Consider the following 56370-nt stretch of genomic DNA (forward strand, 5'->3'; position numbering starts at 1 on the left):
TCTTCGAAGGTGACCTGGAACATCTTCATGTACTGCTTGAGCTGGTCAGCGTCGTAGCTGGCCACGCCCTGGTCATCGGTCAGCGTCGCCTGGATGCGCGTGGCGTGCTGACGCAGCCAGCGCTTGTACGGGTGGCGCGACTTCAGGCGGTTGTCGATGGCGTCGGTGTCGAGGATCTGGCCGGTTTCGGTGTCCACGGCGAAGATCTGGCCTGGGCCAACGCGGCCCTTGGCGATGACGTCCTCGGGCTTGTAGTCCCATACGCCGATTTCCGACGCCAGGGTGATGTAGCCGTTCTTGGTGGTCACCCAGCGCGCCGGGCGCAGGCCGTTACGGTCGAGCAGGCACACCGCATGGCGGCCCTCGGTCATGACGATACCGGCCGGGCCATCCCACGGCTCCATGTGCATGGAGTTGTATTCGTAGAAGGCACGCAGGTCGGCGTCCATGGTCTCGACGTTTTGCCAGGCTGGCGGTACCAGCATGCGCACGCCACGGAACAGGTCGATGCCGCCAGTGACCATCAGCTCCAGCATGTTGTCCATGCTAGAGGAGTCGGAGCCGACGCGGTTGACCAGCGGGCCGAGCTCTTCGAGGTCGGGGATCAGGTCGTTGGCGAATTTGGTGCGACGGGCCATGGCCCAGTTGCGGTTGCCGGTGATGGTGTTGATCTCGCCGTTGTGGGCGAGGAAGCGGAACGGCTGCGCCAGCGGCCATTTCGGCAGGGTGTTGGTGGAGAAGCGCTGGTGGAACACGCAGATCGCGGTTTGCAGGCGCTCGTCACCCAGGTCCGGGTAGAAGGCCGCGAGATCGCGCGGCATCATCAGGCCTTTGTAGATGATGGTCTTGTGCGAGAAGCTGCAGATGTAGTGGTCGGCGTCGTGGGCGTTGGCCACGGACGAACGGCGACGGGCACTGAACAGCTTGATGGCGAATTCCTGGTCGCTCAGGCCTTCACCGCCGATGAACACCTGCTCGATCTGTGGCAGGCGCTCAAGGGCCAGGCGGCCGAGCACGCTGGTATCGATCGGCACCTTGCGCCAGCCGACCAGTTTCAGGCCAGCAGCGAGGATTTCGCGGTCCATGTTGGCGCGGGCAGCTTCCGCTTTGACCGGGTCCTGGTTGAAGAACACCATGCCGACGGCGTACTGCTTGGGCAGCTCGACGGCGAAGTGCTCCTGGGCCACGGCACGCAGGAATTGATCGGGCTTCTGCATGAGCAGACCGCAACCGTCACCGGTCTTGCCGTCGGCGTTGATACCGCCGCGGTGGGTCATGCAGGTCAGTGCCTGCATGGCGGTTTGCAGAAGGTGGTGGCTCGGTTCGCCCGTCATATGGGCGATCAGGCCAAAACCACAGTTGTCCTTGAATTCTTCGGGATGGTACAGACCTGTTTTCATAGACACATTCTCACCAGGTTCACCTCTCAACGGAGGTAAATCTCTTTTTTAACAACCACTTACCATCCACGCCGATCAAACGCCAGCTTTTTTGCGGTGGCCATGGAAAACCATTGTTGCACAGCGACAGCGATGCTCACAAATTTTCATGTCTCACCATTGAAAATTTATGTCGCAATTTTGAATGTTTTTGCGCCATGCGCCGTGATAGCGGCTTGGCTCGAGTCTGAAGCGTTTCAGCCATGACTGCAAGTAAGGCTTGTGGCCGGCAGTCTGGGACAGAAAAGCCTGCCGCGTGACAACGCAGCAGGCTAGTCGAAAGTCAGTAATCGCTCAGCAACTGGGCGGCGGGGTGGTGCCGCCCGGAAGGTATCAGCGGGCCGAGGCCAGCTCTTGTTGGACGCTGGCGACGGTACGTGGCCAAGGTTTACCAGCCTGGACCTTCGCTGGCAAGTTCTTGATTGCCGCAACCGCTGCGTCGCGGTTGGCGAAGTTGCCGTAAGTGACTACGTACAGCGGCTTGCCCTGCAGGTTTTTCTTGAAGTAGCGATAGTCGCCACCTTGAGCCTTAACGAACGCCTGAGCCGAAGCCTCGGAGCTGGTACCCAGGATCTGCACCACGTAATTGCCCGGTTTCTGCCCGGCGTACCAGCCGCTGTTGCCGCTGCCACCGGCTGCCGGCTTCTCGACAGGCTTGGCGGCCGGCTTGGCCACGGCGACCTGGGTCGGTGCTGGTGCAGGCTTGGCAGGCGCAACCGGCTTGGCAGGTTGGGTTGCGACAGGTTTTGGCGTAGGCGCAACCGGCTGCGGTGGCGGCTGTACTGGCTGGGCTGGCGCCGCGGCTACTGGCTGGGCAGGTACCGGTGCCGGGCCCGCTGGCACACCTTGCGGCGGCGCGATGGTGGTCACGGTTGGCGGTGGGTTGCCTGGCTGCAGGGCGGTATCACCGGCCGGGCTGCCCTCTTCACCCTCGCCCATGCCCGCGGCCTGGGCCAGTGGCTCGCGCATCACCGGCTGCGACTGGCCAACCAGCGGCAGCGGCATCGGCTGGGACGAACCCGAGAACTCGATGGCGGGATTGCCACCATTGGCCTGGCCCTCGCCTAGCGGTAGCTGGGCCTGGGCGGCCGGCGCTTCGGCAGGCGCCTTGTCACCTTTCTTCGGCATCAACACCGCGGCCGCAACGGCGACCACAACCACAGCGGACAGCGCGAGCACATGTTTTTTAGGCATCTTGAACCCCATGGATGGTCGCTTGGCCGTCGAGCGGCTGGCGATCATGGCTTCGATCAAAGTGTCACGGGCGACCTGGTTGATGTTGCCAGGCCAGCCGTCGGAGTTTTCATGGATATCGACGATCTGTTCACGACTGAACACCTCGATGCCCCGGCCAGCACCTTCCAGGCGCTGCTCCAGGTACTCGCGGGTTTCTTCTTCACTGTAGGGGGCGAGTTCGATGATGTGGAAGCGTTCTTCCTCGATATTGATCTCGTCCAGCCCGGCAATCAGCGACGGCTCACCGAACAGGAACACGTGCGGGCGCCCTTCCGGTACACCCGCCGCCAATTCCAGCAACGCTTGGAGTGCCGACTCGTCGAGTTGTTCCGCATCGTCCACCAGCAAATACACTTCCTGGCCGGTCAGTGCCAGTTGCACCACCTTGGCCAGGATCGCCTGCATTTCGGCCTCGGCCACATCCAGGTTCTGTGCAACCTGGCCGAGTACGCTGGCGGCATCGCTGGCGCCACGGGCGGACACCACCACGCTCTGCACCGCCTGCTTGTTGGTACTGGCCACCAGGGCCTGGCGCAGCAGGGTCTTGCCACTGCCCAGCGGGCCGGTGACAACCAGCATCAGCTGGCTGTAGCGCGCCAGGTGATGCAGCTGGCCGAGCACGGGCTTGCGCTGGGCCGGGAAGAACTTGAAGCCGGGCACACGGGGCGCGAACGGATCATGGCTCAACTGGTAATGGTCGAGAAAGGCCTCATCGGCATGCAAACTGGTCATTGCGCTGTCACAACCTCAAAGCTGGGCCACGATCGCGCGGTAATCCGCCGACAACGTGGCCTGTAGAATCTCTTTCGGATAGTCGTCGGTCACCACGGCCTCGCCCATCTGGCGCAGCAGCACCAGACGCAGGCGGCCGTCGAGCACTTTCTTGTCGACCGCCATGTGCTCCATGAAATGCGCCGGGGTCATCTCCTGTGGTGGCACCACCGGCAAGCCTGCGTCCTGCAACAGGCGGATTCCGCGATCGCGCTCGGCCTGGTCGATCCAGCCAAGGCGCATGGACATCTCCAGAGCCATCACCGTGCCCGCCGCCACGGCTTCGCCGTGCAGCCACACGCCGTAACCCATGTGGGTCTCGATAGCATGCCCGAAGGTGTGCCCCAGGTTCAGCGTGGCGCGCACGCCAGACTCGCGCTCGTCGGCACCCACCACCGCGGCCTTGGCCGCGCAGGAGCGGCGGATGGCTTCGGTCAGCGCCACCGGGTCGAGGGCACGCAGTGCCTGCATATTGTCCTCGAGCCAGGCGAGGAACGGTTTGTCGCAGATCAGTCCGTACTTGATCACTTCGGCCAGGCCTGCGGACAGCTCGCGCGACGGCAGGGTCTTGAGGCTGGTGGTGTCGATCAGCACCGCATTGGGCTGGTAGAAGGCACCGACCATGTTCTTGCCCAACGGGTGGTTGATGCCGGTCTTGCCGCCGACCGAGGAGTCGACCTGGGACAGCAAAGTGGTCGGCACCTGGATGAAGTCGACGCCGCGCTGGTAGCAGGCGGCAGCGAAGCCGGCCATGTCACCGATCACGCCGCCGCCCAGGGCAACCACGGTGGTGCGGCGGTCGTGCCGTGCAGTCAGCAGGCCATCGAAGATCAGCTGCAGGGTTTCCCAGTTCTTGTGGGCTTCGCCGTCGGGCAACACCACCGGCAGCACCGAATAGGCCCCCAGGGTCTTGCTCAGGCGTTCGAGATACAGGGGCGCGACGGTCTCGTTGGAAACAATGGCAACCTGCCGCCCGGCAATGTGCGGCGCCAGCAACTCTGGCTGGTCCAGCAGGCCTTCGCCAATGTAGATCGGGTAGCTACGCTCGCCCAGGTCGACCTTTAGTGTCTGCATGTATCCCCACAATGTACTTGTGCGCGGCGCCGCTCGGGCACCTACGCGGTTACGTTGAACCTCGCCTCGGCGCTGGTGGCCGAGAATAGTCCCGGGCTAACGGGGCGGCAACTGCTGCAAGCGCTCGAGAATATCGATCACCACCATGCGTGGCGGCCGCTCGTCGGTTTCTACCACCAGATCGGCGATCTCGCGGTAGAGCGGGTCGCGGGCTTCCAGCAGGGCGCGCAAGGTCGCCTCGGGATTGGCGGTGCGCAAAAGGGGGCGATTGCGATCACGCGCGGTGCGACCAACCTGCTGTTCGACCGAAGCATGCAGATAGATCACCCGGCCACCCTGATGCAGGGCCTTGCGGTTGGCTTCGCGCATTACCGCGCCACCGCCGGTCGCCAAGACCACGCCATCGAGTGCGCACAGCTCGGCGATCATCGCCTGCTCGCGGTCACGGAAACCCGGCTCGCCTTCCTTGTCGAAAATCCACGGGATGTTGGCGCCGCATCGCAGTTCGATTTCCTTGTCGGAATCCTTGAACAGCAGGCGCAGCTCTTTGGCCAATAGGCGTCCGATGGTGCTTTTACCAGCACCCATGGGCCCCACAAGTATCAAATTTCGCACAGAATCAACGACTCACAGCAATCGCCTGGTCACTCATGATACGCGGAGTCAGGAAGACCAGCAGCTCGGATTTTTTCTCTTGTAATGCATCGCGTCGAAACAGCCGCCCAACATACGGCAGATCGCCGAAAAATGGCACCTTGTCGACCACATTGTTTTGCGAAGTCGAGTACACGCCACCGATCACGATCGTTTCTCCGTCCGTCACGCGAACCTTGGCATTGACCTCGTTCTTGCGGATCGGCGGTACGTTGTTCAGGGCATTGACGTAATCCGGCTCGTCCTTGGTCACCCTGACGGTCATGATCACCTTGTTGTCCGGAGTGATCTGCGGGGTCACTTCCAGCGACAACGAGGCTTCGCGGAACGCTACCGAGGTGGCGCCGCTCTTGCTGGTTTCCTGGTACGGCACCTCGGTGCCTTTGAGGATCCTGGCCGTTTCCTTGTCGGCCGTGACCACCTTGGGCTGCGAGATGATTTCGCCGTTGCCGCTCTTTTCCATGGCACTGAGTTCCAGGTCGAGCAGCACATCTCCACGCAACAGGCCCAGACCGATGCTGCCGCCCACCCGCTCCACCCCGAGATCGACGAACAGATCCTTGCCCGGGCGCGGGCTCTCGACATACAGCGGCCCACCCCAGCGCACCCCCAGGCTTTTCTCGTAATCGACGTTGGCCTCGACGATACGTGCCTCGATCGCCACCTGACGCACCGGCACATCCAGCTGCGCCACCAGTTGCCTCAGCTCGGCAAGGCGATCTGCCGGCTGGTGCACCACCAGCGTATTGGTGCGCTCATCGACACTGAGGCTGCCCCGACCGGTGAGGATGCCGTCATCCGCCAGGCTCGCCAGCAGCAGCTCTGCCAGCTCGGCGGCCTTGGCGTGATGAATGGGCAACAGCTCCCGACGCAACGGCTGCAACTGTGCATCCAGCGCCTGGCCCACATGGGCATCGACAGACTGCGCGGCAAACTCCGCCGCGGGCGCCACCAACAGCACATTGCCCTCCTGTCGCCGGGCCAAGCCCTTGCTGCGCAGCACCAGATCCAGCGCCTGGTCCCATGGAACATCCTCAAGGCGCAAGGTGACGCTACCCTGCACGGCATCGCTGGCAACCAGGTTGACACCGGCATAGTCAGCCAGCACCTGCAGCACCGAGCGCACTTCCACATCCTGGAAGTTCAGCGACAGTGGTTCACCCTGATAAGGCATTGCCGACGCCAGCGGGAACGGCAGCAGGGCTGCCAGCATCCATTTCATCAATCTTTTCATCGTCATCCGGGGCCTCCTTGCCCAGGTGCTTTGCCAGCGTGATGAACGCCGTGCGTTCATGCCACCCCCCTGCCATGAACAGCCGTTCGCGTACTTCGACCTGGGATTGATCAACTCTCGCCACCACCCCCTGGTCACGCCCGACCCGGTCCCCAGGGCGTACGCGATAGAGCCTGCCCGCCGCCATCAGCAGTGCTTCGTGTTCCGCTCCACGTGACAGGCTGCCGACCATCTCCAATTGCGCCAAAGGCACGCCGGCCAACCCGTCGCCCGCCAAGCGCGTCGCTCCAGACGCAAACGGGTCGACTGCAGGCGCTGCCGTCCCGCTGCTGGCAGGCATGCGCGCAAGCATCGCAGGCTGCGACACAGGCGCCAGCGCCTGATAGGCATCAACCCGCAACTGCAGGCGCAGCAGCCCAGGCTTGCCATCTGCTGGAGCCAGTTGCAGGTCACCGCTGCGCAACACACGCGCCTGACCCAACCAGTCACCCAGCCACTGGCGCAATGCCGCGTATCGCCCCACCACCTGTAGCTCCAGCGGCACCTTGCGGAAACCGGCCTGCCGTTCGTCTTCATGGACGTCGAAGCGTTCGATCAGCAAGCCATGCGCATGCCCCGAAGCCGCCAGGCGCTCGAGCAGGTCACTCATGCCCTCACCGGCCGCCAGGTGCCAGTGCGCCTCGCGCAAGCGTTGCTCGGCGATGGTTACCGACGCGTGGAGTTGCTCCAACTCGGCCAGCTGCACCGCGCCGGCTGAATGCTGTTCGTGCAACTCGGCGTGCCGGGCCTCCTCCTGCGCCTGCTGTTGCAGCGCTGCAGGCAGACGTATGGCGCAGCCCAGGCCGAACAACGCCAAGGCCACCAGCAATGGCGCCAGCTGCCTGAAGCGGCTGGAGCGCTCGGCCATGGCCAGCCAGCCGAGCACCTGTGCAGCATTCACGACCAGAACGCCGAAACGCGCGCCCCCAGCAGGAATTCATCGCCGCCTGGCAGGCTCCTGACGCGTTTGAGCTCCAGACCGGCCAGCGCACTCGAGCGACTCAGGTCACGCATGAACTGTGCGACCACGGCACCTGACTTGGCCAGCCCGGTGATCTGCAGATTGCCATCTTCCAGGCTGAGGTCGAGCAGTTGCACACCCACCGGCAACGCCCGCTCGAGGTCAGCGAAGACCCCGTCCAGCACATCCTGATGGGCGCGCAGTGCTTCCAGCGCCACCGCGCGTGCCAGCAGCGCCTCATGCTGCGCATGCATATCGGCCAGCGGCTGCAACTGCTCGCCCAACGCCTCAAGGGCTGCCTGGTGCCGGGTATTGGCCAGCGCCTGCTGCTCCCCGCGCTGGCGGGCCAGCTGGTCGACCAACATCACGCCACACAGGGCCAGTAGAGCGCCGGCGACCAGTTGCCTGCGGAAAGACCGCAACGCGGCTTGGCGCTGCCGTTCGCGCCAGGGCAGAAGGTTCAGCCGCATCATCGACGCAATCCTCCGAGAGCCAGGGCGCAAGCCAGAATCATCGCACCATCGACGCGTTCCAGGCGCGCCAGGTCAGGCACCAGGCGACACGGAAGGTTCAGCTGGGAGCCGAGGCTTTGCAACTGGCCCGCTTCGACCGGAGAACAGCTGGCAATCAACAGGCATTCCGGCAAAGGCTCACCGGCGAGCAAGGCCAGCAGGCGCTCTGGCAGCGCCCCGGTTATCGTCGACAGCCCCAGGCTCAGCTCACGCCGTTGCTGCGGCTGCCCCGAATGCCAACCATAAAGGATGGTGCTGTGCGCCTCGATACGCAGCAACGCCGAACTCTGGTGCCGGCCCTGCGGCAGCATGCGCCCCAAGGCAATGCTGTCGACCTCCACGGCCTCCAGTTGCAGCCCTGCCTCCTCGACGATGCCTTCAAGTGGCGCCAGTGCGCTCTGCCGACATGCCGCCACCATCACCTCGGCGCAGCCTGGCTGGACGCGAGAACCTCCCAGGACCTGAAAATCCAGGGCCAGGTCTTCCAGCGGAAATGGAAATAGCCGTTCGGCGTCAGCCAGCAGCTGCGCCTCCACTTCTGTACCGCCCTGTTCCACTGGCAGGTGGCACAGCTTGCAGATCACTTGATTACCCGGCAGTGCCAGCGCGACCCGGCGCTGTCTGAGGCCGCTGCGCCTGTAGGCGCGCCTCAAGGCAGCCGCCACAGCGCCAGGCTCTGCCGCCCAATCACTGCCAGCCAATGATTCGAACGGTTCTTGTACCGAGGCAAGCACCCGGCAGCGCCGGTTACGCCGCTGCAGTTGCACAATCCGAACGGAGTCAGGGGCAATTTCCACCCCCACGAGTGAACCGGCATCCTTGCCGAAGCGTCCTAGCATCGTGGCATCCTTGTTTTCTGTCGCCGCCATCTTTCGCGGCTACCTGCCCCAACCCCGCGTCAGCACTAGGCCGCGCCTGCCCATCGAGGCGACGGGCAGCCTGGCCGGTAACCCGGAGAGGCGAAAAAATGCTTATAATGCCCAGCGTTTTTTGGTCCGCCGGACCTGCGTGCAATCCACTCCCAACCTGGACACCGAAAAGCCTTGATACGTCTGCTGAAGTTCTTCTGGTGGTCTTCCGTCGCAGTCATCTGCGCGCTCGTACTCGGTGTGAGCGGTGCGTTTCTGTATCTTAGCCCCAACCTGCCCTCGGTCGAGTCGCTCAGAAGCATCCAGTTGCAGATCCCCCTCAGGGTGTACAGCAGCGACGGCAAGCTGATTGCCGAGTTCGGCGAAATGCGTCGCTCACCGATCCGCTTCGAGGAAATTCCCCCACAATTCATCCAGGCGCTTCTGTCGGCCGAGGACGACAACTTCCTCAATCACTACGGTGTCGACCCCAGCAGCCTGATGCGCGCCGCGACCCAGTTGGTGAAAACCGGCCATATCCAGACCGGCGGCAGTACCATCACCATGCAGGTGGCGAAGAACTTCTTCCTCACCAGCGAGCGCAGCTTCTCGCGCAAGACCAACGAAATCCTGCTGGCCCTGCAGATCGAGCGTGAGCTGACCAAGGACGAGATCCTCGAGCTGTACGTGAACAAGATCTACCTGGGCAACCGCGCCTACGGTATCGATGCCGCCGCGCAGGTGTACTACGGCAAGTCGATCCGCGACGTGAGCCTGGCGCAGATGGCGATGATCGCCGGCCTGCCCAAGGCACCATCGCGCTTCAACCCGCTGGCCAACCCCGTACGCGCCAAAGAGCGCCGCGACTGGATCCTCGGCCGCATGTACAAGCTGGGCAAGATCGACGAAGCCAGTTACCAGGCGGCCCTGGCCGAGCCGCTCAACGCCAGCTACCACGTGCCCACGCCCGAGGTGAATGCACCTTACATCGCCGAAATGGCCCGCGCCGAAATGGTCGGCCGCTACGGCAGCGACGCCTACACCGAAGGTTTCCGCGTCACTACCACGGTACCCAGCGACATGCAGGAAATGGCCAACAAGGCCATCCTCAACGGCCTCTCCGACTACGATGAGCGCCACGGCTACCGCGGCCCCGAAGCACGCTTCCCGGGCCGCACCCAGGCAGCCTGGCTGCAGGAACTGGGCAAGCAGCGCAGCCTTGGCGGCCTGGAGCCGGCCATCGTCACCCAGGTCGAAAAAACCGGCCTCAAGGTCCTGACCCGCAGCGGCCAGGAAGAGCAGGTGGCCTGGGACACCATGAAATGGGCGCGCCCGTTCATCAACAGCAACTCCCAGGGCCGTGCGCCGCAGTCACCGGCAGATGTGGCTCAGGTTGGCGACCTGGTGCGCGTGCAGCGCCTCGAGGATGGCAAGTTCAAGTTCAGCCAGGTACCTGGCGCGCAGAGTGCGCTGGTCACCCTCGACCCTTACAACGGCGCCATCCGCGCCCTGGTCGGCGGTTTCTCGTTCGAGCAGAGCAACTACAACCGCGCCATGCAGGCCAAGCGTCAGCCGGGCTCGAGCTTCAAGCCGTTCATCTACAGCGCCGCACTGGACAGTGGCTACACCGCATCCAGCCTGGTCAACGATGCACCAATCGTGTTCGTCGACGAGTACCTGGACAAAGTCTGGCGACCGAAGAACGACACCAATACCTTCCTTGGTCCGATCCGCATGCGCGAAGCGCTGTACAAGTCGCGCAACCTGGTGTCGATCCGCCTGCTGCAGGCCATGGGCGTAGACCGCACCATCGACTACATCGCCAAGTTCGGCTTCAACAAGCAGGACCTGCCACGCAACCTGTCGCTGGCACTGGGCACCGCCACCCTGACCCCTATGGAAATCGCCACAGGCTGGAGTACTTTTGCCAACGGCGGGTACAAGATCACCCCGTACCTGATCGAACGCATCGAAAGCCGCAGCGGCGAGACGCTGTTCACCGCCAACCCGGCTCGGGTACCGCAAGGTACCGAGGACCAGGCGGGTGTGGCCGCGCCCGAACAGCCGATCAGCACAACCGCCATGCCTGGCGAGGCACCCGCTGCCTTCAGCCAGGTGGCTTCTGCACCGCAGGCGCCGGCCGTGGCCGAGCGGATCATCGACGGTCGCACCACCTACATCCTCACCAGCATGCTGCAGGACGTGATCAAGCGCGGCACCGGCCGCCGGGCGCTGGCCCTGGGCCGCACCGACCTGGCAGGCAAGACCGGTACCACCAACGAGTCCAAGGACGCCTGGTTCTCTGGCTACAATGCCGATTACGTGACCACCGTGTGGGTCGGCTTCGACCAGCCCGAAACCCTTGGGCGCCGCGAATACGGCGGCACGGCGGCACTGCCTATCTGGATGAGTTTCATGGGCGCGGCACTCAAGGACAAGCCTGAGCATGCGCCGGCGGAGCCGGAAGGCATCCTCAGCCTGCGCGTCGACCCGGTCAGCGGCCGTGCCGCTTCGCCGAGCACGCCGAATGCCTACTTCGAGCTGTTCAAGGCCGAGGACTCGCCGCCGTCGGTGGACGAACTGGGCACTGGCGCGGCGCCAGGCAGCCCGTTGCCGGCGGATGAAGCGGCGCCGATGGATCTGTTCTGACCAGATGTAAAGCCGGGGGGCGCTTTGCGCCCCTATCGCGACACAAGGCCGCTCCCACAGGAAACGCCTAGCCCTTGTGGGAGCGGCCTTGTGTCGCGATGGGCTGCAAAGCAGCCCCAGAATCCGACAGGCAGCCAAAAATAGCAGCATGGCGCATCGCCAAACAAAAAGCCCCGGCTCATACGAGCCGGGGCTTTTTTGTGTCGCCAGGCAGCAATCAGCCTTTGAACACGTCATCCACGCTGGTCAGCGGGTAGTGCTTCGGATACGGCAGAGTTGCCACGCCGGATTCGATGGCGGCCTTGGCCACAGCGTCGGAAACGACGGTGATCAGGCGTGCGTCCAACGGCTTCGGAATGATGTACTCACGACCAAATTCCAGAGCCTGTACGCCGTAGGCGTCGCACACTTCCTTCGGCACTGGCAGTTTGGCCAGATCTTTCAGGGCGATGGCGGCGGCGATTTTCATTTCTTCGTTGATGCGCTTGGCGCGAACGTCCAGGGCACCACGGAAGATGAACGGGAAGCCCAGTACGTTGTTGACCTGGTTCGGGTAGTCGGAACGACCGGTAGCCATGATCACGTCGCTGCGAGTGGCGTGCGCCAGCTCTGGCGAGATTTCCGGGTCCGGGTTCGAGCAGGCGAACACGATCGGGTTGGCAGCCATCGACTTCAGGCCTTCGGCGCTCAGCAGGTTCGGGCCGGACAGGCCTACGAACACGTCAGCACCGTCGAGGGCGTCAGCCAGGGTGCGCTTGTCGGTGGCGTGGGCGAACTGCGCCTTGTACTGGTTCAGGTCATCACGGCCAGCGTGGATCACGCCGCTGCGGTCGATCATGTAGATGTTTTCGACCTTGGCACCCATGCTTACCAGCAGCTTCATGCAGGAGATGGCGGCAGCGCCGGCACCCAGGCAGACGATCTTGGCGTCTTCCAGCTTCTTGCCGGCGATTTCCAGGGCGTTGATCATGCCGGCCGCGGTCACGATGGCGGTACCGTGCTGGTCATCGTGGAATACCGGGATGTCGCACTGTTCGATCAGGGTGCGCTCGATTTCGAAGCACTCAGGCGCCTTGATGTCTTCGAGGTTGATGCCACCGAAGGTGATCGAGATGCGGCGAACGGTGTCGATGAACGCCTGCGGGCTTTCCGACTCCACTTCGATGTCGAACACGTCGATACCGGCGAAACGCTTGAACAGAACACCCTTGCCTTCCATGACCGGTTTGGAAGCCAGTGGGCCGAGGTCACCCAGACCGAGGATGGCGGTGCCATCGGAAATCACCGCAACCAGGTTGCCTTTGCCGGTGTATTTGTAAGCCAGCTCTGGATCACGGCCGATTTCACGCACGGGCTCAGCAACACCTGGGCTGTAGGCCAGGGCGAGGTCACGGGCGGTGGCTGTGGGCTTGGAGAGTTCGACGCTCAGTTTCCCCGGACGAGGTTGAGCGTGATATTCGAGAGCGGCGGTTTTCAGGTCTGACATGGTGGGCATTCCGCTATTTACTGTTCTGACGGACCGCCGAGGATACGCAAAGAGCCGGGGAGCCACAAGACTGGTCGGTCACTTGTGTCAAGGCCTTTAGCCTACGACTTTACGCTATAACCCACGGGGCATACGCCTAACAGTGTGTACAATCCAATAGCGAAATGTCTACATCTTTTAGCCTGAAATGCGCTCCAACATGCTCGGATCGGTCAACGGCAACAGCCAGCGTCGCTGCCCGGGCTTGAGGCCGCCCTTGCGGGAACGATCCAGCACCCAGCCACGCGCCTCGACTTGGCGTCCCTTGAGGTTATCGAAGAAGCTGGCGGGGAAGTTGCGTTGTAGACGAGCGGGAACCTGCAGCACCACCGCACCGTCCAGGTTCAGCCAGACCCCGCCACGGTTGCGCTCCACGCCTTCGATGCGGCCCGCAATGACCGCGAAACCCGACTGCCGGACGTCCCCTGCACGCACCACCGGCGAACGACGCCACAGCCCGGAGCCAGCCTTGCGCGCAGCCTGCTCGGCAAGCTGCTGGCAAGCGCTGAGGCGCACATTGGGGGCAACCGCGACGCGATAGCCCAAGCCCTCGCTGAGCAGCTGTGCTTCGATATTGTCGCCATTGCGGCCGTAGATATGCGCCAGCGTGCGGCCGTATTTGTCCTTGGACTCGACGCCCGGCTCCAGCCCGACACGCCCATCGCTGGCCTTGACCAAGGCCTGCAAACGCTGCCTGGCAGCCTCGGCATAGGGCTCGCTGGTGCGCCCGTTACGGCCAATTTCCGGGGCATTGATGCCGATCAATCGCACGCTGCGGCCATCGACCAGGCGCAAGGTATCGCCATCGACCACCTGGCGCACCGCCACCTGCTGAGGGCTGCCTGGTAGCGGGCAGAACGCCAGGGCCGGGAAATGCCAGATGACGCCCATAAAAAAGGCGCCCACAAGGGGCGCCTTTTTTTGCAGCAATGCGAAACCCGAGGGGTTCGCCATGCGCATGATTACTTCTTGGTACCGAACATACCGAAGCGATCGGCGAACTTCTGTACGCGACCACCGGTGTCCAGGACTTTCTGCTTACCGGTGTAGAACGGGTGGCACAGGTTGCAAACGTCGATCGCCAGGGTGCTGCCCAGGGTCGAACGGGTTTCAAACTTGTTGCCGCAGCTGCAGGTGACTGCAACTACTTCGTAGTTCGGATGAATATCTGCTTTCATGGTCACTTCCTCGAGCTGCGTGCCGCCACCCAACACCAATTGTTGAATACCGCACGTAATTAGGCGGCGAATAATACCAGAGCATCACGCCAACGCAAGTTGTCGCTTGCACCGACCGTCGTCTGCTAGGCTCGCCAGTCTTTGAAACGCCCTCCGAGACTTTCCGCGTGTCCGACGTCATCCTGCGCCTTGCCCTGCCCTCCCCGCTGCGTCGCCTGTTCGACTACAAGGCACCGGCAAGCATGGCGCGCCAGGCCTTGACTCCGGGCATGCGCATTCGCGTGCCGTTCGGCCGCCGCGAAATGATCGGGGTGCTGGTGGAGGTGTGCGAGCAAAGCGAAGTGCCCGCCGACAAGCTCAAGCCGGCCAGCGCCCTGCTCGACCCGGTATCACCGATCCCGCCGTCGCTGTTCAAGTTGTGCTTGTGGACCGCCCAGTACTACCAGCACAGTCTGGGGGACACGCTGAGCTGGGCCTTGCCGACCCTGCTGCGCCAGGGCGAACCTGCCGAGATGCGCCAGGAGCGCTTCTGGCACGTCGCCCCCGGCGCCCGCCTGGAAGACCCGCGCATCGCCCGCGCTCCGCGCCAGCGCGATGCCCTTAAGACCCTGGCCCAGCACCCGCATGGCGTGGCCCACAGCCTGCTGGCCAAGCTCAATCTGAACAAGGACAGCCTGGACCTGCTGCTGGCCAAGGACCTGGTGCAGATCGAGGTCCGCCGCCATCTGCCGGCACTGCGCCACGAACACTGGCTGGCACAGCCGGAACTACCGCTCAACGAAGAGCAACGCGATGCCTTCGACGCCGTGCGCGAAGGCTTTGGCGGCTTTGGCGCCTTCCTACTGGCCGGTGTCACCGGCAGCGGCAAGACCGAGGTGTACCTGCAACTGATCCGCGAAACACTGGAAGCCGGCAAGCAGGCCCTGGTACTGATCCCGGAGATCAACCTCGGCCCGCAGACCCTGGCCCGCTTCGAGCAGCGCTTCAACGCCCGCATCGCCCTGCTGCATTCGGCGGTGAACGACCGCGAACGCCTGGATGCCTGGCTGGCAGCCCGGGACGGCGAGGCCGACATCATCATCGGCACCCGCTCGGCACTGTTCACGCCGATGAAGAACCCCGGCCTGATCATCATCGACGAGGAGCACGACGGCTCCTATAAACAGCAGGAAGGCCTGCGCTATCACGCCCGCGACCTGGCGCTGGTACGTGCCCACCAGGAAAACGTCCCGATCCTGCTCGGTTCCGCCACTCCATCGCTGGAAACCCTGCACAATGCCCTGACCGGTCGCTACCGCCTGTTGCGCATGAACCAGCGCGCCGGCGGTGCCCGCCCGCCACGCATGCTGCGCCTGGATGTGAAGAGCCTGCCGCTGGACAGCGGTATCAGCGGCCCACTGCAGCAGGCCATCCGCCAAACCCTGGAGGCAGGCCAGCAAGTGCTGGTATTCCTCAATCGCCGCGGTTTCGCCCCGACCTTGCTGTGCCATGATTGCGGCTGGCTGTCCGAATGCCCACGCTGCGATGCACGCATGACCGTGCACCAGCGCTCCGGCGTGCTGCGCTGCCACCATTGCGGCTATGACGAGCGCCTGCCGCAGCAGTGTCCGCAGTGTAACCACGTTGACCTGCGCCCGGTCGGCGCCGGCACCGAGCGCGCCGAGGAGCGCCTGAAAGTGTTGTTCCCGGATTACCCGATCCTGCGTGTGGACCGCGACAGCACCGCGCGCAAGGACGCCATGCACAACCTGTTCAGCACCATCCAGCGCGGCCAGCCGAGCATCCTTGTCGGCACCCAGATGCTCGCCAAGGGCCATCACTTCCCGCGGGTGACCCTGGTGGCCATCCTCGATGCCGATGGCGGGCTGTTCTCCGGCGACTTCCGTGCCAGCGAACGCATGGCACAGTTGATCGTGCAGGTCGCCGGGCGGGCCGGGCGGGCCGAAGAGCCCGGCAAGGTCATCATCCAGACCCACCTGGCCGACCATCCACTGCTGGTGCAGCTTACCGAGCAGGGCTACTTCGCCTTCGCCGAGCAGGCCCTGGACGAACGCCGCGCCGCCGGGCTGCCGCCTTACTCGCACCTGGCGCTGCTGCGCGCCGAAGCGCACAAGCCCGGGCAAGCCGAAGGTTTCCTCGACGAGGCCTGCGCCGCCGCCGAGCGCCTGGTGGCCGAACAGCGCCTGCCCGGCATCGAGCTGCTGGGGCCGGTGCCAGCACCGATGGAGCGCCGCGCCGGGCGCTTCCGCGCACAACTGTTGATACAGGCCAATACGCGGGCGCCTTTGCATCGACTGATCAGCGCCTGGTTGCTAGTGTTGGAGCAGATGCCGAGCGGGCGCCAGGTGCGGTGGTCGCTGGATGTCGACCCGGTAGACCTGTACTGAATCGACCGGCCTCATCGCCGGCAAGCCAGCTCCCACAGGTTGCGCGCACTCTTCTGTGGGAGCTGGCTTGCCGGCGATGAGGCCCTCGAACACAACATGGAACCCTTGATGGTTGCACCCCAAAGGTTGGCAACCCGCCCCCAGCCACGGATAATGCCCAGTTTTTCCACCTGCGCATCCAAGCGCTCCACCGCGCTTGCGGTCGAAAAGAGATCCCCATGAAAGACACCATTCGCCAGCTGATCCAGCAAGCCCTCACCCAACTCGTCACCGACGGTGTGCTGCCTGAAGGGCTGTCGCCGGCGATCCAGGTGGAAAACGCCCGGGACAAGACCCACGGCGACTTCGCCAGCAACATCGCCATGATGCTGGCCAAGCCGGCCGGCATGAAACCGCGCGACCTGGCCGAGAAACTGATCAATGCCCTGCCGGCCAGCGCCGACATCAGCAAGGTCGAAATCGCCGGCCCCGGCTTCCTCAACTTCTTCCAGAACACCGACGCCCTGGCCAACCGCCTGGATGCCGCACTGGCCGACGCCCACCTGGGCGCGCGCAAGGCCGGCCCTGCGCAAAAGGTTGTGATCGACATGTCGGCACCCAACCTGGCCAAGGAAATGCACGTCGGCCACCTGCGTTCGACCATCATCGGTGACAGCGTGGCGCGCGTGCTGGAGTTCCTCGGCGATGACGTGATCCGCCAGAACCACGTGGGCGACTGGGGCACCCAGTTCGGCATGCTGCTGGCCTACCTGGAAGAAAACCCGATCACCAGCGACGAGCTGTCGGACCTGGAAAACTTCTACCGCGCCGCCAAAAAGCGCTTCGACGAATCCGAAGAGTTCGCCACCCGTGCCCGTGGCCTGGTGGTCAAGCTGCAGGCCGGCGACCCGGACTGCATGGCCCTGTGGACGCGCTTCAAGGACATTTCGCTGTCGCACTGCCAGAAGACCTACGAGCTGCTCAACGTCAAGCTGACCATGGCCGACGTGATGGGTGAAAGCGCCTACAACGACGACCTGGCCAACGTGGTCGCCGACCTCAAGGCCAAGGGGCTGCTGGTCGAAGACCAGGGCGCCCAGTGCGTGTTCCTCGACGAGTTCAAGAACAGCGAAGGCGAGCCACTGCCGGTGATCGTACAGAAGGCCGACGGCGGCTACCTGTACGCCACCACCGACCTGGCTGCCGTGCGCTACCGCAGCAACGTGCTCAAGGCAGACCGCGCCCTGTACTTCGTCGACCAGCGCCAGGCCCTGCACTTCAACCAGGTGTTCGAAGTTGCAAGACGCGCAGGCTTCGTGGGCCACCCGATGCAGATGGAGCACATGGGCTTCGGCACCATGAACGGTGCCGATGGCCGCCCGTTCAAGACCCGTGACGGCGGTACCGTGAAGCTGATCGACCTGCTCACCGAGGCCAAGGAACGCGCCTACGCGCTGGTCAAGGAAAAAAACCCGAGCCTGGCCGACGAAGAACTGCGCCACATCGGTGAAGTGGTTGGCATCGGCGCTGTGAAGTACGCCGACCTGTCCAAGCACCGCACCAGCGACTACAGCTTCAACTTCGAGCTGATGCTCAACTTCGAAGGCAACACCGCGCCTTACCTGCTGTACGCCTACACCCGCGTGGCCGGCGTATTCCGCAAACTGGGCAAAGGCTTCGATGAAGTCGATGGCAACATTGTGCTGCAGGCTGCCCACGAGCAGGACCTGGCCGCGCGCCTGGCGCAGTTTGGCGAAATCCTCAACAACGTCGCCGACAAGGGCACGCCGCACGTGCTGTGCAGCTACCTGTACGACCTGGCCGGCCTGTTCTCCAGCTTCTACGAGAACTGCCCTATCCTTGCAGCCGAAACCCCGCAGCAGCAGCAGAGCCGCCTGCGCCTGGCGGCCCTGACCGGCCGCACCCTCAAGCAAGGTCTGGAACTGCTCGGCCTGGAAACCCTGGAGCGCATGTAAGTTGGCTGCCAAGAAAAAACCTGCACCCAAACGCGGCGCCAGCCGCCAGACGGCGCCGGCCAAGCAGCCGATTCCCGGTTGGGTATGGCTGGCGGTCGGCCTGACCGTAGGCGCGTTCATCGTGTTCCTGATGAAGCTCGAGCCTGGTGGCGAAGACATCAAGCGCACCAAGCCGGAGCAGCAGAAAGCGGACAAAGTGGCCGAAGCCGGCAAGTCGGCGCAGCCCACTCCGCAGCAGCCTGTGAAGCCGAAGTACGACTTCTACACGCTGCTGCCGGAGTCCGAGGTGATCGTGCCGCCGGAGGCCGTACCAGAGAAGACACCACCCGTCCCGGCCCAGCCGGTGACCCCGGTGACGCCAGCCGAAGCGGCAAAGATCGACACGGCGCGAGCCCAGGCAGCATTGATGGGCCAGACACCGCCACCGGCACCGCCAGTCATCAAGCCGGCGGCGACCACCCAGTTCTTCCTGCAGGCCGGCTCGTTCCGCAAGCAGGCCGATGCTGACAAGGTGCGCGCGCAGATCATCCTGCTGGGGCAGTCGGTAAAGGTAGAGTCGGGCACGGTCAAGGACGAAACCTGGTACCGCGTGCTAGTGGGCCCGTTCAGCAACCGCGAGCAGCTGACCGGGGCACAGAAGCAGCTGGCCGGAGCAGGTTTCAGCAACCTGCTGCTGCAACAGCGGCAGACCCGTCAGTAACCTGGAATTCGGGGGCGCTTTGCGCCCCCTGTGTCCTCAACCCCGCCCCGCATTCCGCTCGGAAACCTGGCTGTTCAGCGTCCAGAAGTCATACAGCACCCCCACCAGAAACAGCCCGCCGGTAAAGAAGTAGATGATCGCGGTGATCCACTTGCCCTGATACAGCCGGTGCAGACCAAACACCCCGAGGAAGGTCAGCAGGATCCAGGCGATGTTGTAGTCAATGCGCCCGGACTGGAACCTGAGGTCGGCTTCACGGTCCATGGACGGGATCAGGAACAGGTCGATCAACCAGCCGATGCCCAGCAGGCCCAGGGTGAAGAACCAGATGGTGCCGGTTACGGGCTTGCCGTAATAGAAACGATGTGACCCGGTAAAGCCGAAAATCCATAGCAGGTAGCCAATGGTCTTGCTGTGGGTGTCGTGAAACGGCGCCCCCTGTTGATAACTGTTCATTCATAGCCCCCGTGGGTTATCCGAAAATTTTCTAAGAAAAAATGTGACTTTCTCGTCGCAGGCCGACGTACGGCACCTGGACAATCGACCAACGGATCAAAGATTGATCAAAAAGCTGTTATAAAGTTGCGCGCCCAACACATAACTATTCATAAGAGCTTCATCTATGCCGCCTTTACTCAAGACATGGCTGACCCTCTGCCTATTATTGCCCCTGGCCGCCCACGCCACCAATCGTGAGCAACGTCTTCCCAATGGTTTCACCGGCTACACCACCAATGCCTCGGTAAAACATGCACCGGTCAAGCAGACCGCAATGCGCACCCGTCCAAGCAATGCCGCCAACAGCCGCAGCGTGCCCGGTGTGCCGGTCGCTGCAATGTCGCCGAAGCAGAGCAGCGATGTGCTCAGCCGTGCGGTGAATGTGCTCGGCACCCCTTATGTCTGGGGCGGCAGCAGCCCGAAGAAAGGCTTCGACTGCAGCGGGCTGGTCAAATACGCCTTCAACGACGTCGCCGACGTCGACCTGCCGCGCACCTCCAATGCCATGGCCCAGGGCCACGGCGTCAAGGTAGCCAAGGGTGACCTGAAGCCAGGTGACCTGATCTTCTTCAACATCAAGAGCCGTCGGGTGAACCACGTTGCCATCTATCTGGGCAACGACCGCTTCATCCATGCTCCACGCCGTGGCAAGCGGGTAAGCATCGACACCCTGAGCAAGCCTTACTGGCAGAAGCATTACGTGGTGGCCAAGCGAGTGCTGCCGAAAGAACAGCAGCAACTGAGCCTGGCCAAGCGCTGATCTGATCGGCGCTCTCCTGTATCGGCCTCTTCGCGGGTAAACCCGCTCCCACAGGTACACCACAGCATTCGAAGGCTGTGTCATCCATGTGGGAGCGGGTTTACCCGCGAAAGGGCCAGCACAGGCACTATAGATCGCTGATCAGCCCCCTCTCCTTCAACCCCCGCATCGCCCCTTCCATCGTCCGCATCCCGTCCGCACCACCCGCCTGCATCACCGAACACAACTGCGCCATCCGCCCTTCCCGAACCAGGTTACGCACCGCTGGCGTCACCACCAGCACTTCCCGCGCAGCAACCCGCCCTCCGCCCGCGCGCCTGACCAGCACCTGCGCCACCACCAGGCGCAACGACTCGGCCAGCATCGCCCGCACCAACGGCTTCTCTTCGGCAGCGAACACCTCCACCAACCGGTCAACACTGCTCACCGCCGAACGCGTATGCACGGTCGCCAGTACCAGGTGCCCGGTCTCAGCCGCACGCAAGGCCAGGCGAATGGTTTCCAGGTCGCGCAGCTCACCGATCATGATTACATCCGGGTCCTGGCGCAGGGCACTGCGCAGCCCCTGGGCGAACCCACCGCAATGGCGGCCGACCTCACGCTGGTTGACCAGGCTGCGCTGGCTGCTGTGGATAACTTCGACAGGGTCCTCAAGGGTGAGGATATGCAGAGCACGATCGCGGTTCAGCTGGTCGAGCAGTGCCGCCAAGGTGCTGGACTTGCCACTGCCGGTCGGCCCACCGACGAGGATCAAGCCATCTCGGCACTGCGCAACAGCTTGAAACACATCGCCCAGGTCGAGTTCATCGAGCGTGGCGATATGCCCCGGGATCAGGCGAAAGGTGGCCGCAGGGCCGTGCAACTGGCGAAACAGATTCAGCCGAAAGCGCCCTAGCGCCGGCAATTCCAGCGCCAGGTCCAGCTCATCACCCTGGGCCCACTGTCGGCGCTGGTCTTCATCCAGCATGGGTGCCATGCCCTCGATCAAGGCGACCGGGCCCAAGGCCGGCAGGGCCATGCGCTGCAGCTCGCCATCCAGGCGCAACATCGGTAACTGGCCCGCCGCCAGGTGCAGGTCGGAAGCCCCCGCATCCACGGCCCGGGCCAACAGGTCGGTCACATCCATGAGACTCCCCAAAGGCCTTCAAGTAGGTAGAATGCCGCAAACCCTCCAGCCGCCGGCATCAGTCCATGTCCACCCTAGCAGACAACCTTTCCGCTACTTCCGCTCGTATCGCCAGCGCTGCCCAGGCTGCCGGGCGTGATCCGGCCAGCGTCCAGTTGCTGGCCGTGAGCAAGACCAAGCCAGCCAGCGCCATCCGCGAAATCCACGCCGCCGGCGTATGCGATTTCGGGGAAAACTACCTACAGGAAGCGCTGACAAAGCAGCAGGCACTCGGCGACCTGCCCTTGATCTGGCACTTCATCGGCCCCATCCAGTCGAACAAGACCAAAGCCATCGCCGAGCATTTCGACTGGGTACATTCCGTGGACCGCCTGAAAATCGCCCAACGCCTCTCGGAGCAGCGCCCGGCCGGTCTGCCACCACTGAACATCTGCCTGCAGGTGAACGTCAGCGGCGAAGACAGCAAATCCGGCTGCACCCCTGCCGACCTGCCGGCCCTGGCCAAAGCGGTAGCCGCACTGCCCAACCTGCGCCTGCGCGGGCTGATGGCCATTCCCGAACCCACTGATGACCGCGCCGCCCAGGAAGCCGCCTTCGCCACCCTGCGCCAGTTGCAGGAAGGCCTTGGCCTTGGTCTGGACACCCTGTCCATGGGCATGAGCCACGATCTGGAAGCGGCCATTGCACAGGGTGCGACCTGGGTGCGTATCGGTACCGCCCTGTTCGGTGCCCGCGATTACGGGCAGCCCTGATTCCATGCTTTACTCACTCTTTCCTACAAGGACCTGACATGAGCAAGACTCGTATTGCCTTTATCGGCGCCGGCAACATGGCCGCCAGCCTGATCGGTGGTCTGCGTGCCCAGGGCCTGGACGCCTCGCAGATCCGCGCCAGCGACCCGGGCGCCGAGACCCGCAGCCGCATCCAGGCCGAGCACGGCATCGAAACCTTCGAGAACAACGCCCAGGCCATCGATGGCGCCGACGTCATCGTTCTGGCGGTCAAGCCGCAGGTCATGAAAGCCGTATGCCAGGCCCTGCAACCGAACCTGCAGGAAGGCCAGCTGATCGTTTCCATTGCCGCCGGCATCACCTGCGCCAGCCTGCAAAGCTGGGTCGGCGCTCGCCCTGTGGTGCGCTGCATGCCCAACACCCCGGCACTGCTGCGCCAGGGCGTCAGCGGCCTGTACGCCACCGCGGAAGTATCCAGCGAACAACGCCAGCAGGCCGAGCAACTGCTGTCGGCCGTGGGCACCGCCCTGTGGCTCGAGCAGGAGCAGCAACTGGACGCCGTGACGGCAGTCTCCGGCAGCGGCCCGGCGTACTTCTTCCTGCTGATCGAAGCCATGACCGCGGCAGGCGAAAAGCTTGGCCTGCCACGTGAAACCGCCTCCCAGCTGACCCTGCAGACAGCCTTGGGCGCCGCACGCATGGCGGTTGCCAGCGATGTCGATGCTGCCGAACTGCGCCGCCGAGTCACCTCGCCTGCAGGCACTACCGAAGCGGCGATCAAGTCGTTCCAGGCCAGCGGCTTCGAAGCCATTGTCGAACAGGCGCTGCAGGCTGCGGCTACACGTTCCGCCGAGCTGGCCGAACAACTGGGCAAATAAGGAGCTTCAGATGAATGCACTGTCCGGCGCCGCGATCTTCGTGGTGCAAACCCTGGTCAGCCTGTACCTGGTGATCGTCCTGCTGCGCTTCGTCCTGCAGTTGGTCAAGGCCAACTTCTACAACCCGCTGTGCCAGTTCGCCGTGCGCGCCACACAGCCGCTGCTCAAGCCGATTCGCCGAGTCATCCCCAGCGTTGGTGGGCTGGATACCTCGTCGCTGCTGTTGTCGGTGGTCATCCAGGCGCTGCTGATGGCTTTCGTGCTGATGGTCACCTACGGGACCTTCGGTGACATCCTGCACCTGCTGATGTGGGCCATCATCGGTATCACCTCGCTGTTCCTGAAGATTTTCTGGGTCGCGATGATCGTCATGGTGATCGTGTCCTGGGTTGCTCCCAACAGCCACAACCCGGCGGCTGAGCTGGCCTACCAGATCAGTGAACCGGTGCTGGCACCGTTCCGCCGCATCGTGCCCAACCTGGGCGGCATGGACATCTCGCCGATCTTCGCCTTCCTCGCGATCCAGGTAATCCAGTCGTTCGTCATGCCGCCGCTGGCTGCCTACGCCGGCATGCCACAAGAGCTGTGGCGGATGATCTGAGCCCCACCTGACTCTGGTTGCTTCCAGCGACAAGCCTCTGCTTGCCGCTGGGGGTAGCGCTCTTTAGACTTACGCCTCCGTCAAGCGTGAGCAGGGTCGATGTCCACTGTCTTTCCCGAAGATTCCGTCGGTCTGGTAGTACCGCAAACCGCCCGGTTCGATGAACCGCTGGCCCTGGCCTGCGGCCGCTCCCTGGCCAGTTACGAACTGGTCTACGAGACCTATGGCACCCTGAACGCCAGCGCGAGCAACGCCGTGCTGATCTGCCATGCCCTCTCCGGCCACCACCATGCCGCTGGCTACCATGCCGCCACCGACCGCAAGCCGGGCTGGTGGGATAGCTGTATCGGCCCTGGCAAGCCGATCGACACCAACCGCTTCTTCGTGGTCAGCCTGAACAACCTGGGCGGCTGCAACGGCAGCACCGGCCCCAGCAGCATCAACCCGGCCACCGGCAAGCCCTACGGCGCCGACTTCCCGGTACTGACCGTGGAAGACTGGGTGCACAGCCAAGTGCGCCTGGCCGAGCGCCTGGGCATCCAGCAGTGGGCCGCCGTGGTCGGTGGCAGCCTGGGTGGAATGCAGGCGCTGCAGTGGACCATCAGCTACCCCGAGCGCGTGCGCCATTGCGTCGACATCGCCTCGGCGCCCAAGCTGTCGGCACAGAACATCGCTTTCAATGAAGTGGCACGCCAGGCCATCCTCACCGACCCCGAATTCCACGGCGGTTCGTTCCAGGACCAGGGCGTGATCCCCAAGCGTGGCCTGATGCTGGCGCGCATGGTCGGCCACATCACCTACCTGTCGGATGACTCGATGGGTGAAAAATTCGGCCGCGAGCTGAAGAGCGACAAGCTCAACTACGACTTCCACAGCGTCGAATTCCAGGTCGAGAGCTACCTGCGCTACCAGGGCGAGGAGTTTTCCGGGCGCTTCGACGCCAACACCTACCTGCTGATGACCAAGGCGCTGGACTACTTCGACCCCGCCGCCGCCCAGGGCGGCGACCTGGCAGCCACCCTGGCCCACGTCAAGGCGGATTACTGCATCATGTCGTTCACCACCGACTGGCGCTTCTCCCCGGCCCGTTCGCGCGAGATCGTCGACGCACTGATGGCCGCGCGCAAGAATGTCTGCTACCTGGAGATCGACTCGCCTTACGGGCACGATGCCTTCCTGATCCCCACGCCTCGCTACATGCAGGGTTTCTCGAACTACATGAACCGCATTGCCATCTGAGGACAGCATGAGAGCCGATCTGGAAATCATCCACGACTGGATCCCCGCCGGCAGCCGGGTACTCGACCTGGGCTGCGGCAGCGGCGAACTGCTGGCCTCGCTGCGCGACCGCAAGCAGGTCTCCGGCTATGGCCTGGAGATCGACGCCGACAACATCGCCGCCTGTGTGGCCAAGGGCGTCAACGTCATCGAACAGGACCTGGACAAGGGCCTGGGCAACTTCGCCAGCAACAGTTTCGACGTGGTGATCATGACCCAGGCCCTGCAGGCCGTGGAGTACCCCGACCGCATCCTCGACGAGATGCTGCGCGTGGGCCGCCAGTGCATCATCACCTTCCCCAACTTCGGCCACTGGCGTTGCCGCTGGTACCTGGCGACCAAAGGCCGCATGCCGGTTTCGGACTTCATGCCGTACACCTGGTACAACACGCCAAACATCCACTTCTGCACCTTTGCCGACTTCGAAGAGCTGTGCCACGAGCGCCGCGCCAAGGTGCTAGACCGCCTGGCGGTCGACCACTTGCACCGCAACGGGTGGGGTGGCCGGCTTTGGCCTAATCTTCTAGGTGAGATCGGCATCTATCGTGTCAGCAGCCCGGGCCTGCAAGAACATCAGCTCGCGGTCTGACGCCCACCGGAGGAATCACCCCATGCGTCGCCTAGCCCTGTTCCTGATCAGCCTGTGCCTGGCCCTGCCGGTACTGGCTGCCGATGCTGCCCGTCCCGAGCGCAAGGAAGTGTTTGGCGACGTGACGGTGCACTACAGCGCGTTCACCTCGAGCATGCTGACACCGGAGGTGGCCGCAGCCACCGGCCTGGTACGCAGCAAGAACCAGGGCGTACTCAACATCGCCGTGCTCAAGGCCAACAAGCCCGCCATGGCGGTGGTCAGCGGCACGGTCAAGGACTTGACCGGGCGCAGCAGCCCGCTGTCGTTCAAGCAGATCACCGAACAGGGCGCGGTGTACTACATTGCCCAGTTCAAGATCGACCAGCCAGAAACCGTCACCTTCGACCTGAATATCGAAACCGGCGGCATCAGCAATTCCCTCAGTTTCAACCAGGAAGTGTTCCCAGGCGAATGATGAATTTCCAGCAACTCGTATTGGCCAGCCACAACGCCGGCAAACTCAAGGAACTCCAGGCCATGCTCGGCGCGTCCGTGCAACTGCGCTCGATCGGTGAGTTCAGCCAGGTCGAGCCGGAAGAAACCGGCCTGTCGTTCGTCGAGAACGCCATCCTCAAGGCGCGCAACGCCGCACGCATTTCCGGCCTGCCGGCCCTGGCCGACGATTCTGGCCTGGCGGTGGACTTCCTCGGCGGCGCGCCGGGCATCTACTCGGCGCGCTATGCCGACGGCAAGGGTGATGCGGCGAACAATGCCAAGCTGCTCGAAGCACTGAAAGACGTGCCTGAAGCCGAGCGCGGCGCACAGTTCGTCTGCGTCCTGGCACTGGTGCGCCATGCTGACGACCCGCTGCCGATCCTGTGCGAAGGCCTGTGGCACGGGCGCATCATGTTCGAGGCCAGTGGCGAGCACGGCTTTGGCTACGACCCGCTGTTCTGGGTACCGGAGCGCAGCTGCTCCAGCGCCGACCTGGCCCCTGTGGACAAGAACCAGCTCAGCCACCGCGCCCGCGCCATGGCCCTGCTGCGCCAACGTCTGGGCCTGGCATGATCGAAACGCTGTCCAACCCCGGCGCGGCGGGCTTCACCAGCCTGCCGCCGCTGGCGCTGTACATCCACATCCCGTGGTGCGTACGCAAATGCCCTTACTGCGACTTCAACTCCCACGCTGCCGGGCCTGAACTGCCGGAAGATGCCTACGTCGCCGCCCTGCTGACCGACCTCGACCAGGAGCTGGCTGCCGTGCAAGGCCGGCCGATCAGCTCGATCTTCTTCGGCGGCGGTACTCCCAGCCTGTTCAGTGCCGACGCCCTTGGCCGGCTGCTGCGTGGCGTGGAACAACGTATCCCGTTTGCGCCGGACATCGAAATTACCCTGGAGGCCAACCCGGGCACGTTCGAGCAGGACAAGTTCAAGGCCTACCGGCAAACCGGTATCAATCGTCTGTCCATCGGTGTGCAGAGCTTCCAGCCAGCCAAACTGCAGGCGCTGGGGCGTATCCACAATGGCGATGAAGCGGTCCGCGCCGCCGGCATGGCACGCGCCGCCGGCTTCGACAACTTCAACATGGACCTGATGCACGGCCTGCCCGACCAGTCGCTCGAGGACGCGCTGGGCGACCTGCGCCAGGCCATCGACCTGGGGCCGACGCACCTGTCGTGGTACCAGCTGACCGTGGAGCCGAACACGGTGTTCTGGAACCAGCCACCCGAGCTGCCCGAGGACGACATCCTCTGGGATATCCAAGAGGCCGGCCAGGCACTGATGGCCGAACACGGCTTCCGCCAGTACGAAGTCTCGGCCTATGCCCAAGCGGGGCGCGCTGCTCGGCACAACCTCAACTACTGGCGCTTTGGCGACTTCATCGGCATCGGCGCTGGTGCCCACGGCAAGCTGACCTTCGCCGATGGGCGCATCCTGCGTACCTGGAAGACCCGCCTGCCCAAGGACTACCTGAACCTGGCCAAGCCGTTCAAGGCCGGCGAAAAGCTGCTGCCAGTCGACGAGCTGCCGTTCGAGTTCCTGATGAACGCCCTGCGCCTGACCGATGGGGTGGAAGCCGAACTGTTCACCCAACGCACCGGTTTGCCGCTGGCACAACTGCGCGAGGCACGCCGCGCGGCCGAACAAAAGGGCCTTTTGCAGGTCGAACCGGATCGACTGGTGGCCACGCCGAGGGGCCAGTTGTTCCTCAATGACCTGCTGCAGTATTTCTTGACCTAAGGATGACCCATGGATCTGGTACTTGATCTGCTCGCGACGGTTTCTCGCTGGAGCCGCAGCAACCTGTCGGAGATTTCACTGGCCTTGGTAGGCTGCCTGCTGGTGCTGTTCGGCACCGATATCAAGGGCTGGGTGGAACAGCGCCTGGGCGGCCTTGCGGGCGCCCTGCGCGTACCGTTCATGGCCTTGCTGGTGATGATCGGCAGCGGTGCGGCGCTGATCTATGCCACGCCTTGGGTGGTGAAAGGGCTTAGCCAGTTCAACAACTACGCGCTGGCGCCGGTGCTGCTGGTGGTACTGGTGCTGATCGGGGTGGTGGCGGATCGACGGGGCTGAGCCACGGCCTTGCACTGAACCTTGCAGGAGCGGCCTTGAGTCGCGATGGGCCGCAAAGCGGCCCCAGCAATTGCTGCCTCACCGCTGACATCTGGGGCCGCTACGCGGTCCATCGCGACACAAGGCCGCTCCTACAATGACCGCGTAATCTGGCGAGTACAGAGATGGGTTGTAAAAGCTGCCCCGGAGAACCAGGGCAGCCCTACCACCTGACTAGCCCTTACTGGGCATCATCGAAGTGATCGCGCATGAAGTCCCGAACGGTCTTGAGCACAGTCAAGATCCGGATGAACGTCCAAACGCGGCTCAGCGCATCAAGCAAACGCTTCATATGCCTTGGCCTCCGTGTTGGCGGGCCAATCTTCCAGCATCTAACCGGTACTTCGATGCCTTCAAAAACTGTGTGAGAGTCTTCTGTGAAGTGGCCAGGTCAATGGCCCTTCGAGAGGTGCACCGGCACGGTTCTCAGGCCGTGTCGAAGGGGCCGGAAAGCAGAATTCTTCTCCTACCCGGCCCATCACTGATTTCATCCACACAGGAGCAGCGCGATGATACTTGGAATGCTCACCCAAGACTGTTAACCGCTCCGACACACGTGATGCCGGATATTTCTGAGCATTGACGTTCCCCCGCTACGCTGCCTATGATCAGCCAACTGTGTGAGGGTTTTCTGTGAAACCTCAGAGCGAAGGATACTCAGTCCTGTTGCTCACATAAAAAACCGCCCTTTCAAAGGCGGTTTTTTTTCGCCTGCATTTCTGCAGGCATCGGCAAATCGAAAGGCCGTATCAGCCGGTCAATCCACCTTCTCGAACTTCAAATCCCAAACCCCATGCCCCAGCCGCTCGCCGCGGCGCTCGAACTTGGTGATCGGGCGCTCTTCCGGGCGTGGCACGTAAGTACCGTCAGCCGCACGGTTGCGATAGCCCGGGGCAGCGCTCATCACTTCCAGCATGTACTCCGCATACGGTTCCCAGTCGGTGGCCATGTGGAACACGCCACCGGGCTTGAGCTTGCGCCGTACCAGTTCGGCGAACTCCAGCTGGACGATGCGGCGCTTGTGGTGGCGCGCCTTGTGCCATGGGTCGGGGAAGAACAGCATCAGGCGGTCGAGGCTGTTGTCCGCCACGCAGCGGTTCAGCACTTCGATGGCATCGCAGTCATATACCCGCAGGTTTTTCAGGCCCTGGGTCAGCACGCCGTTGAGCAGCGCACCAACACCCGGGCGGTGTACTTCCACACCGATGAAGTCCTGTTCAGGCGCGGCAGCAGCCATTTCCAGCAGGGAATGGCCCATGCCGAAGCCGATCTCCAGGGTGCGCGGCGCCGAGCGGCCGAACACCTGGTCGTAGTCCACCGGGCTGTCGGCCAGCGGCAGGATGTACAGCGGGCCGCCCTGCTCCAGGCCACGTTGCTGGCCTTCGGTCATGCGCCCGGCGCGCATCACGAAACTCTTGATGCGGCGGTGCGGGCGGGCTTCGCCGTCGGGGGTGATCGGCGTATCGTGCGATTCAGTCATCAGGGGCTCTTACTTGATCAGACCATCCAGCGGCGAAGAGGCGCTGGCATAGAGTTTCTTCGGCATACGGCCGGCCAGGTAGGCCATGCGACCGGCGACGATGGCGTGCTTCATGGCCTCGGCCATCAGCACCGGCTGCTGGGCGTGGGCGATGGCCGAGTTCATCAGCACAGCTTCGCAGCCCATTTCCATGGCGATGGTGGCGTCGGACGCAGTACCCACACCAGCATCCACCAGCACCGGCACCTTGGACTCTTCCAGGATGATCTGCAGGTTGTAGGGGTTGCAGATACCCAGGCCGGTACCGATCAGGCCAGCCAGCGGCATGACCGCAATGCAGCCGGCTTCGCCCAACTGGCGGGCGATGATCGGATCATCGCTGGTGTAGACCATCACATCGAAACCGTCTTTGACCAACACTTCGGCGGCCTTGAGGGTTTCGATCACATTGGGGAACAGGGTTTTCTGGTCGGCCAGTACTTCCAGCTTGACCAGATTGTGGCCATCCAGCAGTTCGCGGGCCAGGCGGCAGGTGCGCACGGCTTCGACCGCGTCGTAGCAGCCAGCAGTGTTCGGCAGGATGGTATAGCGGTCCGGAGGCAGCACATCGAGCAGGTTCGGTTCGCCCGGGTTCTGGCCAATGTTGGTGCGGCGCACGGCTACGGTGACGATCTCGGCACCCGAGGCTTCGATGGCCAGGCGGGTTTCTTCCATGTCACGGTACTTGCCGGTACCGACCAGCAGGCGCGACTGGAAAGTACGCCCGGCCAGGGTGAAGGGCTTGTCGCTACGAACGTTGCTCATGGTTGTTCCTCGGGAAAAGGTTGCTGGGCTTGCAGGTGAATCGCCGGCCAGAATCAGCCGCCACCGATGGCGTGGACCACTTCGACCTGATCGCCGTCGTTCAACAGCGTGCTGTCGTGCTGGCTACGCGGCACGATATCCAGGTTCAGTTCCACCGCGACGCGGCGCCCGGTCAGCTCCAGGCGGGCCAGCAGGGCCGCGACACTTTCGCCAGCGGGCAATTCGTAAGGTTCACCGTTCAGTTGAATGCGCATGCGCACGGCCACCATTGTTCTTTGGGGGCCCGCATTCTAGCGCTGAACCGCCCTGCAACCCAAGGGCGCTGCACGCCATTAGTCGCGATTGTGGACCACTCGGTCAACCGAGCCGCCAGGCTGCCAGGCCCAGGCACAGCCAGCCGGCCAGGAAGCACAGGCCACCAAGCGGGGTGATGATGCCGAGCTTGCCCAGGCCGCTGAGGGTCAGCAGGTACAGGCTACCGGAGAACAGCACTATCCCCAGGGCAAACAGGCCGCCAGCCCAGCCGACCAGGCGCCCTGGCAGGTGCACCGAAAGCACGGCGACAGCGAAGATGGCCAGGGTATGTACCAACTGGTAGGTCACACCAGTCTGGAAGATCGCCAGGTAGTCGGCCGTCAGCCGGCTTTTCAGGCCGTGGGCGGCGAAAGCGCCCAGGGCGACACCGGTGAAGCCGAAAAAGGCGGCAAGCATCAGGAAGCTGCGAAGCATGGGACGACTCCTTGGATCGGGTCTGTATAATGGCCCCTTCCACCCGTACGGCCAAGCCATCGCCATGCTGCCAACCCTTCTCCGCCGCCTCTCTCGCGCCCTGCTCTGGTTCGCTGCCGGCAGCATCGTGCTGGTACTGGTGTTCCGCTGGGTCCCACCACCCGGTACGGCGTTGATGGTGGAGCGCAAGGTGCAGTCCTGGGTGAATGGCGAGCCGATCGACCTGCAGCGCGACTGGGAGCCATGGGAGAACATCTCCGACGACCTCAAGGTCGCGGTCATTGCCGGCGAGGACCAGAAGTTCGCCAACCACTGGGGCTTCGACATCCCGGCCATCCAGGCAGCGCTGGCCTACAACGAGCGCGGCGGCAGCATTCGCGGTGCCAGCACCCTGACCCAGCAGGTGGCCAAGAACCTGTTCCTGTGGTCCGGGCGCAGCTGGTTCCGCAAAGGCCTGGAGGCCTGGTTCACTGCGTTGATCGAGCTGTTCTGGTCGAAGGAGCGGATTCTCGAGGTCTACCTGAACAGTGCCGAATGGGGCAAAGGTGTGTTTGGCGCCCAGGCGGCAGCGCGCTACCACTTTGGCGTCGATGCCAACCGGCTTAGCCGCCAGCAGGCGGCGCAGCTGGCGGCGGTGCTGCCGAGCCCGATCAAGTGGAGCGCCAGCCGGCCGAGCGCCTATGTGGCCAGCCGGGCCGGCTGGATACGCCGGCAGATGAGCCAGTTGGGTGGGCCCAGCTACCTGATGCAGCTCGACACTTCGCGCAAACTTTGAGCCTTTTGGGGCTGCTGCTCAGCCCATCGCGACACAAGGCCGCTCCTACAGGGGATCGCAGTCTCTTGTAGGAGCGGCCTTGTGTCGCGAAAGGGCCGCAAAGCGGCCCCAAAATCCCCCGGCCAAAAAAAAGCCGCTAACCCTATGCGGGCCAGCGGCTTTTCCTTGCTGTCAGGGCTCGATCAGGCCGCGATCAGCGCCTTGACCTTGTTCATCGCATTCTTCTCCAGCTGGCGAATCCGCTCAGCCGAAACGCTGTACTTGTCCGCCAGCTCATGCAACGTGGCCTTCTCTTCCGCCAACCAGCGCTGGTAGAGAATGTCGCGGCTACGCTCGTCCAGCCCTTGCAATGCTTCGTGCAGGTTGCTGGTGGAGTTGTCGCTCCAGTCGGCATCCTCCAGCTGCACCGCCGGGTCGTAACGGTGGTCTTCCAGGTAATGCGCAGGCGACTGGAAGGCACTGTCGTCGTCAGCTTCCGCTGCCGGGTCGAAGGCCATGTCCTGGCCGCTGAGGCGGCTTTCCATCTCGCGCACTTCACGTGGCTCCACGCCCAGGCTTTCCGCCACGCGGTGCACTTCGTCGTTGTTCAGCCAGGCCAGACGTTTCTTCTGGCTGCGCAGGTTGAAGAACAGCTTGCGCTGGGCCTTGGTGGTGGCCACCTTGACGATGCGCCAGTTGCGCAGGATGAACTCGTGGATCTCTGCCTTGATCCAGTGCACGGCGAACGACACCAGGCGCACGCCCATTTCCGGGTTGAAGCGCTTGACGGCTTTCATCAGGCCGACGTTGCCTTCCTGGATCAGGTCGGCCTGGGCCAACCCGTAGCCGGCATAGCTACGGGCGATATGTACGACGAAACGCAGGTGGGCCATCACCATTTGACGAGCGGCCTCGACATCCTGCTCATAATAGAGACGCTCGCCCAGATCACGCTCCTGCTCGACAGTCAGCAGCGGGATGCTGTTGACCGTGTGCACGTAGGCTTCCAGGTTTGCACCAGGTACCAGGGCATAGGCAGGTTGCAACGATGTGGTCATTCAAGAACCTCCGACTTACAGAACTCGCGCCTTGTGGGCGCTGCCAACATTGACCTGGAACGACGGTACAAGTTCCATGGTGAATAATTTGTCAATGCTGGCACGTAAAAACTATCGCGGCGCCAGCTCGTTCAGATGGCGGGCCACTGCGATCCATGCACCGATATACCCCAACAGCACCGCTCCGATCAAGAGCGACAGACCATCGGACGCCGGCACCCCACCCAGGGCGAAGTCGCTGCCGTACAGCCCGGAAAGCCCTACTACCGCCTCGTTCAGCCAGTTCAGGCCAAACGCCAGGATACCCCAAGCAATCACCCCTGCACCCAGGCCATACAGTGCGCCCATGTAAAGGAAAGGCCGGCGTACGTAGGCGTCTGTACCACCGACCAGCTTGATCACTTCGATCTCGGTACGGCGGTTTTCAATATGTAGACGAATTGTGTTACCGATTACTAACAGCAGGGCAGAAATCAGCATCACGGCCAGGCCGAAGACGAAGCGGTCACCCAGTTTGAGGATGGCCGCCAGGCGCTCGACCCATACCAGGTCGAGTTGCGCCACTTCCACCCGCGGCAGCTCCGACAGGCGCTGACGCAAGGCTTCCAGGGCCGGCTTGTCGACTTCGGTCGGGGTCACCACCACTACGCCGGGCAGCGGGTTGTCAGGCAGTTCACGCAGAGCTTCGCCCAGGCCGGACTGTTGCTGGAACTCCTCCAGCGCCTGCTCGCGGCTGACATACTGAGCGTCGGCCACGCCGGACATGCCCTTGATCTCGTCGCGCAGCGCCTCGCCTTCGCGGCTACCGGCATCGAGCTTGAGGTATAGCGAGATCTGTGCGGCGCGCTGCCACGAGCCGCCAAGCTTCTCGACGTTCTTCAGCAGCAATGACAGGCCCATGGGCATGCTCAGCGCCACCGCCATCACCAGGCAGGTGAAGAAGCTGCCGATCGGCTGCTTGCCCAGCCGGCGCAGGCTGTCGGCCATGCTGGCACGGTGGCTTTCCAGCCAGGCATGCAGCAGCGTGCGGAAATCCGGGCCGTCATCGTCGTCGTGCTTTTTCTTCGCCGGTTGCGGGTCGGCCGGCTTCGGCGCAACCCGCTCGGAAACCTTCGGCGTACGTGTAGTGCTCATTGCCCGGCCTCCCCATCGCCGATCAAGCGGCCGCGCTGCAAGGTCAGCATGCGGTGACGCATGCGCGCAATCAGTGCCAGGTCGTGGCTGGCGATCAATACCGTGGTACCCAGGCGGTTGATGTCCTCGAACACCCCCATGATCTCCGCGGCCAGGCGCGGGTCGAGGTTACCGGTGGGTTCGTCGGCCAGCAGCAGGGCTGGCTGGTGAACGATGGCGCGGGCGATGCCCACCCGTTGCTGCTGCCCGGTGGACAGGTCGGCCGGGAACAGCTCGCCCTTGTCGGCCAGCGACACTCGCTCCAGCGCCGAGTCCACGCGCTTGGCGACCTCGGCCTTGGACAGGCCGAGAATCTGCAGCGGCAAGGCGATGTTGTTGAACACCGTGCGGTCGAACAACAGCTGGTGGTTCTGGAACACCACGCCGATCTGCCGACGCAGGAACGGGATCTGCGAGTTGCTGATCTGGCCCAGGTCCTGCCCGGCCAGCATCAGCTTGCCGCTGGTCGGGCGCTCCATGGCCAGCAGCAGGCGCAGCAAGGTGCTCTTGCCCGCGCCCGAGTGGCCGGTGACGAACAGGAATTCGCCCCGGCGCGCCCGGAAACTCAGCTCATGCAAACCCACATGACCATTGGGATAGCGCTTGGCAACCTGTTCGAATCGGATCATGTTCAGTCTCGCTCGGCGAACAGAGCCTTGACGAACGGCTCGGCTTCGAAGGTACGCAGGTCGTCGATGCCTTCACCGACACCGATGAAGCGGATCGGCAGCTTGAACTGCTTGGCCAGGGCGAAGATCACCCCGCCCTTGGCAGTGCCGTCCAGCTTGGTCAGGGCCAGGCCGGTCAGTTCGACGCTCTGGTTGAAGTACTTGGCCTGGCTGATGGCGTTCTGGCCGGTGCCGGCATCGAGTACCAGCAGCACCTCGTGTGGCGCTTCGGCGTCGAGCTTGCCGATGACCCGGCGGACTTTCTTCAGCTCTTCCATCAGGTTGTCTTTGGTGTGCAGGCGGCCAGCGGTGTCGGCGATCAGCACGTCGACGCCACGGGCCTTGGCGGCCTGTACGGCATCGAAGATCACCGAAGCAGAGTCGGCGCCGGTGTGCTGGGCGATCACCGGGATCTGGTTACGCTCGCCCCATACCTGCAGTTGCTCGACCGCAGCAGCACGGAAGGTGTCGCCAGCAGCCAGCATCACTTTCTTGCCTTCGAGCTGCAGCTTCTTGGCCAGTTTGCCGATGGTGGTGGTCTTGCCGGCGCCGTTCACACCGACCACCAGAATCACATAGGGCTTGTTCTGCGCCTGCACCACCAGCGGCTGCTCGACCGGGCGCAGCAGCGCAGCCAGTTCTTCCTGCAGCGACTTGTACAGGGCATCGGCATCAGCCAGCTGCTTGCGGGCAACCTTCTGGGTCAGGTTCTGGACGATGGTGGAAGTGGCTTCCACACCAACGTCGGCGGTCAGCAGGCGGGTTTCGATTTCGTCGAGCAGGTCGTCATCGATGACCTTCTTGCCCAGGAACAGGCTGGCCATGCCCTCGCCGATACTGGCGCTGGTCTTCGACAGGCCCTGCTTGAGGCGGGCGAAGAAACCGGGCTTGGCCTGCTCGGCCTGCACGGCGACCGGGGCTGCAGCCACAGGGGCAGCAGGCTCTGGTGCAGGGCGTTCCGGGATGGCGGGCGGCGCTTTCGGCTCCAGATCCGGCACCAGAGCAACGGGCTCTTCAGCAACCGGCAGCACCAGGTTGCTGACCGGCGCGGCCGGTTCTACTACCGGGGCCGCCTCGACAGGGGCTGGCTCGATCGGGGCCGCCTGCAAGGGCATCGACGCGACCGGCTGCGGTGCAGGTGCCACCAGCGGCTGGGAAGCGACAGGCTCGGGTTCAGGGGCCTGCAACGGTTGGGAAGCAACCGGTTCGGGGACAGGGGCCTCGACCACCGGGGATTGGACGGGTGCGGCGACCTGCTGCGGTTCTGTCAGCTGTGGGGCCGCAGGGGCCTGAACGGGTTCAGGGGCCTGTGGCGCTTCGGCGGTAGCCCCTTCGACCGGAGCGGCTGCAGGCTGCTCGACGGCTGGGGGTTCATTCGCGGGCACGCCCGTTGCCACAGGTTGCTGCGGCTTCTTGCGAAACCAGCTGAACAGGCCTTTCTTCTCACCAGCCTCGGCTGGCGCTTTTTTGTCGTCGTTGGAACCAAACATGGAAGACGGCTATCTCAGGGTAGCGATGGGCCAGCTATGGCGCATCGGGAATTCTCTCTACGCAGAACAGACTATCTTGAAGCCGGCTGGTTCATGCGCAACGTTTTGTCTTAGTGTCCTGCGGGCCAGAACGGCGACAGGCATGGTCGCCAGGCAACCGGATCAGTATCCTAGCACCTCCTGGCCCGCCGACGCTAAACCAGCGGGCCGCCGAACAGGTTAAACACCGTATGAATGCTCTAGCCCGCCGCGCCGCTGGCCTGTTGCTCGGCACGCTCTGCCTGCCGCTCGCGGCCTTCGCCGCCGATGTGCAACCCACCCACGAATTCATCCTCGACAACGGCCTGAAAGTAGTCGTGCGCGAGGACCACCGCGCCCCGGTGGTGGTCTCGCAGATCTGGTACAAGGTTGGCTCCAGCTACGAAACCCCTGGCCAGACCGGCCTGTCCCACGCGCTGGAACACATGATGTTCAAGGGCAGCGCCAAGGTCGGCCCCGGCGAGGCCTCGCGCATCCTGCGTGACATTGGCGCCGAAGAAAACGCCTTCACCAGCGACGACTACACCGCCTATTACCAGGTGCTGGCCCGCGACCGCCTGCCGGTGGCCCTGGAGCTGGAGGCCGACCGCCTGGCCAGCCTGCGCCTGCCCGCTGACGAATTCAGCCGCGAAATCGAGGTGATCAAGGAAGAACGCCGCCTGCGCACCGACGACCAGCCCAACTCCAAGGCGTTCGAGCTGTTCCGCGCCATGGCCTACCCGGCCAGCGGCTACCATACCCCGACCATCGGCTGGATGGCCGACCTGGAGCGCATGAAGGTCGAGGAACTGCGCCACTGGTACGAATCCTGGTACGCCCCCAACAACGCCACCCTGGTGGTGGTCGGCGATGTCACCGTCGATGAGGTCAAGGGCCTGGCGCAGAAGTACTTCGGCAGCATCCCCAAACGCGCCGTGCCACCGGCCAAGTTGCCGCTCGAGCTGGCCCAACCAGGCCAGCGCCAGCTGACCCTGCACGTGCGCACCCAGTTGCCGAGCCTGATCTACGGTTTCAACGTACCTGGCCTGCCCACCGCCAAGGATCCGCGTACGGTGCATGCCCTGCGCCTGATCTCGGCATTGCTCGACGGCGGCTACAGCGCCCGCATGCCGGCACGCCTGGAACGCGGCCAGGAACTGGTGGCCGGCGCTTCGTCCAGCTACAACGCCTTCACCCGCGGCGACAGCCTGTTCCTGATCTCGGCCACGCCGAACGTGCAGAAGCAAAAAACCCTCGCCGATGTCGAGAAAGGCATCTGGCAGCTGCTTGATGAGCTCAAGACCACCCCGCCCAGCGCCGAAGAGCTGGAGCGCGTACGCGCCCAGGTCATTGCCGGCCTGGTCTACGACCGCGACTCCATCAGCAGCCAGGCCACTACCATCGGCCAGCTGGAAACCGTCGGCCTGTCGTGGAAGCTGATCGACAGCGAGCTGGATGAGCTCAAGCGCGTTACTCCGCAGGATATCCAGAACGCCGCGCGTACCTACTTCACCCGCGAACGCCTGAGCGTTGCCCATGTACTGCCCGAGGAGTCCGCTCATGAGTAATCGCCGCGTACCACGCCCAACCCTGCTGACCACGGGCATCCGCGCCCTGGCGCTGGCGGCGGTGCTGGCCGCCCCGGCCATGGCTGACAATGACGCCAAAGCCGACAGCAACGCGGCACGCCCGGCCAATACCTTGCAGTCACTGGCCGAACTGGATGGCAAGGCGCCCAGCCGGCGCCAGTTGAACATACAGCACTGGAACACTGCAGAAGGCGCCCGCGTGCTGTTCGTCGAGGCCCGCGAACTGCCGATGTTCGACCTGCGCATCACCTTCGCCGCCGGCAGCAGCCAGGATGGCGGCACGCCAGGCCTGGCTGCCCTGACCAACGCCATGCTCAACGAAGGCGTGGCCGGCAAGGATGTGACTGCCATCGCCGAAGGCTTCGAGGGCCTGGGCGCCGACTTTGGCAACGGCTCCTACCGCGATATGGCCGTGGCTTCGCTGCGCAGCCTCAGTGCCAAGGACAAGCGTGAACCGGCGCTCAAGCTGTTCACCGAAGTGACTGGCAAGCCGACCTTCCCTGAAGACGCCCTCAAGCGCATCAAGAACCAGATGCTGGCCGGCTTCGAGTATGAAAAGCAGAACCCTGGCAAGGTCGCTGGCAAGGCCCTGTTCGCCAAGCTCTACGGCGACCACCCCTACGCCCACCCGAGCGACGGCACTGCCGAAAGCATCAGCGGCATCACCCTGGCACAGCTGCGCGCCTTCCACGCCAAGGCCTACACCAGCGGCAACGCGGTCATCGCCCTGGTCGGCGACCTCAGCCGCGCCGAGGCCGAAGCCATCGCCGCCCAAGTGTCAGCCGGTCTGCCCAAAGGCCCCGCGCTGGCCTCACCTGCGCAACCCGGCGAAGCCAAGGCAGGCTTGACCCACATCGACTTCCCGTCCAAGCAGACTCACCTGATGCTGGCCGAGCTCGGCATCGACCGCCAGGACCCGGACTGGCCGGCCCTGTCACTGGGTAATCAGATCCTCGGCGGCGGTGCATTCGGCACCCGGCTGATGAGCGAGGTACGTGAAAAGCGCGGTCTGACCTACGGCGTGTACTCGGTGTTCAGCCCGATGCAAGTACGCGGCCCGTTCATGATCAACCTGCAGACCCGCGCCGAACTCAGCGAAGGCACGCTCAAGCTGGTGCAGGACATTCTCGCCGACTACCTCAAGACCGGTCCCACCCAGCAAGAACTGGACGATGCCAAGCGCGAACTGGCCGGCAGCTTCCCGCTGTCCAATGCCAGCAACGCCAGCATAGTCGGCCAACTGGGTGCCATTGGCTTCTACAACCTGCCACTGACCTGGCTGGAGGACTTCATGCAGCAGTCCCAGGCCCTCACCGTCGAGCAGGTAAGGACGGCCATGAACAAACACCTGTCAGCCGATAAACTGGTGATCGTCACCGCTGGCCCGAAAGTGCCGCAAAAACCGCTGCCAGCCCCTACTGACAAGCCCTCCGAGCAGCCGCTCGGGGTACCGGAGCACTAATGCCAAGATCCAACCCTACCGCCCGCCCACAACCGGGCCACAGCAAGGGCCAGGGCCACCTGCGCATCATCGCCGGCGAGTGGCGCAGCCGACGTCTGGCGGTGCCGGAAGGCGAAGGCCTGCGGCCAACGCCTGACAGAGTGCGGGAAACCCTGTTCAACTGGCTGGCCCCCTATATTGAGGGTGCCCGCGTACTGGACGCCTTCACCGGCAGCGGTGCCCTGGTGCTCGAAGCCCTGTCCCGCGGGGCCGAGGACGCGGTCGCGCTGGACAGCAACCCGGCGGCCATCGCCAACCTGAAGAACAACCTCGAGATCCTGCGCTGCCCGCGCGGGCAAATCCTGCAGACCGACGCCCTGCGTTATCTGCAAGGCCCAGCCAAGCAGCAGTTCGATGTGGTGTTCCTGGACCCACCGTTCCACCAGGACCTGCTGGCCGACACCTGCAATCTGCTGGAACAGAACCAGTGGCTGCGCGAGCAGGCGTGGGTCTACACAGAAAGCGAGGCTGCACCGTCGACCTTGCAACTGCCAGGTAACTGGCGCCTGCATCGCGAGAAAAAGACCGGCCAGGTGCATTACGCACTCTGGCAGCGGGGCTAATTATGTAAAGCAGGTGCAGCACCCTTGTCGCTGAAGCTGTTCGGGTTTACACCAACCAGAGCACTTCAGCGATGACCTTACCATCACCTGCGTCACCACCCGACCTGGGCCAGGTCTCTGCGGGGCTTGCCGCCCTGGCCTGCCCCACTACCTCGGCATTGCAGCACTTCACGCTGGAAAATGGCCTGTCCGTCTACTTGCGAGAAAACCACAAGACCTCTCTGGCCGCGGTCCAGCTTTGGTATCACATAGGCTCAAGCCATGAGCCTGCCGGCCACACCAACCTGTCACACCTTCTGGAGCACCTGATATTCGCAGGCAGCAGCAAAATCCCCGCCGACCAATACAGCCGGGTGATTGCACGCTTAGGCGGCAGCGCTAATGCCACCACCCACCTGGATGCCACCTCTTATGAAATCTCGCTACCGGCCAGCCGCCTGCCCATAGCGCTGGAGATCATGGCCGATGCCATGAGCACCGCTTCCTTCGGCAAAGCTGAAATGGAGAGGGAGATAAAGGCGGTAGAAGATGAGCGCCGGCTCAAGCTGGACGTCCAGCCTGACCAGCAAGCGTACGAGCAGCATAACGCCCTGGCACATGGCGACAGCGCCTATGCAGGCCCGAGCTTCGGTGATCCGGCAGACCTGCACGGCATCGACCTGGCAGCGCTGCGAACCTGGTACAGGACCTGGTACCAGCCAAACAACGCAACGCTTGTGGTAGTCGGTAGTGTTGACCTGCCAACGCTCCGGCAGCAGGTGGCACGTTACTTCGCCGGCGTGCCGAAAACACCCCTCGCCGCCAGACCTGTCCCACGCCATGACGCTCGACTGAAGGCCCGCAGCCACACCGTGAGCCTGCCAGGGCTACGCGAGGGGCTGTTCATGTCCTTCAATGTTCCAGGCCGAGCAACAGCCCCCGACGCCAGCACATCGCTTGCCCTGAGCCTGCTTTGCGACCTGCTTGGCGTAGGCTTCAGCTCCAGGCTGTACAGCGACCTGGTACGGGACAAGCGCCTGCTTACAGGCGTACGGGTGTCCTACGAGCCCTTGGTACGTGGCGACACGCTGTTGACGATCTCAGCCTATGTGAACACCAGCCACACCACACCGGAGGACGCTGCCCAAGCTATTTACGAGCATGTGCAGGCGCTGCGTAGTGTTGCCTTGCCGGAAGAAGATCTGCAGCGCGCCAAGTTACGCATGCTCGCCCGACGGCTGTTCAACCTTGACGCGCTCACTTCCCAGGCAGGCGAGTTGGGCGCCGCAGCCGCAGCCGGTTTGCCGGCCTCGGTAATTGACGAAGACGGCCCTCTTATCCAGAACCTCGACAGTGCGACAGTGCAACAGGTAGCAGTTGCCTACCTGGGGCGCGAACGGCTGACCACGACCTACCTTCAGCCGGGAGCACAAGCATGAGCCCAGACAATTTGACCACCACCCGACCGACGCTTTGCGACGGCCCAGCCACCGACACCGCCTTGGAGGCCATGGCCAACCTTCAATCGGCTAAGGAAATAGAGCTTGGCCAGGTACCGCCCTTGCAAGCCGCAGCCACGTGCTGGCAAACCACCAGCGGCACAAAGGTCAGCTTCATCGCAGATCATGAACGCCCGATGTTCGACCTGGCCTTGCGTTTTCGTGCTGGCAATGTGCTTGACGGGGAGAACCCGGGCCTGGCCGCAGTCACCCTGTACAGCCTCGACCAAGGGACTGGTGAACTCGACGCAGCCCAGTTTGCCGAGCAGTTAGCCGGGTACGGGGCCATCCTCGGCAGGAGGATCACCGATGACAGTGCCGTCATCACACTCCGCTGCCTGAGCTTGCCCACGATACGCACCAGCGTGATGCAGCTGTTCACCCAGATGCTTGCACGCCCTGCTTTCAGGGAGCCTGATGTAGCGAAAATCCGGGAGCGGCTCGCTTTCAACCGGGCCAGACAGGGCAGTCACCCCCTGGTACGGCTTACCAACACCACGATGGCTCATGTTTTCCGTGATCATCCGTACGCTGCCAGCGCCATCACGACAGCCAGTGGTCCCGTCAAAATCGAGCAGATCAGGGGCTTCCACCAGAAGGCTTACTCGGCGAACAATCTGGATATTGGCCTGGTGGGGGACCTGAGCCGGGAAGACGCGGAGCAACTGATCGACGAACTCACCCGTGCCCTGCCGCAGGAGTGGGCCGCCGCGGCCCCGCCGCCACTCCCCGAACACCCGCCACTCGTGCAGCACCTGGCCGCCGCCGGCAGCGCCACACGGTCGCTGTTGACTCTGTCCTCGAAAGCTTCGCCAAGCAGCCCGCTATTTCCGGCCTTGACGCTACTCAACGTGATACTTGGCACCAGCTATGAATCACGCCTGACGCAAGAGTTGCGAACCCTGCGCAGCCTGACCTACGCCATCTACTCCGACCTCAACCCGCTGGATGCGGCATGCCTGCTGCAAATTCATTGGGACATCGCCCCGCAGTACCGCGATGCGGCAGCGGCCCTGGTGTCGGGGATTGTCGCGTGCCTGCGCGAACGAGGCCCCAGCCAGGCAGAATGCGACATCGCTGTGAACGAAATTGCGGCCAAGCTGCATCACGACCTTGCAGACAGCGCCAAACTGGCCAGAGCGCTTGCGACTTACAGCCACCAAGGGCTGCCAGCCGATCACCTTGCCACTTTTCTTGACAGGCTGCAGTCGCTCACGCCTGCGAACCTGCGTGAAGCCGGGCAGGTGTGGTTGGGCAACGCGACGCAAGTGCTGGTGACCGTAGGCCCCGAGTCAATGCAGCTGCCACTGCCGGAAACAATGAAGGACAACCAATAGCGCAGGTACATCGGGGTTTTTCCATGGCATTCTAGGCACGCACAACATGAGTCGCCCACATGCCCAGCCCCAGCGCAACGTTCCGTCCAGCCCTCGGCCTTGCCAACCCCCACTTGCAAACCTTGTGGGGGCCATTGTGGCGAAAACTGCCAGAGCTGCAGCGCAACCGCGAGCGGCTATGGCTGGCCGATGGCGACTTCATCGACCTGGACTGGCACGGCCCGCACCAGCCCCACGCGCCGTTGGTGCTGGTCCTGCACGGTTTGACCGGCTCCTCCCACTCGCCCTACGTCAAAGGTTTGCAGCAAGCGCTGCACGGCCGCGGCTGGGCCAGCGTGGCGGTGAACTGGCGCGGTTGCTCGGGCGAGCCCAACCTGTTGCCACGCAGCTACCATTCCGGTGCCAGCGAAGACCTGGCCGAAATCGTCAGCCACCTGCGCGCCCAGCGCCCGTTGGCGCCGTTGTATGCGGTGGGGTATTCGCTGGGGGGCAATGTGCTGCTGAAATACCTTGGCGAAAGCGGTGTCGCCAGCCAGTTGCAGGCTGCGGTGGCAGTGTCGGTGCCGTTTCGCCTGGATCACTGCGCCGACCGCATCGGCCAGGGCTTTTCAAAGGTGTACCAGGCGCATTTCATGCGCGAGATGCTGGCTTATGTGCAGCTCAAGCAGCGGCACTTCCACGACAAGGGCCAGCATGAGCGGCTGGCGACGCTGCAACGACTGGGGCCGTTGGGCAACCTGCGCACGTTCTGGGATTTCGACGGCAAGGTCACCGCACCGCTGAACGGTTTTCGCGATGCGCACGACTACTACCGCCGCTCATCGAGCCATTTCTTCCTCGGCCAGAACCGCACGCCGACGCTGATCATCCATTCCAGCGATGACCCTTTCGTCTCCGGCCACAGCCTGCCAACAGCCCGCGAACTGGCGCCGCAGACCCGCTTCGAACTGCACAGCCGCGGCGGCCATGTTGGCTTTGTCGATGGCAGCCTGCGTAACCCGGGGTATTACCTGGAGCGGCGGATTCCACAGTGGTTGGTGGAAGGCCAATAGGAGCTGCAGTTTTCATTGGCAGTACCGACCTAATCGCCGGCAAGCCAGTTCCCACAGGTGTGGCACAGGCCCGATGGGTAGTGATGTACCTGCGGGAGCTGGCTTGCCGGCGATGAGGCCGGGCCTGCTTACTCGCCAGTGGCTACGCCATGCTGCGGATCGTTGATCCACTCACTCCACGATCCGGCATACAGCTTGCCCAGCGGGTACCCGGCCAACGCCAGGGCAAACAGGTTATGACACGCCGTCACCCCTGACCCGCAATACGCCACCAACTGCTCCGGTGCACGCCCGGCGAGCTTTTCAGCAAAGCGCTGTTTTAGCTGGTCCGAAGGCAGAAAACGCCCATCAGCCCCAAGGTTGTCGGTAAACGCCGCGCACTGCGCCCCCGGAATATGTCCCGCAACCGGGTCGATCGGTTCCACTTCGCCACGGAAGCGCGGCAAGGCACGCGCATCGATCAAGGTCAGGTCTGGGTTACCCAGACGCTTGGCCAGGTGCTCGGCATCGATCAGCAGCTTGCCGTCCGGCTCACCGTTGAAGGTGCCTTCCCGCTTGAGCGGCGGGTCCAGGCTGAGCGGCAGGTGCGCCGCATGCCAGGCCTTCAGGCCACCATCGAGGATAGCCACGCCGCTGCGCTTGCCCAGCCAGGCCAGCAGCCACCAGGCACGGGCGGCAAAAGCGCCAGGGCCGTCGTCGTACAGCACCACCTCGCTGTCATCGTCCAGGCCCCACTCACGCAGGCGCTCGACCAACCGGCGCGCATCCGGCAATGGGTGGCGCCCGGTACGTCCCTTGCTCACAGGCCCGCTGAGGTCACGCTCCAGGTCAGCAAAATGCGCTCCGGCAATATGCCCCTGGGCATAGCTGCGTTGGCCATAGTCCACATCCTCGAGGGCAAAGCGGCAGTCGAGGATCACCAACTTGGGCGAGCCCAGACGCTCGGCCAACTGCTGCGGGGTGATCAATTGCGCAAGGGGCATGACAATCTCCTGATCGAAGGCACTATCGATAACACTGAGGCCCTGGGTTAGTGCTCCAGGGCCTGGTTGAACGGTACATGGAATTCCTGGCAAAGGGCGTCCACCGCATTGCGGGCGTTGTCGGTGACGAAACCGAGCTCCAGCACCAGTACCTGGTAGACGCCGCGCTTGAAGGCTTCTTCACCCAGATGCGCGGAATGTTCCCGCGTGGTGCTGAGAAAACGTACCCAGGACGTCAATACGATCCAGGCATTGATGGTCAGCGATTCGATCTGGGCTGGTGTCATGGCCAGGATGCCCGCCTCGACGAAACCGCGGTAGATCGCCTGGCCCTGACGCAGGCATCGTTCGGAAAAGCGCCGATAACGTGCGGCCAGCTCCGGGTCGCTGTCCAGCAGGTGTTCCAGATCACGATGCAGAAAACGGTAGTTCCACATCGCCGCCAGCAGCGCCTTCAGGTAGAAGCGCTTGTCCTCCACGGTCGCCGCACGGCCTTGCGGCGGGCGCAGGAAGCTGTCCACCAGTTCTTCGTACTGACTGAACAGCAAAGCGATGATCGCCTGCTTGTTGGGGAAGTGGTAATACAGGTTGCCGGGCGAAATTTCCATGTGCGCGGCAATGTGGTTGGTACTGACGCTGCGTTCGCCCTGCTGGTTGAACAGCTCCAGGCTGTTCTGCACGATGCGCTCTCGGGTCTTCATGCGCGGGGCCATGCTCAGCTCCCAGTCTGCGGGCCTTCAACAAAGGGGCATCTTACGGCGTATTGGCGGTGGAGTGCACCGCTCGATAAAGCAGAAAAATTCGCACCATGGTACAAATTAGAGTATAGGCTCTAGTGATTTCCTGCTCGGACTCGGAGCCGCCATGAACTCGCCCAGTGCCTTGCCCCCTGTGCAATTCGACCTCGACCTTGCGGCGACGTTCGCCACCCAACGCCAGGCCTTTGCCGGCAACCCACTGCCACCAGCTGCGCAGCGGCGTCAATGGCTGAAAAGCCTGCGGGAAGCCTTGCTGGCCAGCCAGGCCGAACTGATCGAGGCAATCGGCCAGGACTTTGAAGGGCGCAGCGCCGACGAAACCCTGCTGGCCGAGCTGCTGCCCTCGGTGCAAGGCCTGCGCCACGCCGAAAAACACCTGCGGCGCTGGATGCGCGCCAGCCGGCGCAGGGTCGGCCTGGCCTTCCAGCCGGCCAGCGCGCATGTGCGGTACCAACCCCTGGGCGTGGTCGGCATCATCGTGCCGTGGAATTACCCGCTGCTCCTTGCCATCGGCCCCCTGACCTGCGCTCTGGCTGCCGGTAATCGGGTCATGCTCAAGCTCAGCGAGGCCACGCCTGCCACTGGCATTGCGCTGAAACAACTACTTGAGCAAGTGTTCCCCACCGATCTGGTCAGCGTGGTGCTTGGCGAGATCGAGATAGGCCAGGCCTTTGCCCGCCTGCCGTTCGATCACCTGTTGTTCACCGGCGCCACCAGCGTGGGGCGCAAGGTAATGCTGGCTGCGGCGCACAACCTGACCCCCGTCACCCTGGAGCTGGGTGGCAAGTCGCCAGCCATAGTCTCGGCCGACGTACCGCTGGACAGCGCCGCCGAACGCATTGCCTTCGGCAAGACCCTAAACGCCGGCCAGACCTGCGTCGCCCCCGACTACGTGCTGGTGCCACGCGAGCGCCTGGAGGCCTTCAGCGACGCCTACCAGCGTGCAGTACGCCGGCTATACCCGCGCATCGCCGACAACCCTGACTACACCGCAATCATCAACTCGCGCCAACTACAGCGCTTGCAGCATTTACTGGACGATGCTCGCGCCAAAGGAGCGCAGGTCCTTGACCTGTACCCGGGTGAAACCCGCCAGGGCCGGCGCCTGCCACCACACCTGCTGCTGGGCGTGAACGATGACATGCAGGTGATGCAGGACGAAATCTTCGGCCCGCTGCTACCGCTGGTTCCCTACGACAGCCTCGAGCAGGCACTGGCCTACATCAACCAGCGCCCGCGCCCGCTGGCGCTGTACTACTTCGGCTATGACCGCGCCACACAGGAGCAGGTGCTGCGCCACACTCACTCCGGCGGAGTGTGCCTGAACGACACCCTGCTGCACGTGGCTCAGGACGACTTGCCGTTCGGCGGCATCGGCCCTTCAGGCATGGGCCATTACCATGGCCATGACGGCTTCCTGACCTTCAGCAAGGCCAAGGCGGTGCTGACCAAGCAACGCTTCAATGCTGCCCGGCTGGTCTACCCGCCTTATGGCAAAGCCTTGCAGCGCCTGGTCTTCAAGCTTTTTATCCGCTGAGGGCCGGCAGATGCACCGCCGCGAACTGTTGCGCTTCAGCCTTGGCGCCAGCGTCTTTCTGGCCGGTACCAGCCTGGTCAGCTGCAGCGCACAGACAGCCGCAACGGGTTACCGGGTACTGCGGGACGACGATCTGCCGATGTTGCGCGCGCTGATCCCGGTAGTTCTGGCCGGCACGCAGGCTGCCGATACTCTGGTGCTGCACAGTCTCGACCACAAGCTGGCGGCGCTGTCGCCGGAAATGCTCAAACTCACCCGGCAGTTGTTCGACGTGCTAAACCTGCCGCTCACCCGCGGCCCCCTGACCGGTGTCTGGGGCGCCTGGGAACAAGCCAGCGCCGCACAGGTCACCGCCTTTCTGCAACGTTGGCAGGACAGCTCGCTGAACCTGCTGCGCATGGGCCACGCCTCGCTGTTGCAGTTGCTGCAGATGGCCTGGTACGAACGCCCCGAATCCTGGGCCGCATGCGGCTACCCCGGGCCACCGAAAATCTGAAAACAACAAGAGCAGCGCCAATGCCTGTACCCGACCCGTTTCGCCAAGGCCTGGAAAGCGGCTGGATCACCCACAACGCGTCGCGCCTGGAGCACGACCTCACGCTGGAAGCCGACGTTGCCGTGATCGGCAGCGGGGCCGGCGGCGCTACCAGCGCGCAAATGCTCAGCACTGCCGGCTTCAAGGTGCTGCTGATCGAAGAAGGCCCGCTGAAGACCAGCAGCGATTTCCACCTGCTGGAAAACGAAGCCTATGCCAGCCTGTACCAGGAAGGCCTGGGTCGCATGAGCAAGGACGGCGCCATCACCATCCTCCAGGGCCGCGCCGTGGGCGGCACCACGCTGGTCAACTGGACCTCCAGCTTTCGCACGCCGCCACAGACCCTGGCGCACTGGGCCGCAGCCCACAACGTGACCGGCCTGGGCGAGGAGCAAATGCGCCCCTGGTTCGAGCGCATCGAGCAGGAACTGGGCATCACCCCCTGGGCCCTGCCACCGAACGCCAACAACGATGTGCTGCGCCGTGGCTGTGAACAGCTGGGCTACCGCTGGGCGGTGATCCCGCGCAACGTGCGCGGCTGCTGGAACCTGGGCTACTGCGGCATGGGTTGCCCGGTGAATGCCAAGCAGTCGATGCTGGTAACGCGTATTCCCGCCACCCTCGCACAGGGCGGCGAGCTGCTGTACCTGGCGCGGGCCGAGCGCTTCGAACACAACGGCGAGCGCATCCAGGGCCTGTCATGCCAGGCCCTGGATAGCCACGGCATACACGCCACAGGACGGCAGGTCCGCGTTCGCGCGCGTCACTACATCCTTGCCGGTGGCGGCATCAACAGCCCGGCCTTGCTGCTGCGTTCCGACGCGCCCGACCCGCATGGACGCCTGGGCAAACGCACCTTCCTGCACCTGGTCAACTTCAGCGCAGCACGCTTCAACGACCGTATCGACCCCTACTACGGCGCCCCACAGTCCATCTACAGCGACCACTTCCAATGGCAAGGCGGCAACGATGGCCCGATTGGCTACAAGCTGGAGGTGCCACCGCTGCACCCGGCCCTGGCCACCACGCTGCTGGGCGGGCATGGCCACGAGAATGCCCAGCGCATGGCCGCGCTGCCACATACCCATGTGATGTTGGCGCTGCTGCGTGACGGCTTCCACCCGCAAAGCCAGGGCGGGGCCGTGGAGCTGCGCGGCGATGGCTCACCGGTGCTCGATTACCCGGTCACCGATTACCTGCGCGACGGCCTGCGCCGCGCCTATCGCAGCATGGCGCAGATCCAGTTCGCCGCCGGCGCCACCCAGGTCACCCCCGTGCACAGCGACGCCAGCGCCGCGTCCCGCCAGGAACACGCCTTGGCCATGATCGACAAGTTGCGCCTGGAGCCGTTCCGCACGCGCCTGGGCAGCGCTCACGTGATGGGTGGCTGCGCCCTTGGCGACGACCCGCGCCAGGCGGTATGCGACAGCCTGGGCCGCCATCACCAGCTGGAAAACCTGTCGGTTCACGATGGCTCACTGTTCCCCACCAGCATCGGCGCCAACCCGCAACTGTCGGTGTATGCCATCAGTGCCAGGCTCACCGAAGCACTGGTCGCCCGCCTGGCACACAGTGCATGACAAGGAACAGGCCCCCTGTCTATAGTGCCGTCAGCCGGCCGCATGACTTGGCCGGGGCGCCGTCGCTGCGCTACCATCCGACTCCCCAACGCACTCCAGCCAGGATGACGCGATGAACCGAGTGTTGTACCCGGGTACTTTCGACCCCATTACCAAAGGCCATGGCGACCTGGTCGAGCGCGCCTCGCGGCTGTTCGACCACGTGATCATCGCGGTGGCGGCCAGCCCGAAGAAAAACCCGCTGTTCCCGCTGGAACAACGGGTGGAGCTCGCCCGTGAGGTCACCAAGCACCTGCCCAATGTCGAAGTCATCGGCTTCTCCTCCCTGCTGGCGCATTTCGCCAAGGAGCAGGGCGCCAACGTCTTCCTGCGTGGCCTGCGTGCGGTGTCCGACTTCGAGTACGAATTCCAGCTGGCGAACATGAACCGGCAACTGGCCCCCGACGTCGAGAGTCTGTTCCTCACGCCTTCGGAGCGTTATTCGTTCATTTCCTCGACCCTGGTCCGGGAAATTGCCGCGCTGGGTGGTGATATCAGCAAATTCGTCCACCCGGTGGTGGCCGAGGCGCTGACTGAACGCTTCAAGAAATGACCTTTAGCGGCTGATCATCGCACCCGCGTGCACTGCGGGCGCGAATGCGGCACAATTGTGCCCACTGCGTTGAACATGCCCGGGCGCGGAGCCCCGGCCGGAGTCCCCATGTCCCTGATCATCACCGACGATTGCATCAACTGCGACGTCTGCGAACCCGAGTGCCCGAACGAGGCCATCTCCCAAGGCGAAGAGATCTACGTGATCGACCCTAACCTGTGCACCCAGTGCGTAGGCCATTACGACGAGCCGCAATGCCAGCAGGTCTGCCCGGTCGATTGCATCCCGCTGGATGAAGCGCACCCGGAAACCGAAGAAGAGCTGATGGCCAAGTACCGCAGGATTACTGGCAAGGACTGATATCAGGTCAGCCCTCATCGCCGGCAAGCCAGCTCCCACAGAGATATCATCGCTCTCGAGAGCTGTGCAATACCTGTGGGAGCTGGCTTGCCGGCGATAGGGCCTCAAGCCTCAGCGCTGGCAACGCGGGCAATACACACTCGCCCTCTGCCCCAGCTTCACCTCGCGCAACTCCGTGCCACACACCTTGCACGGCTGCCCGCCCCGCCCGTACACGAACAATTCCTGCTGGAAGTACCCCGGCTGCCCGTCGCCACCGATGAAGTCGCGTAGCGTGGTGCCGCCCTGTTCGATCGCCGCCGCCAGCACGCGCTTGATCTCGATCGCCAGCTTCAAGTAGCGCGCCCGGGAAATCCCGCCCGCTTCCCGACGGGGGTCGATGCCAGCGGCAAACAGCGCCTCGGTGGCGTAAATGTTGCCCACCCCCACCACTACCGCGTTATCCATGATGAACGGCTTGACCGCCATCGACCGCCCACGGGACAGCTGGAACAGCCGCTCGCCGTCGAACAGGTCGGTCAGCGGCTCCGGCCCCAGGCGCAGCAGCAGTTCGTGGTTGAGCGGGTCCAGGCTCCACAGCATCGCGCCAAAGCGGCGCGGGTCGGTGTAGCGCAGCATCAACCCCGACTCCAGCTCGATATCCACATGCTCATGCTTGGCCGCCGGCAAGCCCAGTTCGACCAGGCGCAGGTTGCCCGACATGCCCAGGTGACTGATCAGGGTGCCAACCTCGGCATTTATCAACAGGTACTTGGCGCGCCGCTCGACACTGACGATGCGCTGCCCAGACAGGCGCACATCCAGGTCTTCCGGAATCGGCCAGCGCAGGCGCCGGTCACGTACCACCACCCGGCTGACGCGCTGGCCTTCCAGGTGGGGCGCAATACCGCGCCGGGTGGTTTCTACTTCTGGCAATTCCGGCATGTGTCAGTGCCCGCCCAACTCGCGAATGTTCTGCTTGAGGTTCTCGAAATCGTATTCCGACAAGCCGATGTAATCGAGCACCAGCGGGCCGACCACATTCCATTCGTGGTCCACGGCCTGGTTGCCCAGCACCCGGTACGATGCGCAGATGTGCTCGGCCATCTTCAGCACCGCCAGCAGGTTTTTAAGCTGGCTCTGGGTATTGCGCGAACTCTCGTCGCGGAACACCGCCAGAGCGTTGTGGTGGTTGGCAATGGCCGCGCTGAGGTGCTCGGGCAGGCGCCAGGATTTGGCAGTGAAATAGCCGACCACCGAATGATTGGTGTTGAACGCGCGGTTTTCGGTGTCGACCACGCGGGTTTCCTCGTCGGACTTGGCATAGGCCTCTTCCAGCACATCCATGTAGTCGGGGAAGCGCTTGAGCATCAGCGGCACGCCACAGTCATGGAACAGGCCCAGGGTATAGGCCTCGTCCGCCGCCTGGATGCCGGTGCGCTTGGCCAGGGTCAGACAGGTCATCGCCACGTCCTGGGCGGTGTCCCAGAAGCGGTTGAGGGTAACGATGGTCTCGTCGCTCATCTCGCCCTTGATCGACTGGGCATTGATCAGGTTGATGATCGAACGGCTGCCCAGCAGGTTCACCGCGCGCTGGATCGAACCGATCTTGTTGGAAAGGCCGAAATGCGGTGAGTTGACCAGCTTGAGCAAGGCGCCCGAGAGGCCCGGGTCCTGGGAAATCAGCTTGGCGATGGTTTCCAGGTCCGGGTCAGGCATGTACTGCTCGAACTGCAGGTCGACCATGATCTGCGGTTGCGGCGGGATGGTGATGCCTTGCAAGGCTTGCTGGATCTGTTCGGCGCTGAGTTCTTGGGACATACGTGCACACTCGTTTGGGACCGGCGATTCTAACCCTCCAGACCGGAAAGGGACCAACCACTGAATCGTTGCGCCGGAACTTTACCTTATCCATGCGGGCCTCTTTCTCATATTCATCAAGGAAAGGAGCAAGGCCCATGAGTGCAGAACTGAACGGCAAGCGAGTGGCTTTCCTGGTCACCGACGGCTTCGAGCAAGTGGAACTGACAGGCCCTCGCGAGGCCCTGGAACAGAGCGGCGCGGTGGTGGACATCCTCAGCGACAAGGAGGGCACGGTACGCGGCTGGAACCACGACCAGCCGGCCGACGCATTCGCCGTGGACGCAACCTTCGAAAGCGCCCACCTGGACCTCTACGATGCCCTGGTGCTGCCCGGTGGCGTGCAAAACTCTGACACGATTCGGTTGATTCCCGCTGCGCAGAAACTGGTGAAAAGCCACGATTCGGCTGGCAAGCCGCTGGCGGTGATCTGTCATGGTAGCTGGTTGCTGGTGTCCTGCGGGTTGGCCAAGGGCAGGCGGCTGACCAGCTACAAGACCCTGCAGGACGACATCCGCAATGCCGGCGGAGACTGGGTGGATGAAGAAGTGGTAGTCGATGGCAACCTGATCACCAGCCGCCAACCCGACGACATTCCGGCGTTCAACCAACAACTGATCAAGGCATTGGCAGCCTGACGCCATCTCTTGGCCTACGCGAGACCTGTAGGAGCGGCCTTGTGTCGCGAAAGGGCCGCAAAGCGGCCCCGGCAATTTATGCGCCGCTGCTGAAGTTCCGGGGACCGATGCGCAGCCCTTTCGCGACGCAAGGCCGCTCCTTCAAGGGACGTGTGCCCAGGCAACAGGCTATAATCCCGCTCTTTTTTCCCGGAGCGACGTCATGTCCCTGCCCAGCCTACGCCTCAAAGCCAATGCCGACCGCCGCCTACGCGCCGGCCACCTGTGGGTCTACAGCAACGAAGTCGACGTCAGCGCGACCCCGCTGCAAGGCTTCCAGGCCGGCCAGCAGGCTGTTCTCGAGGCGGCCAACGGCAAGCCGCTGGGTATCGTCGCACTGAGCCCGAACAACCTGATCTGCGCCCGCCTGCTGTCGCGCGACGCCAAGCTGCCGCTGGACAAGTCGCTGCTGGTGCACCGCCTGAACGTCGCCCTGTCGCTGCGCCAGCGCCTGTTCGACCAACCGTGCTACCGCCTGGTCTATGGCGATTCCGACTTGTTGCCAGGCCTGGTGGTCGACCGCTTCTTCGACATCCTCGTGGTGCAATTGGCCTCCGCCACCATGGAAGCGCACAAGGACGACGTGATTGCAGCCCTGGTACAGGTGCTCAAGCCAAGCGGCATCCTGTTCAAGAACGATTCCTCCGCACGTGACGCCGAAGGCCTGCAGCGCTATGTCGAGACCGTCTATGGCGAAGTGCCGGACTGGGTGCCGCTGGAAGAAAACGGCGTCAAGTTCGAAGCCCCGGTACGCGAAGGCCAGAAGACCGGCTGGTTCTACGACCACCGCATGAACCGTGCACGCCTGGCGCCGTACGTGAAAGGCAAGCGCGTGCTCGACCTGTTCAGCTACATCGGTGGCTGGGGCGTGCAAGCCGGTGCCTTCGGCGCCAGCGAAGTGTTCTGCGTCGATGCCTCGGGCTTTGCCCTGGACGGCGTCGAGCGTAACGCCGCGCTGAACGGCATCAGCGAGAAACTGACCTGCATCGAAGGCGATGTGTTTGAGGCCCTGCGCGAACTGAAGGCCGCCGAAGAGCGCTTCGACGTGATCATTGCCGACCCACCCGCCTTCATCAAGCGCAAGAAAGACCTGAAGAACGGCGAAGCGGCCTACCGCCGCCTGAACGAACAGGCCATGCGCATGCTGACCAAGGACGGCATCCTGGTCAGTGCCTCGTGCTCGATGCACCTGCCCGAGGACGACCTGCACAACATCCTGCTGACCAGCGCCCGTCACCTGGACCGCAACCTGCAGTTGCTCGAGCGCGGCGGCCAAGGCCCCGACCACCCGGTGCACCCGGCCATCGCCGAAACCCGCTACATCAAGAGCATCACCTGCCGGTTGCTGCCAAACAGCTGATATCCGCTAAAAAGGGCCGCCAAGCGGCCCTTTCCTGCTGCAATCTCCCCGCCAGCTATCCACATCTGCATTCCCTCGCCGCGCCAGCGGTGTAGAATCGGCCTATTCATCGCCAGTCATCCCCGGCGGGTTTATGAGCTCTGCCCAAGCACGCGGCGATCCCGCGCGGTCTTCGGCCCCATCCGTGCCAGTGGCAACCGGCCTGCGGTACAAAGGACAAGAGAAGCTCACTCCCCTTTTTGTGACCTGATTAAGCCGCCAGGAGTGTTTCATGCCTGATTATCGTTCCAAGACTTCCACCCAAGGCCGCAACATGGCCGGCGCCCGGGCCCTGTGGCGCGCCACCGGGATGAAGGACGAAGATTTCAAGAAACCGATCATCGCCATCGCCAACTCGTTCACCCAGTTCGTCCCGGGCCACGTGCACCTGAAGGACCTGGGCCAGCTGGTCGCCCGCGAAATCGAACGCGCCGGTGGCGTGGCCAAGGAATTCAACACAATCGCAGTCGATGACGGCATCGCCATGGGCCACGACGGCATGCTCTATTCGCTGCCAAGCCGCGAGATCATCGCCGACGCCGTGGAGTACATGGTCAACGCCCATTGCGCCGACGCCATCGTGTGCATCTCCAACTGCGACAAGATCACCCCCGGCATGCTGATGGCCGCCCTGCGCCTGAACATCCCGGTAATCTTCGTCTCCGGCGGCCCGATGGAAGCCGGCAAGACCAAGCTGGCCAGCCACGGCCTGGACCTGGTCGACGCCATGGTCATTGCCGCCGACTCCTCGGCTTCCGACGAAAAAGTCGCCGAATACGAGCGCAGCGCCTGCCCTACCTGCGGTTCGTGCTCCGGCATGTTCACCGCCAACTCGATGAACTGCCTGACCGAAGCCCTGGGCCTGGCCCTGCCGGGCAACGGTTCGACCCTGGCCACCCACGCCGACCGCGAGCAGTTGTTCCTCACTGCCGGCCGCACCATCGTCGAGCTGTGCAAGCGCTACTACGGCGAGAACGATGAGTCGGTACTGCCGCGCAACATCGCCAACTTCAAGGCGTTCGAGAACGCCATGATGCTCGACATCGCCATGGGCGGCTCGACCAACACCATCCTGCACCTGCTGGCTGCCGCCCAGGAAGCCGAGGTGGCGTTCGACCTGCGCGACATCGACCGCCTGTCGCGCAAGGTGCCGCAGCTGTGCAAGGTTGCGCCGAACATTCAGAAATATCACATGGAAGACGTGCACCGTGCCGGCGGCATCTTCAGCATCCTCGGCTCGCTGGCCCGTGGCGGCCTGCTGCACACCGACCTGCCGACCGTGCACAGCCGCAGCATGGAAGAAGCCATCGCCAAGTGGGACATCACCCAGACCGATGACGAAGCCGTGCACACCTTCTTCAAGGCCGGCCCTGCCGGCATCCCGACCCAGACGGCATTCAGCCAGTCGACCCGTTGGGAATCCCTGGATGACGACCGTGAGAACGGCTGCATCCGCAGTGTCGAGCACGCCTATTCGCAGGAAGGCGGCCTGGCCGTGCTGTACGGTAACATCGCGCTGGATGGCTGCGTGGTGAAAACCGCCGGTGTCGACGAGTCGATCCTGGTGTTCGAAGGCACCGCGAAGATCTTCGAGAGCCAGGACAGCGCCGTACGCGGCATCCTCGCCGACGAAGTGAAGGCCGGCGACATCGTGATCATCCGCTACGAAGGCCCGAAAGGTGGCCCGGGCATGCAGGAAATGCTGTACCCGACCTCGTACCTGAAGTCCAAGGGCCTGGGCAAGGCTTGCGCCCTGCTCACCGACGGCCGCTTCTCGGGCGGCACCTCGGGCCTGTCGATCGGCCACGCATCGCCGGAAGCTGCCGCTGGCGGTGCTATCGGCTTGGTGCGCGACGGCGACAAGGTGCTGATCGACATCCCGAATCGTTCGATCAACCTGCAGGTCAGCGACGAAGAGCTGGCCGAGCGCCGTGTCGAGCAGGACAAGAAGGGCTGGAAACCGGCTGAAGTACGCCCACGCAAGGTGACCACCGCGCTGAAGGCCTACGCCCTGCTGGCGACCAGCGCCGACAAGGGTGCTGTGCGTAACAAGGCGATGCTGGAAGGGCTGTGAGGCTCTGACGGTGTGAATGAAGAACCGGCGCCCTGGGCGCCGGTTTTTTTATGCCTGTACCGGCCTCTTCGCGGGCATGCCCGCTCCCACAGGTACGGTGCCTGGCTCAAAGGCTGTGGGGT

54 protein-coding genes (1 of these 54 only partly in view) are annotated in these 56370 nt (G+C 63.6%); 29 read left to right on the forward strand and 25 right to left on the reverse strand.

Annotation, left to right across the window (positions count from 1 at the left end; translation table 11 throughout):
* From gltB to pilM, 8 genes are all read right to left on the reverse strand, one after another.
* Positions 1–1400: the beginning of a glutamate synthase large subunit gene (gltB, locus tag RR51_RS02530; protein WP_039612523.1), read on the reverse strand. The gene continues 3046 nt to the left of window position 1, outside the view; only the first 1400 of its 4446 coding nucleotides appear in the window; its start codon is at positions 1398–1400; its stop codon lies off the left edge, out of view.
* 372 nt (positions 1401–1772) lie between these two features.
* The gene (locus tag RR51_RS02535) at positions 1773–3407 is read right to left on the reverse strand and encodes an SPOR domain-containing protein (RefSeq protein WP_039612524.1); all 1635 of its coding nucleotides are present in this window, start codon (positions 3405–3407) and stop codon (positions 1773–1775) included.
* A 15-nt stretch (positions 3408–3422) separates the two neighbouring features.
* Positions 3423–4520 carry a 3-dehydroquinate synthase gene (aroB, locus tag RR51_RS02540; RefSeq protein WP_013974602.1) on the reverse strand — a complete coding sequence of 366 codons (1098 nt, stop codon included), beginning with the start codon at positions 4518–4520 and terminating at the stop codon, positions 3423–3425.
* 96 nt (positions 4521–4616) lie between these two features.
* On the reverse strand, positions 4617–5135 hold the full coding sequence (aroK, locus tag RR51_RS02545; RefSeq protein WP_015272136.1) for a shikimate kinase AroK: 519 nt from the start codon (positions 5133–5135) through the stop codon (positions 4617–4619).
* A gap of 4 nt (positions 5136–5139) precedes the next feature.
* Positions 5140–6408 (reverse strand): type IV pilus secretin PilQ, encoded by a 1269-nt coding sequence (locus tag RR51_RS02550; RefSeq protein WP_082044629.1) that lies wholly within the window; start codon positions 6406–6408, stop codon positions 5140–5142.
* Entirely contained in the window at positions 6332–7333 is a 1002-nt protein-coding gene (locus tag RR51_RS02555) for a pilus assembly protein PilP (RefSeq protein WP_039612567.1), read from the reverse strand. Before RR51_RS02555 ends, RR51_RS02550 begins: the two co-directional genes overlap by 77 nt.
* Before the next feature lie 11 nt (positions 7334–7344).
* Positions 7345–7881, reverse strand: coding sequence for a PilN domain-containing protein (locus tag RR51_RS02560; protein WP_039612526.1), 537 nt, complete (start codon positions 7879–7881; stop codon positions 7345–7347).
* Entirely contained in the window at positions 7878–8759 is an 882-nt protein-coding gene (gene pilM, locus RR51_RS02565) for a type IV pilus biogenesis protein PilM (protein ID WP_039612527.1), read from the reverse strand. The genes RR51_RS02560 and pilM overlap by 4 nt, the downstream gene beginning before the upstream one ends.
* 207 nt (positions 8760–8966) lie before the next feature.
* On the opposite strand from pilM, the gene RR51_RS02570 reads away from it, so the two are divergent.
* Positions 8967–11417, forward strand: a complete 2451-nt coding sequence (locus RR51_RS02570; protein WP_371264014.1) for a penicillin-binding protein 1A — start codon at positions 8967–8969, stop codon at positions 11415–11417.
* 217 nt (positions 11418–11634) lie between these two features.
* On the opposite strand, the gene RR51_RS02575 is transcribed toward RR51_RS02570, so the two are convergent.
* The 3 genes from RR51_RS02575 to rpmE form a co-directional block, all read right to left on the reverse strand.
* Positions 11635–12903, reverse strand: a complete 1269-nt coding sequence (locus RR51_RS02575) for a malic enzyme-like NAD(P)-binding protein (protein WP_024087853.1) — start codon at positions 12901–12903, stop codon at positions 11635–11637.
* Between the two features lie 177 nt (positions 12904–13080).
* Positions 13081–13902 carry a thermonuclease family protein gene (locus RR51_RS02580; RefSeq protein ID WP_025340962.1) on the reverse strand — a complete coding sequence of 274 codons (822 nt, stop codon included), beginning with the start codon at positions 13900–13902 and terminating at the stop codon, positions 13081–13083.
* Between the two features lie 2 nt (positions 13903–13904).
* Positions 13905–14120, reverse strand: a complete 216-nt coding sequence (gene rpmE, locus RR51_RS02585) for a 50S ribosomal protein L31 (protein ID WP_003257833.1) — start codon at positions 14118–14120, stop codon at positions 13905–13907.
* 167 nt (positions 14121–14287) lie between these two features.
* Between rpmE and RR51_RS02590 the strand changes: the two genes are divergently transcribed.
* From RR51_RS02590 to RR51_RS02600, 3 genes are all read left to right on the forward strand, one after another.
* Positions 14288–16507, forward strand: a complete 2220-nt coding sequence (locus RR51_RS02590; RefSeq protein ID WP_039612529.1) for a primosomal protein N' — start codon at positions 14288–14290, stop codon at positions 16505–16507.
* Positions 16508–16725: 218 nt separating this feature from the next.
* Positions 16726–18462 carry an arginine--tRNA ligase gene (argS, locus tag RR51_RS02595; RefSeq protein ID WP_013974613.1) on the forward strand — a complete coding sequence of 579 codons (1737 nt, stop codon included), beginning with the start codon at positions 16726–16728 and terminating at the stop codon, positions 18460–18462.
* Between the two features lies 1 nt (position 18463).
* Positions 18464–19162 (forward strand): SPOR domain-containing protein, encoded by a 699-nt coding sequence (locus tag RR51_RS02600; RefSeq protein ID WP_003257831.1) that lies wholly within the window; start codon positions 18464–18466, stop codon positions 19160–19162.
* 36 nt (positions 19163–19198) lie between these two features.
* On the opposite strand, the gene RR51_RS02605 is transcribed toward RR51_RS02600, so the two are convergent.
* A complete protein-coding gene (locus tag RR51_RS02605; RefSeq protein ID WP_013974614.1) occupies positions 19199–19618 on the reverse strand; it encodes an NINE protein in 420 nt (139 codons plus the stop codon).
* 166 nt (positions 19619–19784) lie between these two features.
* On the opposite strand from RR51_RS02605, the gene RR51_RS02610 reads away from it, so the two are divergent.
* Complete coding sequence (locus RR51_RS02610) at positions 19785–20420, forward strand: C40 family peptidase (protein WP_039612530.1); 636 nt, start codon at positions 19785–19787, stop codon at positions 20418–20420.
* A gap of 127 nt (positions 20421–20547) precedes the next feature.
* Here RR51_RS02610 and RR51_RS02615 read toward each other — a convergent pair whose 3' ends face one another.
* Positions 20548–21546, reverse strand: a complete 999-nt coding sequence (locus RR51_RS02615) for a type IV pilus twitching motility protein PilT (protein WP_039612531.1) — start codon at positions 21544–21546, stop codon at positions 20548–20550.
* Positions 21547–21611: 65 nt separating this feature from the next.
* Here RR51_RS02615 and RR51_RS02620 point away from each other — a divergent pair, with 65 nt between their 5' ends.
* The 9 genes from RR51_RS02620 (at position 21612) to RR51_RS02660 (ending at position 28181) form a co-directional block, all read left to right on the forward strand.
* Positions 21612–22298, forward strand: a complete 687-nt coding sequence (locus RR51_RS02620; RefSeq protein WP_039612532.1) for a YggS family pyridoxal phosphate-dependent enzyme — start codon at positions 21612–21614, stop codon at positions 22296–22298.
* 38 nt (positions 22299–22336) lie between these two features.
* Positions 22337–23155, forward strand: a complete 819-nt coding sequence (gene proC / locus RR51_RS02625; RefSeq protein ID WP_039612533.1) for a pyrroline-5-carboxylate reductase — start codon at positions 22337–22339, stop codon at positions 23153–23155.
* 10 nt (positions 23156–23165) lie between these two features.
* Positions 23166–23756 carry a YggT family protein gene (locus RR51_RS02630; RefSeq protein ID WP_013974619.1) on the forward strand — a complete coding sequence of 197 codons (591 nt, stop codon included), beginning with the start codon at positions 23166–23168 and terminating at the stop codon, positions 23754–23756.
* Between the two features lie 99 nt (positions 23757–23855).
* Positions 23856–24995: a homoserine O-succinyltransferase MetX gene (metX, locus tag RR51_RS02635; protein WP_013974620.1), complete on the forward strand. Its 1140-nt coding sequence runs from the start codon at positions 23856–23858 to the stop codon at positions 24993–24995.
* 7 nt (positions 24996–25002) lie between these two features.
* Positions 25003–25623, forward strand: coding sequence for a methionine biosynthesis protein MetW (gene metW, locus RR51_RS02640; RefSeq protein WP_039612534.1), 621 nt, complete (start codon positions 25003–25005; stop codon positions 25621–25623).
* A gap of 22 nt (positions 25624–25645) precedes the next feature.
* Positions 25646–26080 carry a DUF4426 domain-containing protein gene (locus tag RR51_RS02645; RefSeq protein ID WP_013974622.1) on the forward strand — a complete coding sequence of 145 codons (435 nt, stop codon included), beginning with the start codon at positions 25646–25648 and terminating at the stop codon, positions 26078–26080.
* Positions 26077–26673: an RdgB/HAM1 family non-canonical purine NTP pyrophosphatase gene (gene rdgB / locus RR51_RS02650; RefSeq protein WP_003257822.1), complete on the forward strand. Its 597-nt coding sequence runs from the start codon at positions 26077–26079 to the stop codon at positions 26671–26673. The genes RR51_RS02645 and rdgB overlap by 4 nt, the downstream gene beginning before the upstream one ends.
* Complete coding sequence (gene hemW / locus RR51_RS02655; RefSeq protein WP_039612535.1) at positions 26670–27845, forward strand: radical SAM family heme chaperone HemW; 1176 nt, start codon at positions 26670–26672, stop codon at positions 27843–27845. The genes rdgB and hemW overlap by 4 nt, the downstream gene beginning before the upstream one ends.
* Before the next feature lie 9 nt (positions 27846–27854).
* Positions 27855–28181, forward strand: coding sequence for a DUF3392 domain-containing protein (locus RR51_RS02660; RefSeq protein ID WP_003257821.1), 327 nt, complete (start codon positions 27855–27857; stop codon positions 28179–28181).
* 796 nt (positions 28182–28977) lie between these two features.
* On the opposite strand, the gene trmB is transcribed toward RR51_RS02660, so the two are convergent.
* The 4 genes from trmB to RR51_RS02680 form a co-directional block, all read right to left on the reverse strand.
* A complete protein-coding gene (gene trmB, locus RR51_RS02665; RefSeq protein ID WP_013974624.1) occupies positions 28978–29700 on the reverse strand; it encodes a tRNA (guanosine(46)-N7)-methyltransferase TrmB in 723 nt (240 codons plus the stop codon).
* Positions 29701–29709: 9 nt separating this feature from the next.
* On the reverse strand, positions 29710–30504 hold the full coding sequence (locus RR51_RS02670) for a thiazole synthase (protein WP_039612536.1): 795 nt from the start codon (positions 30502–30504) through the stop codon (positions 29710–29712).
* Positions 30505–30557: 53 nt separating this feature from the next.
* A complete protein-coding gene (thiS, locus tag RR51_RS02675) occupies positions 30558–30758 on the reverse strand; it encodes a sulfur carrier protein ThiS (protein ID WP_003257817.1) in 201 nt (66 codons plus the stop codon).
* A 103-nt stretch (positions 30759–30861) separates the two neighbouring features.
* Entirely contained in the window at positions 30862–31233 is a 372-nt protein-coding gene (locus RR51_RS02680) for a DUF423 domain-containing protein (protein WP_013974627.1), read from the reverse strand.
* 64 nt (positions 31234–31297) lie between these two features.
* On the opposite strand from RR51_RS02680, the gene mtgA reads away from it, so the two are divergent.
* Positions 31298–32008 carry a monofunctional biosynthetic peptidoglycan transglycosylase gene (mtgA, locus tag RR51_RS02685; RefSeq protein ID WP_039612537.1) on the forward strand — a complete coding sequence of 237 codons (711 nt, stop codon included), beginning with the start codon at positions 31298–31300 and terminating at the stop codon, positions 32006–32008.
* Between the two features lie 182 nt (positions 32009–32190).
* Here mtgA and rpoH read toward each other — a convergent pair whose 3' ends face one another.
* The 4 genes from rpoH to ftsY form a co-directional block, all read right to left on the reverse strand.
* On the reverse strand, positions 32191–33045 hold the full coding sequence (gene rpoH / locus RR51_RS02690; protein ID WP_003249083.1) for an RNA polymerase sigma factor RpoH: 855 nt from the start codon (positions 33043–33045) through the stop codon (positions 32191–32193).
* A gap of 111 nt (positions 33046–33156) precedes the next feature.
* Complete coding sequence (ftsX, locus tag RR51_RS02695; protein ID WP_039612538.1) at positions 33157–34179, reverse strand: permease-like cell division protein FtsX; 1023 nt, start codon at positions 34177–34179, stop codon at positions 33157–33159.
* Positions 34176–34847, reverse strand: a complete 672-nt coding sequence (ftsE, locus tag RR51_RS02700; protein ID WP_013974630.1) for a cell division ATP-binding protein FtsE — start codon at positions 34845–34847, stop codon at positions 34176–34178. Before ftsE ends, ftsX begins: the two co-directional genes overlap by 4 nt.
* Before the next feature lie 2 nt (positions 34848–34849).
* Positions 34850–36376, reverse strand: a complete 1527-nt coding sequence (gene ftsY / locus RR51_RS02705; protein ID WP_039612539.1) for a signal recognition particle-docking protein FtsY — start codon at positions 36374–36376, stop codon at positions 34850–34852.
* A gap of 230 nt (positions 36377–36606) precedes the next feature.
* Between ftsY and RR51_RS02710 the strand changes: the two genes are divergently transcribed.
* From RR51_RS02710 to RR51_RS02735, 6 genes are all read left to right on the forward strand, one after another.
* Positions 36607–37962 (forward strand): M16 family metallopeptidase, encoded by a 1356-nt coding sequence (locus RR51_RS02710; RefSeq protein WP_039612540.1) that lies wholly within the window; start codon positions 36607–36609, stop codon positions 37960–37962.
* The gene (locus RR51_RS02715) at positions 37955–39445 is read left to right on the forward strand and encodes a M16 family metallopeptidase (protein WP_039612541.1); all 1491 of its coding nucleotides are present in this window, start codon (positions 37955–37957) and stop codon (positions 39443–39445) included. The genes RR51_RS02710 and RR51_RS02715 overlap by 8 nt, the downstream gene beginning before the upstream one ends.
* A complete protein-coding gene (gene rsmD / locus RR51_RS02720; RefSeq protein ID WP_039612542.1) occupies positions 39445–40047 on the forward strand; it encodes a 16S rRNA (guanine(966)-N(2))-methyltransferase RsmD in 603 nt (200 codons plus the stop codon). Before RR51_RS02715 ends, rsmD begins: the two co-directional genes overlap by 1 nt.
* 71 nt (positions 40048–40118) lie before the next feature.
* The gene (locus tag RR51_RS02725; protein WP_082044631.1) at positions 40119–41465 is read left to right on the forward strand and encodes a M16 family metallopeptidase; all 1347 of its coding nucleotides are present in this window, start codon (positions 40119–40121) and stop codon (positions 41463–41465) included.
* On the forward strand, positions 41462–42862 hold the full coding sequence (locus RR51_RS02730) for a M16 family metallopeptidase (RefSeq protein WP_039612543.1): 1401 nt from the start codon (positions 41462–41464) through the stop codon (positions 42860–42862). The genes RR51_RS02725 and RR51_RS02730 overlap by 4 nt, the downstream gene beginning before the upstream one ends.
* A gap of 59 nt (positions 42863–42921) precedes the next feature.
* Positions 42922–43914: a hydrolase gene (locus RR51_RS02735; protein ID WP_039612544.1), complete on the forward strand. Its 993-nt coding sequence runs from the start codon at positions 42922–42924 to the stop codon at positions 43912–43914.
* A 128-nt stretch (positions 43915–44042) separates the two neighbouring features.
* Here the strand turns inward: RR51_RS02735 and RR51_RS02740 are convergent, their stop codons facing one another.
* Both RR51_RS02740 and RR51_RS02745 read right to left on the reverse strand, forming a co-directional pair.
* On the reverse strand, positions 44043–44897 hold the full coding sequence (locus RR51_RS02740) for a sulfurtransferase (protein ID WP_013974638.1): 855 nt from the start codon (positions 44895–44897) through the stop codon (positions 44043–44045).
* Positions 44898–44944: 47 nt separating this feature from the next.
* On the reverse strand, positions 44945–45610 hold the full coding sequence (locus RR51_RS02745) for a TetR/AcrR family transcriptional regulator (RefSeq protein WP_039612545.1): 666 nt from the start codon (positions 45608–45610) through the stop codon (positions 44945–44947).
* A gap of 151 nt (positions 45611–45761) precedes the next feature.
* Between RR51_RS02745 and RR51_RS02750 the strand changes: the two genes are divergently transcribed.
* From RR51_RS02750 to RR51_RS02770, 5 genes are all read left to right on the forward strand, one after another.
* Positions 45762–47192, forward strand: coding sequence for a coniferyl aldehyde dehydrogenase (locus RR51_RS02750; protein WP_039612546.1), 1431 nt, complete (start codon positions 45762–45764; stop codon positions 47190–47192).
* Between the two features lie 10 nt (positions 47193–47202).
* On the forward strand, positions 47203–47688 hold the full coding sequence (locus RR51_RS02755) for a hypothetical protein (protein ID WP_039612547.1): 486 nt from the start codon (positions 47203–47205) through the stop codon (positions 47686–47688).
* Between the two features lie 20 nt (positions 47689–47708).
* Positions 47709–49307 carry a GMC family oxidoreductase gene (locus RR51_RS02760; protein WP_039612548.1) on the forward strand — a complete coding sequence of 533 codons (1599 nt, stop codon included), beginning with the start codon at positions 47709–47711 and terminating at the stop codon, positions 49305–49307.
* A gap of 112 nt (positions 49308–49419) precedes the next feature.
* Entirely contained in the window at positions 49420–49899 is a 480-nt protein-coding gene (gene coaD, locus RR51_RS02765; RefSeq protein WP_014861498.1) for a pantetheine-phosphate adenylyltransferase, read from the forward strand.
* A 108-nt stretch (positions 49900–50007) separates the two neighbouring features.
* On the forward strand, positions 50008–50259 hold the full coding sequence (locus tag RR51_RS02770) for a YfhL family 4Fe-4S dicluster ferredoxin (RefSeq protein WP_003258518.1): 252 nt from the start codon (positions 50008–50010) through the stop codon (positions 50257–50259).
* 111 nt (positions 50260–50370) lie between these two features.
* Here the strand turns inward: RR51_RS02770 and mutM are convergent, their stop codons facing one another.
* Together mutM and RR51_RS02780 are read right to left on the reverse strand one after the other, a co-directional pair.
* On the reverse strand, positions 50371–51183 hold the full coding sequence (gene mutM, locus RR51_RS02775; protein WP_010955661.1) for a bifunctional DNA-formamidopyrimidine glycosylase/DNA-(apurinic or apyrimidinic site) lyase: 813 nt from the start codon (positions 51181–51183) through the stop codon (positions 50371–50373).
* Between the two features lie 3 nt (positions 51184–51186).
* The gene (locus RR51_RS02780; RefSeq protein WP_177328634.1) at positions 51187–52005 is read right to left on the reverse strand and encodes an HDOD domain-containing protein; all 819 of its coding nucleotides are present in this window, start codon (positions 52003–52005) and stop codon (positions 51187–51189) included.
* Between the two features lie 191 nt (positions 52006–52196).
* Here RR51_RS02780 and RR51_RS02785 point away from each other — a divergent pair, with 191 nt between their 5' ends.
* The 3 genes from RR51_RS02785 (at position 52197) to ilvD (ending at position 56248) form a co-directional block, all read left to right on the forward strand.
* Positions 52197–52736, forward strand: a complete 540-nt coding sequence (locus RR51_RS02785; RefSeq protein WP_003258523.1) for a type 1 glutamine amidotransferase domain-containing protein — start codon at positions 52197–52199, stop codon at positions 52734–52736.
* Positions 52737–52938: 202 nt separating this feature from the next.
* Positions 52939–54135, forward strand: a complete 1197-nt coding sequence (locus RR51_RS02790) for a class I SAM-dependent rRNA methyltransferase (protein WP_013974648.1) — start codon at positions 52939–52941, stop codon at positions 54133–54135.
* Positions 54136–54406: 271 nt separating this feature from the next.
* Positions 54407–56248, forward strand: a complete 1842-nt coding sequence (gene ilvD, locus RR51_RS02795) for a dihydroxy-acid dehydratase (protein ID WP_025340988.1) — start codon at positions 54407–54409, stop codon at positions 56246–56248.
* Positions 56249–56370 lie beyond the last annotated feature (122 nt).

Source organism: Pseudomonas sp. C5pp (assembly GCF_000814065.1).
Classification (GTDB): domain Bacteria; phylum Pseudomonadota; class Gammaproteobacteria; order Pseudomonadales; family Pseudomonadaceae; genus Aquipseudomonas; species Aquipseudomonas asiatica.

Excerpts from the sequence above, each read along its gene's own strand:
- RR51_RS02535 (WP_039612524.1), bottom strand. The coding sequence starts at position 3,407 with ATGACCAGTTTGCATGCCGATGAGGCCTTTCTCGACCATTACCAGTTG.
- aroB (WP_013974602.1), bottom strand. The coding sequence starts at position 4,520 with ATGCAGACACTAAAGGTCGACCTGGGCGAGCGTAGCTACCCGATCTAC.
- RR51_RS02550 (WP_082044629.1), bottom strand. The coding sequence starts at position 6,408 with ATGAAAAGATTGATGAAATGGATGCTGGCAGCCCTGCTGCCGTTCCCG.
- RR51_RS02560 (WP_039612526.1), bottom strand. The coding sequence starts at position 7,881 with ATGATGCGGCTGAACCTTCTGCCCTGGCGCGAACGGCAGCGCCAAGCC.
- pilM (WP_039612527.1), bottom strand. The coding sequence starts at position 8,759 with ATGCTAGGACGCTTCGGCAAGGATGCCGGTTCACTCGTGGGGGTGGAA.
- RR51_RS02575 (WP_024087853.1), bottom strand. The coding sequence starts at position 12,903 with ATGTCAGACCTGAAAACCGCCGCTCTCGAATATCACGCTCAACCTCGT.
- RR51_RS02580 (WP_025340962.1), bottom strand. The coding sequence starts at position 13,902 with ATGCGCATGGCGAACCCCTCGGGTTTCGCATTGCTGCAAAAAAAGGCG.
- rpmE (WP_003257833.1), bottom strand. The coding sequence starts at position 14,120 with ATGAAAGCAGATATTCATCCGAACTACGAAGTAGTTGCAGTCACCTGC.
- argS (WP_013974613.1), top strand. The coding sequence starts at position 16,726 with ATGAAAGACACCATTCGCCAGCTGATCCAGCAAGCCCTCACCCAACTC.
- RR51_RS02605 (WP_013974614.1), bottom strand. The coding sequence starts at position 19,618 with ATGAACAGTTATCAACAGGGGGCGCCGTTTCACGACACCCACAGCAAG.
- RR51_RS02610 (WP_039612530.1), top strand. The coding sequence starts at position 19,785 with ATGCCGCCTTTACTCAAGACATGGCTGACCCTCTGCCTATTATTGCCC.
- RR51_RS02615 (WP_039612531.1), bottom strand. The coding sequence starts at position 21,546 with ATGGATGTGACCGACCTGTTGGCCCGGGCCGTGGATGCGGGGGCTTCC.
- RR51_RS02620 (WP_039612532.1), top strand. The coding sequence starts at position 21,612 with ATGTCCACCCTAGCAGACAACCTTTCCGCTACTTCCGCTCGTATCGCC.
- proC (WP_039612533.1), top strand. The coding sequence starts at position 22,337 with ATGAGCAAGACTCGTATTGCCTTTATCGGCGCCGGCAACATGGCCGCC.
- RR51_RS02630 (WP_013974619.1), top strand. The coding sequence starts at position 23,166 with ATGAATGCACTGTCCGGCGCCGCGATCTTCGTGGTGCAAACCCTGGTC.
- metX (WP_013974620.1), top strand. The coding sequence starts at position 23,856 with ATGTCCACTGTCTTTCCCGAAGATTCCGTCGGTCTGGTAGTACCGCAA.
- metW (WP_039612534.1), top strand. The coding sequence starts at position 25,003 with ATGAGAGCCGATCTGGAAATCATCCACGACTGGATCCCCGCCGGCAGC.
- RR51_RS02645 (WP_013974622.1), top strand. The coding sequence starts at position 25,646 with ATGCGTCGCCTAGCCCTGTTCCTGATCAGCCTGTGCCTGGCCCTGCCG.
- rdgB (WP_003257822.1), top strand. The coding sequence starts at position 26,077 with ATGATGAATTTCCAGCAACTCGTATTGGCCAGCCACAACGCCGGCAAA.
- hemW (WP_039612535.1), top strand. The coding sequence starts at position 26,670 with ATGATCGAAACGCTGTCCAACCCCGGCGCGGCGGGCTTCACCAGCCTG.
- RR51_RS02660 (WP_003257821.1), top strand. The coding sequence starts at position 27,855 with ATGGATCTGGTACTTGATCTGCTCGCGACGGTTTCTCGCTGGAGCCGC.
- trmB (WP_013974624.1), bottom strand. The coding sequence starts at position 29,700 with ATGACTGAATCGCACGATACGCCGATCACCCCCGACGGCGAAGCCCGC.
- RR51_RS02670 (WP_039612536.1), bottom strand. The coding sequence starts at position 30,504 with ATGAGCAACGTTCGTAGCGACAAGCCCTTCACCCTGGCCGGGCGTACT.
- thiS (WP_003257817.1), bottom strand. The coding sequence starts at position 30,758 with ATGCGCATTCAACTGAACGGTGAACCTTACGAATTGCCCGCTGGCGAA.
- RR51_RS02680 (WP_013974627.1), bottom strand. The coding sequence starts at position 31,233 with ATGCTTCGCAGCTTCCTGATGCTTGCCGCCTTTTTCGGCTTCACCGGT.
- mtgA (WP_039612537.1), top strand. The coding sequence starts at position 31,298 with ATGCTGCCAACCCTTCTCCGCCGCCTCTCTCGCGCCCTGCTCTGGTTC.
- rpoH (WP_003249083.1), bottom strand. The coding sequence starts at position 33,045 with ATGACCACATCGTTGCAACCTGCCTATGCCCTGGTACCTGGTGCAAAC.
- ftsX (WP_039612538.1), bottom strand. The coding sequence starts at position 34,179 with ATGAGCACTACACGTACGCCGAAGGTTTCCGAGCGGGTTGCGCCGAAG.
- ftsE (WP_013974630.1), bottom strand. The coding sequence starts at position 34,847 with ATGATCCGATTCGAACAGGTTGCCAAGCGCTATCCCAATGGTCATGTG.
- ftsY (WP_039612539.1), bottom strand. The coding sequence starts at position 36,376 with ATGTTTGGTTCCAACGACGACAAAAAAGCGCCAGCCGAGGCTGGTGAG.
- RR51_RS02710 (WP_039612540.1), top strand. The coding sequence starts at position 36,607 with ATGAATGCTCTAGCCCGCCGCGCCGCTGGCCTGTTGCTCGGCACGCTC.
- RR51_RS02715 (WP_039612541.1), top strand. The coding sequence starts at position 37,955 with ATGAGTAATCGCCGCGTACCACGCCCAACCCTGCTGACCACGGGCATC.
- rsmD (WP_039612542.1), top strand. The coding sequence starts at position 39,445 with ATGCCAAGATCCAACCCTACCGCCCGCCCACAACCGGGCCACAGCAAG.
- RR51_RS02725 (WP_082044631.1), top strand. The coding sequence starts at position 40,119 with ATGACCTTACCATCACCTGCGTCACCACCCGACCTGGGCCAGGTCTCT.
- RR51_RS02730 (WP_039612543.1), top strand. The coding sequence starts at position 41,462 with ATGAGCCCAGACAATTTGACCACCACCCGACCGACGCTTTGCGACGGC.
- RR51_RS02735 (WP_039612544.1), top strand. The coding sequence starts at position 42,922 with ATGCCCAGCCCCAGCGCAACGTTCCGTCCAGCCCTCGGCCTTGCCAAC.
- RR51_RS02740 (WP_013974638.1), bottom strand. The coding sequence starts at position 44,897 with ATGCCCCTTGCGCAATTGATCACCCCGCAGCAGTTGGCCGAGCGTCTG.
- RR51_RS02745 (WP_039612545.1), bottom strand. The coding sequence starts at position 45,610 with ATGGCCCCGCGCATGAAGACCCGAGAGCGCATCGTGCAGAACAGCCTG.
- RR51_RS02750 (WP_039612546.1), top strand. The coding sequence starts at position 45,762 with ATGAACTCGCCCAGTGCCTTGCCCCCTGTGCAATTCGACCTCGACCTT.
- RR51_RS02755 (WP_039612547.1), top strand. The coding sequence starts at position 47,203 with ATGCACCGCCGCGAACTGTTGCGCTTCAGCCTTGGCGCCAGCGTCTTT.
- RR51_RS02760 (WP_039612548.1), top strand. The coding sequence starts at position 47,709 with ATGCCTGTACCCGACCCGTTTCGCCAAGGCCTGGAAAGCGGCTGGATC.
- coaD (WP_014861498.1), top strand. The coding sequence starts at position 49,420 with ATGAACCGAGTGTTGTACCCGGGTACTTTCGACCCCATTACCAAAGGC.
- RR51_RS02770 (WP_003258518.1), top strand. The coding sequence starts at position 50,008 with ATGTCCCTGATCATCACCGACGATTGCATCAACTGCGACGTCTGCGAA.
- mutM (WP_010955661.1), bottom strand. The coding sequence starts at position 51,183 with ATGCCGGAATTGCCAGAAGTAGAAACCACCCGGCGCGGTATTGCGCCC.
- RR51_RS02785 (WP_003258523.1), top strand. The coding sequence starts at position 52,197 with ATGAGTGCAGAACTGAACGGCAAGCGAGTGGCTTTCCTGGTCACCGAC.
- RR51_RS02790 (WP_013974648.1), top strand. The coding sequence starts at position 52,939 with ATGTCCCTGCCCAGCCTACGCCTCAAAGCCAATGCCGACCGCCGCCTA.
- ilvD (WP_025340988.1), top strand. The coding sequence starts at position 54,407 with ATGCCTGATTATCGTTCCAAGACTTCCACCCAAGGCCGCAACATGGCC.